Source organism: Devosia sp. XGJD_8 (genome assembly GCF_046614475.1).
Lineage (GTDB): Bacteria > Pseudomonadota > Alphaproteobacteria > Rhizobiales > Devosiaceae > Devosia.
The window spans coordinates 507783-565453 of record NZ_JBKJHF010000001.1 but is presented as its reverse complement, the minus strand read 5'-3'; the positions used below and the strand labels follow the sequence as shown (position 1 = coordinate 565453).

The following is a 57671-nucleotide window of genomic DNA, read 5'->3' as shown; positions in this document are numbered from 1 at the left end:
CTGTCTCGGCCGAGACATCCACTGCCACCCTGGTCTGCATCAACGGCACGCGCAGGCCTTGCGTCAGGAAACTGCGCCCGAAGCCGCCAGTGCCGACGATGCAGGTCTGCACTGGCATCGTGCGGTTTGACGCCGCGAAATAGGTATGAAAATTCATTGCTTTAGCGCCTTCAGGAAGGGAATCTAGTGGGCCGACCGCAGGGTGCCGCAGTTGCGAAGCCTGGCGATGAGCTTCACCACCTGGGGAACGACCACGAGAAGCAGAGCCAGCGTCATGATCGAGCCAACCAGTGGATTGGACCAAAAGACGTCCAGCGAGCCGTCCGACAGGATCATCGACTGATGGAACGAATTCTCGGCCTTGTGGCCAAGCACCATGGCAAGCACCAGCGGGGCCAAGGGATAGCTGAGCTTGCTGAAGACATAACCGATCACGCCGAACAACAGGACCAGCCAGAGATCGAACGTCGCGTTGCTGACCGTATAGGCGCCCACGAAACAAATCGCGACAATGACTGGCCCGATGACGGCAAAGGGTATGCGCAGCAGCGCGGCAAACAGGGGCACGGTCGCCATGACCAGCACGACGGCGACGATGTTGGAGATGTACATCGAGGCGATGAGCCCCCAGACGAAATCGGGCTTGGTGGCAAAAAGCATCGGCCCCGGCGTCAGGCCCCAGATCATCAGCCCACCCATCATCACCGCGGCCGTGGCCGAACTCGGCACGCCCAGGGCCAGCATGGGCAACATGGCGCAGGTGCCAGCAGAGTGATCGGCCGTTTCGGGCGCGACAATGCCCTCGGGGCGTCCCTTTCCGAACGGCTCGCCTGGTCGCGACCACTGGCGTGCCACACCATAGCTCATGAAGGACGCGGCCGTGGGTCCGCCTGGGGTGATGCCCATCCAGACACCGATGGCAGACGAGCGCAGCAGCGTTGCCCAGTAGCGCGGCAATTCGGCGATGGTGCGGAAAACGTCGCGCAGGTCGATACGGGACGCAACACCACGGAAATGAAGCCCGTCCTGCACAGTCATCAGGATTTCTCCAATCCCGAACAGGCCGATCACCACCACCAGGAAGCTGACGCCGCCCATCAGTTCGTTCAGGCCGTAGGTGAGCCGGAGCGTTCCGGTGATGGTATCCATGCCCACGGTGGACAGCGCGAGGCCCACAAGCAGGGAAATGATCGTCTTGAGCGGCGCCGAACTCCCCATGCCGATAAAGGCGCAGAAGGCGAGGAAATAGACCGAAAAATACTCCGGCGCCCCAAATCGCAGAGCAAAGCCGGCAGCCCATGTCGACAACAAGGTGATGACGACCACCCCGACCAAAGCGCCAATGCCTGCGGACATGAACGCCAGCGTCAGCGCCCGCGTACTCTGGCCTTTTTGAGCCATGGGATAGCCGTCGAAGGTCGTTGCCACCGACGATGGCTCGCCGGGGATGTTGAACAAAATGGAAGTGGTCGATCCGCCGAACAAGGCGCCCCAATACATGCTGGCCAGCAGGATGATCGCCGACACCGGGTCCATGTTGAAGGTTAGCGGGATCAGCAGGGAGACGCCGTTCGGAGCGCCCAGTCCGGGCAGGACGCCGACGACCAGCCCCAGCATCACACCAATCACCATGATGGCAAGATGGGTGGGGGTGATGGCGACCTGGAAGCCCTCCATCAACAGTCCGAAATTTTCCATGGTCGTCCTCCTCGTCCCGTACAGGCCGGTCAGTAGATTTTCAGGAAGGCCTCTAGCGGACCCTTGAGCAGCGGAACCTTGAACAGTGTGTCGAAGACTACAAAGAGCGAGATGGCAAAGCCGATGCCCAGACCGGCCGCCCAGAACGGATTGTACTTCCCTTGCCGCCAGGCAACGTAAAACAGGTAGAGCGCGGCGCCGACATAGAGTCCGAGCAGGAGCGTCACGATCACGAAAGCGGTCATCGGCAGCAGGAAACTCAAAAGGCGCCTGGCTTGCTCGGCGTCGATGAAGATCTCGGTTTCACCGCGGTGAAGAATGACCGTCCAGATAGCATTGGCAAAGCCGGCTATGGCGAGCAGCAAGCCGACATAGAATGGGAAATACCCCGCATCAGGTCCTGAATCCGTCCAGCCGACACCCAGTTCAAGCGATCCACCGGCCACGGCGACACCCCCTAGGGCGAGCAGACAGGCGACGAGGACTTCCATATGGATGCGCTTGATCACCATGGACCACGGTCTCCGCATTGGTTAGAGCAGCCGGGGCAAGCCAATGAGGCCTGCCCCGGTCGGGGAGGACGCTTACTGCGCAGTCCAGCCTTCGGCCTTGAAGACTTCAACCGTGCTGGTTTCGCTGTTGTCGATGAAGGCCGAGAGTTCCTCGCCGGCTAGGAAGCGGCCCGTCTGGGAGGTGTTGGCAACATATTCCTGCCACTCGGGGGTCTCGCTGACCTTCTGCATCAGGTCGACATAAAAGGCCAACTGTTCATCGGAAACGCCGGCCGGCAGCCAGACGGTACGCGGCATCTGGTAGGATGAGATGTCGATGCCCGCCTCGGTGCAGGTCGCAATGTCGTGCCAGCCGGTGTCGCCGTGAACCGGATCGCTCTCGGCCATGCGCTGGTCGCTGAAGACGCAAAGCGGCTTGATCGCACCGGCCTGCCATTGGCCAAGATTCTCGTTGGGGTTGTTGACGTTGGCAGCGATGTGGCCGCCGGCCAGTTGCACGCCCACTTCGCCGCCACCGTTATAGGGCACGTACTTGAACTCGGCGCCGGTCTTCTGCTCGATCAGGGCGACAAGGGTCTCGTCGGTATCCTTGGACTGGCTGCCGCCAACCGGGAGTGAGCCTGGATTGGCCTTGGCTGCCGCGATGAATTCCGCTGCGTCCGCATAGGGAGCGTCCGCCTTGACCCAGATGAGGAACTCGTCCAGTGCCAGTGCCGCCACCGGCACGAGGTCCTCTGAGGTGTAAGCCATCTTGGCCACGTGGGGCAGCAGGTAGACGTTGTTGGTGCCAAAGATCAGCTTGTGAGGGTTGGCATTGTTGGCCTTGGCATAGAGGAAGGCCTCAGCGCCACTACCCGCTCCCTTGTTCAGCACGACCACGGACTGATCCATCAGATTGTGCTGGGCGATCACCGACTGAATAGTGCGGGCGAAATTGTCGGTTCCGCCACCCGGACCGGAAGCGACGACGAACTCCACGGGGCGCTCGGGAACCCATTGGGCAAAGGCGCCAACGGTGGATAGCAGTGTCGCGGCCACGGCTAGAGTGATTGAGGTCTTCTTCATGTGAGCTGCCCTCCTCGGCAGGTTGGTAGTCTGTTCGCTGCCGCGGATGGTCCGGGCAGCAGGTTTCAAACCGTTGGATGTGGTTCGGTGTCGGGCGCCCAGCGGCGAAATCTACGCGGCGATACGGTTGCGACTGCGACTTTGGGCAACAATAATGTCGAAAGCCGCCTGGGTTGCGCCGAGATTGGCCTTGCCCTGACCATAGATGTCGAATGCCGTCCCATGAGCGGGCGTGGCGATGGGGATCGGCAGCCCACCGTGAACGGTGACGCCACGCGAAAAACCCATCAGTTTCATCGCGATCTGTCCCTGGTCGTGGTACATCGTGACGATTGCGTCAAAATCCTTGACCCGCAGGAATATCGTGTCCGCCGGGAAGGGGCCGCTGGCAGGAAGGCCTCGGCTCCTGGCTTCCTCCACAGCCGGACCGATCACGTCGATCTCCTCACGCCCGAAGCTGCCATTCTCGCCGTTGTGGGGATTGAGCCCGCATACGCCGATACGCGGCCGGGCCACGCCCGCGGTGACCAGCGTCTTGTGCGCCAGCTCGATGCCGGCGATGACGCGCTCCTTGGTAATCAGCCCGGAGACGTCCTTGAGCGCCACATGGCTCGTCACCCGGCTGGTCCACAGGTTATCGAGTGCGTTCAGCTCGCCATGCGGCCCGGTGACGCCAAGCATGGCTGCAAACCACTGGCTTTCATCTTCGTGGGGAAGGCCGGCCTGATGCATGGAATTCTTGTTAAGCGGTGTGAACAACACCCCGTCGGTCACGCCGGCCCGGGTCAGGTCCACCGCACGCTCTAGCGTTTCCAGGCAGTAGCGGCCGCAACTCTCGGTAGAGGTTGCCCGCTGGAATGGTCGTTTCGCCGAGCCCGTGAAATCTTCCAGGAGAATGCCGCCTCCCGACCCGAAGCTGACTTCACCCGATACGACTTGGTAGCTGAAGCGCTGCCCGGCAATGCGCATGCCCTCTTCTACCTCGTCGCGGTCCGCGATGAGCAGGATATCCGCCTTCTCGCGGTTTTCCGGCTTGGCGAGCAGTTTCGCGACCAGCTCAGGACCAATTCCCGCGGGATCTCCCAACACAACTGCCAGACGTGGCTTCATGGCTTGCTTCCTCCGTCATCCCTACCGAACGAGACCCACCAAACATCAGACACCGCAACTTGTCAACTGGTCCGGCCATAAGACCACTAGACCTCCTGCCTGGTATCGTTCATATTGATTTCCAGGAGCAAACTCGGCAGGTGAGCGAGATGGACGCACCACTCAATTTGCAGAATATCAAGAGCGGCCTCTCCAAGCTCACGATCCGTGAGCAGGTGAGTCACCGCCTCGCCGCCATGGTGCAAGCCGGCATTCTGCGCACGGGGGACGAACTCCCAAGCGAGCGTGAACTTGCGGCAACCCTCGAGGTCAGCCGCGAAACCGTACGCGGCGCCATACAAATGCTGGCGGCAATCGGCATGGTGGAAATCTCGCAGGGCAGCCGCACGCGAATTGCCCGAACAGAAGGGTTCTCGTCCTACAACAGCGTGACCCAGCCGGTCCTGTCCGGCCAATCGGCAGACCAGGTCTACCAGGCCCGGCTCATGATAGAGCTTCCGGTGATACGAACTGCGGTTGAGTGCATTGACGATGACGGGATTGCCCGGCTGCGTCGGCTCGTGGATGCACAACGCGAAATGCTGGAGGATACCATCCGCTTCCAGATTTCCGATGCCGAGTTCCACGACGCGATTTACCAGGCCAGCGGCAACGAACTGGTGGCGGGCTTCCTGCGTCAGCTGTTCAGCTTTGGCATGGAATATCGTCGGCATGTGCTGTTGCGCCAAGGGTCGGTGAGCCTGAGCCTTGCCGACCACATCGATATTCTCGATGGCTTTGAGCAGCGGGATCCCACGGCAGCTGCCGAAGCGATGCAGCACCATCTTGACCGCATTCACCGCACGACGCTGGAAGCCATCGCCGAGACCAGCGTCGATCGACGCTAGCGGCCTGTCTCACTAAACGGGAGCCAGCCTATCATGCTGCTTGGTGCAATTGCCGACGACTTGACCGGTGCAACAGATCTGGCGGTGACACTGACACGTGGCGGCATGAAAGTGCTCCAGGTAGTGGGTGTTCCGCCATCAGGGGCCCAGTTCGCCGACGCCGATGCAGTGGTCGTTTCGCTCAAGTCGCGCACTATCCCCGCCTCTGAAGCGGTCGCTATGTCGATCACCGCCGGCGAGGCACTGCTCGCTGCTGGAGCGAGACAGCTCTTTTTCAAATACTGCTCCACATTTGACTCGACGGACGCGGGCAATATCGGGCCGGTAACCGACGCCTTGCTCGCCCTGCTGGGGGAAAGCCGCACGCTCGCCTGCCCTGCCTTTCCGACCAACAAACGCACGGTTTACCAGGGCCATCTGTTCGTGGGCGATGTGCTGCTCAGCGACAGTCCGATGAAGGACCATCCGCTCACCCCGATGCGCGATGCCAACCTGGTCCGTGTTCTGGGCCGTCAGACGGCTCGAGCGGTCGTCCTGGTCGAACATGGGTGCGTTCGCGCAGGCACCGAAGCATTGCGCGCAAGGCTCGAAGCCGTCGAGGGTATCGCCATCGTCGATGCCATCAGCGACGCCGACCTGCGCACAATCGCTGCTGCCGCCAGCGGGTTGCGGCTGATTACGGGCGGATCGGGGGTCGCATTAGGCCTGCCGGACGTCTATGCGCAGGCCGGCCTGCTGCGGGCTTCGACCCCAGCCAATGCGATGGCCGCCCCGCAGGGTCGTGCTGCCATCCTCGCCGGCTCCTGTTCGGCGGCAACCCGACGACAGATTGATCTTGCCCGCTCGCGCGGGACTCCCGCCCTGCAGGTAGAGGCCGCGCAAATCGCCGAGAACCAGATCACCGTTTCGGAGGCAGCGGACTTCATTGAGCGCAACAGCGATGGTTTGGTCCCGCTCGTCTATTCCAGCGCCGACCCCGAACAGGTCCGCGCCGTCCAGAAAACCTACGGCACCACCATTGCAGGTGAAATGATAGAGCAGTTCATGGGGCAACTGGCGCAGATGCTCGCGCAACGGGGGTTCACGCGGTTCCTCATTGCCGGTGGGGAAACCTCAGGAGCGGTGATCCAGTCACTGGGCGTGACGGCGCTGCAGATTGGTCCCGAGATCGACCCGGGCGTGCCCTGGACGCTTTCATCGGGCGAAGCTCGAAATTTTGCGCTGGCTCTGAAGTCTGGCAATTTCGGCACCGACGACTTCTTCCTCAAGGCTTGGGATCTTTTGCAATGACCGCAATCGTGTCGGAGGCCAGCCGGGTTCGCGATGAGATCTGTGCCGTCGGTGCGTCCCTGTTCAACCGAGGGCTGACGGCAGGATCGACCGGCAATATCAGTGTGCGGCTCGGCGACGGCGGCATGATCATGACGCCCACAAATGCCAGCCTCGGTGACCTCGATCCGGGGCGCCTTTCAAGGCTCGCACCCGACGGAACCCATATCGACGGCGACAACCCGACCAAGGAAGCATTTCTGCATAGCTGCATGTATTGTGAACGCCCCTCTGCGGGGGCCGTGGTCCACCTGCATTCGACGCACGCAGTGGCTGTGAGCATTCTTGCCGATGTCGATCGCCACGACGTGCTGCCACCGCTGACAGCCTATTACGTGATGCGAGTGGGGACCTTGCCGCTGGTGCCCTATTTTGCGCCGGGTGATGAAGAGCTGGCGCTGGCGGTCAAAAGCCTGTCGGGCAGGCACCATGCGGTCCTTCTCGCCAATCATGGCCCGGTCGTTGCCGGCACAACGCTGCGCGAGGCCCAATATGCCACAGAGGAACTCGAGGAAACGGCCAAGCTGCATCTGCTGCTGCGCGGACAGGCTTTGCGACCCCTGACGCCGGCGCAGGTCGAAAAGCTGCGCCGGCGCTAATGCTCTCTCAAGAGCGGGCCCCTTCGAGTTCATCTTCGACATAAATCTGTACGATCTCGTCAAAAGAGGTGTCGCCGCTAAAGCCTAGCGCAAGTGCCCGCTCAGGGTCAAAGGCCCGCGGCCATCCAGCGACAATCTGTTCGATTACCGGATCGCGCTCTCTACGGATCAGCGCCACCGCTTCGTCCCCAGCGGCGCGCTGCAAGGCAGCAATTTCCTCGGCAACCGTGGCGGTGATCCCCGGCATGTTCAGCGAACGCCGAATGCCGAGGGGCGCGGTGTCCATCACGGCCGCATGCAGCAGGAAGCCGACGGCCGCTCGTGGGCTGGCGAACCAGTGCCGCACCGTGTCGGGTACTGGCAGCACCGCTTCCTGGCCCAGTAACGGCTCTCGCAGAATGCCGGAAAAGAAGCCGGACGCAGCCTTGTTGGGCTTGCCCGGTCGGATGACGATGGTCGGCAGGCGAACGCCAATGCCATCGAAGAACCCGCGTCGCGAATAGTCCGCCAGCAGCAGCTCGCCGATCGCTTTTTGGGCACCGTAACTGGTGAGCGGGGTCAGCACGTGGTCGTCATCGATCACATCGGGAAACGGCGTACCGAAGACGGCAATGGAGGAGGTAAACACGACACGCGGGTAATATGGGCGGCGAGCGCCTTCGAGCCTAATGGCTTCGAAAAGCGAGCGCGTTGCGTCCATGTTGATGCGGTACCCCTTCTCGAAATCGGCCTCGGCCTCACCAGAAACGATTGCGGCAAGGTGAAAGATGAGGTCGGGCCTACTACCGACCAGGACCTCGGCAGTGCCGGGTGTCGAGAGATCTGCGGCATGCAATTTCACTTCCCCTGCGAAATCCGGGCGATCCGGCGCCACGACATCAACCAGGGTCAGCTTGCTGACGGGACGCTCGCCCAACTTTGCTTGCCGGACCAGTTGTGTGGTGAGTTTGCGACCCATCATGCCGGCCGCACCAAGGACAAGGATGTGCATTTCGATTCCTAACTGGACTGCTGGTACAACCAGTTATCCTGTTGGCGAAGGTTTGTCCACTGGGCATGGTATGAGGCCAGCCAACCAGAGCGCCAAGAGCGCTGCCGAAAACCCCTAGGCTGTTTTAAGCGGGCGGCCCTCCCGACAATGCCGTGCTGTGGCGCTTCGAAATGGGCAGGGTTGTCATCCCCTGCAAATCGCCGTCCAGAGCACCTTCACCGGCGACCCCGCTTCGCTTCCCTGCCCCGGCTGGCAGGTGTTCCTTCGCGATAACCAAACCGGGCCAAGACGACGATACGTCCTGTCGGCGGACCGTTACTGACCCCGGTTGTCGATGGCGCAACCAGTGGCTGCATGCCTTGCAATGCGCTTTGTTCACATACGGCAACGAGGACACGACGATACCGGCATCCGCCAGCGAAGCATGTTTCGACCAGAGGGTGCTCCACCTGGGAAGGCAGGGCGCCGCTAGCTGCTGCCTGGTCACAACGCGATAAGCTCTCTGACGCCCGCCAGTTCAGGTCGTTGTTGCCCGAATTGAACAAGGCGGATTGCAAAGATATGCATGCCGTTGGACGCAGGATAGGTGCAGTCCAATCGGCAGGGCCTCGGCTCAGACAATGCCGCCGCCAGCGATCCTGCTCTAAGAGGTCCCTGATCTCGATGGACCATGGATTGGCGTGTAATTGCCGCCGCTTCGCCCCCGCTCTTTGAGCGGGCGTTCGCGACGACCTACCCAAGGAATTACTGCCGGCGGGGGGACCTGATGGTCTTCGCAGCTATGGCATTCGGTCGAATTGCAGACCGGCCAGCACACAACCCTCGGCTTCACCGACCAGCAAAGCGGTGCCCATCTGAGATATTGGGCAGGTCATTGGAAAGCTGGCGTTGCCGACCGAGCCAATTGCATCCGACATGACGAGTTCTGTGTCACTCAAGGTATAGCTGCCTTCCACACTCCGGCCGTCGGCATTACTCATGACAAAGCGGTCGTCCTCGCCCAGTGTCAGTGACAGGCCGGTCGGCGTGTCGCCGTCCTTAGCCACAAATCTGCCCGTCCAGACCGCAGCGTCGGCTGCCGATGTCGCTTGGCTGATGCTGGCTTCCAGCGCCAAAAGCTCTTCACCGCGGGCGGTTACATTGGCTGCCAGTTCTTCGACCTGGGGCTGCAACTCGTCACGCTGCGCCTGGTAGCCCTCGACCTCCATGGTCAGTTGGTCACGGCGGGCATTGAGATCAGCCACCTGCTTCTGCAGCGCCAGAAGGTCGGCCCCCGCTGTTTCGCTCTGCGCGGTAGCTTCTGCCGTTTGGTTCTGCACCGCGGCGAGCGCCTCGCGTGCCGCTTGCAGCTGCGTCTGCATATCGGCCAGGGCGGCGGTGGCGGTTTTCGCTTCTTCCGTCAGCTGACCCGCGCGGGCAGTAGCCTCTGCCTCTTGGTTGCGCAGCTGTTCGAGACGCGCGCCAATGTCGGTGAATTGCTGATTGGCGGTTTCGATCTGGACGGTGAGCTCTTCCTGCCGTGTTGCAAGGGTATCCGTTTCGGCACGAGCGTCGGCCAGCTGCTGCTCGACGGCAGCAGCGTCGGCGCGCAGAGTTTCAAGCTCTTCCGTAGCGGTCGCGATTTCGGCTTCCCGCTGGGCCAGTTCGGTATTGAGGTTGTCCCGCGACGCCGTAACGGCCGCGAGATCTTGTTGTGCGGTAGCCAGTTGCGCCTCGGTGTCGGCCAGCGCGCCATCGGCGGTTTCGCGCTCCGTCAGCCGCGCCGCGACATCGTCTCGCTCCGCGGTCAACGCCGCGATGACCTGTTGCTGCTGACCGCCCTGGTTCGCGGCATTGATCCACATGGCAAAGAAGGCGATCCATCCAGCCAAGGCAATAATGAGGATGCTCAAAACAAGCGGTTCGCGCAGGCGCTTCGACAGGTCTGTCATGGCAGGTGTCCTCAGTTAGATGCAGTCGGACAACGCACCTATATGGCCCTTGTTCCAGGGTGAAAAAGCTGGCGGGCAGCGAGAGAACCCCAGCCAACTCGATCGCGCGCGAAAATGGGTCGCGAACGCTAGAAGGCACAGTGGTTAGACCCTCTGACCGCGTCCACCTGTTGGGACTGAACATCGTGATAAAATTCCCCCAAGCGCATTCATCAGTGGATAGCCCTGACGGTTCTCGTGAGCGACACGGGGGCCGGCCCTGGACAAAAAAGGCCCTGCGCAATGGCAGGGCCAACCACGACCTGCATGGGGAGGTGTTAGAAACTGTTGCTCAGGCCTGCCTGCAGCGAGGCGGAGGCATGCCCGTCGAAGCGGACCTGCCCATCCGCCGCGGCAGACAGTTTGAGCCCGTTGCCGAGATCGGCAGAAAGGCCGGCCCCGGCATAAACGCCCAACTCGGTGCTGGCTGGGGCGACGGCGCTCTGGGTTTGTCCGAACAGCGTGACCGGGGTGCTCGATCCCCCCAGATTGGACTGCGCGAAGACACCAGCATTGGCTGAAACCGTCATTCCGGCACCGGCGTCATAGTCACCGGCCAGTCCCAAACGGGCATCGAGCAAAGAGATGGTCTGCGCGCCGATCACGAGATCTAGGGAGGACCCCGTTTCGGTATAACCGCCGACACTGCCGCCAACATAGCTGAGCCGGCCGGTCACCCGGAGCTCACCCTGTTCAGTCGCCAGGACGGGCACTGCCAGTCCCAGGGATGGGGAGATGAACCAGCTTCCGAACTGGCCGGTGGCGGTTTGCATGCCGCCTGGCGTCACCACCTCTCGCTCGCTCGTATTGCCGGCCGCGCCCCCCAAGAGGCTATAGTCGACACTGACCACCCCCAGTTCCAGATCGCCATAGACGCCGGCAATACCCGTTGAAGCCGTGATGCGTTGCCCGCCATTGTTGATATCGACACGGCCAGTGGTCGCGCCGCCCAGAAGGCCAAGATTGCCGCTGCCGACCCGCGCGTGTCCGCCAGCGACAATCCCGCCAAAGAGGTTGTTCACGGCAACCGGTCCGCCGCCCGTGCTTCCCCCAGCCAGCAGGGAGGCCCAGAGCGTGTTCGACGACACGGTGTCCAGCTCACCTATCGCTGCGCTGGCGGCGGTGTTTTCAGCGATCGGCGCATATCCCAGCAGCAAGCTTTCCTCACCAGTCCGCGAAACCGGCGTGGCAAGCTTGCTGGCGATGAGATTGCGAATTTGCGTCGTGGTGTCGAGCGCCACCAGCGGAGCGGAGGCTGTAACACCGAACGGTTCGACGACACCGAACTCATTGGCGCCGAGGTCGAAGACCAGATTGCCACCCGCAACAAGGGTTTCGACATCGAACGCGCGCAGCAGGGCATTGCCCCGGAACTCGGACAGGTCCAGCGTATCATCGCCGGCGCCAAAGAATACGCTGCCGAAAAGCCGGGAACCGGTTCGCAGCAAGAGCGCGTCGTTGCCGCCATCGGCGCCGGCGTCAAAGACAATCGCGGCGCCACCCATGCCATCGATGGTTCCGGCATTGATGAAGGTGTTCGGCCCGGGGGCGTTGAGAATATAGACAACACCTGCAGCGCCGCGAATGGTCCCCGTATTGGTGAAGGTTCCGCCCGCCTCGTCAATCCGCACGCCGATCTGGCCGCTGTCGGCCGTCGAAACAATGGTGCCCGCATTGCTGGCCGCTCCAAAGGTGCTGCGGAAGGTCACCCCGTTCTCGAAAGACTGGATGGTGCCGGTATTGTTGAAGGCGGTGACATGGTCAAAGAACTCGACACCCCGGCCCTGAGCGGCGGTGACAACACCGCTATTGGTGAAGCTGCCGACGGCGCCTTGCAGTCGGACGCTGGTGAAATTGGCGCTGGCTATGGTGCCGGAATTGGTGAACGTTCCGATCGCCGAGACGGACTCGACACCATTGTTGGCGCCGCTGATCGTGCCGGCATTGGCAAAGCTGCCGACCGTGAAGGCGCCGTTGCCGTCCTCGTAAAAGCCCACGCCGGTCCCTGTTCCGCCGCTAAGGTCGGCCAGGATCGTTCCGTCGTTGATAAAACTGCCCACGGCGCCGCCATTGATCAGATCCGTGCTGACCGCCACCCCATTGCCTGCATTGCCGGCACTGTCGAGGTTGCGAATGACGCCGGTCGCCGTGTTGTGGAACTGCTGAACGCCCCCGCCAAAGAACACCGCGTCCCACGAGCCCCCTTCGATGAGGCCGCTGTTGGTGAAGGCTCCGACCATGGGATCGATGTTGAAGGCCGACTCGGTCAGCGCCTGCACGGTGCCGCCATTAACGATCGAGCCAACGGCAAAGGTGTCACCATAGATGCCCACAGCGGTGCCGTCGCCAGTGACCCGAATCGTGCCGGTATTGACGAAGGTCCCGACTGGCCCGTTGCCGGTATTGAACTCAACGCCGTTGCCATTGCCCGTGTTGAGGATGGACCCGGTATTTTCGAATTCGAGAACGCCGGCGTCGAAATAGGTGGTGGTCCAGTTGGACGGCGACGTCAGCGAGCCTGAATTGACAAAGCGGCCGACCGGTCCGTTCAGCACGACAGCAGGGTCGTTATGGCCGGTTATGGCTCCCCGGTTGTCGAACGTGCCGACGCTGCCGTTGACGCCGACGCCGGCGCCATCCGAGGTGATCATGGTGCCGGTGTTGAGAAATGTTCCCAGGTCTCCCGCGACGCCAAGTGCCGCATCGGTATCGGTGGTGACAGACCCGGCATTTTCGAACCGACCCAGATCACCGTTGATGCCGACGGCCCAGCCGCCGGTTGCGGTGATGGTGCCGGTGGCCTCGTTGAGGATAAAAGCTACGCCGCCGCCGGGACCGGGATAGCTGACGCCGTCGCCGGCGTGACTGATCGCTCCGCGATTGGTGAGCGAGCCGCCATTGGCGAGAACGACGCCATCGGTGTCGGTTTGACCGGCCTCGAGGACGACATCCTGGGCGAGGCCCATGCTCGGGTAGGAAACTGCACTCAACAGTGCGAGCGCGGAGGCAAAGCCAGTTGCTGCGCGATTGTTTCGACGGAATTGGAAAGTCAAAGCCAGGTCCCCTTTACCCAAATAAGTGGAGAGAAGGCTAGCGGGGGCCGGAGAGGCGAAAATCACCCGAACGGGTTGAATGCCGTGGTGTCGGGTATTTGTGACATTATTGCCAACCTATCCGAGCCTGGCGAGGAACAACTCGATGCGTTCAAGGCACAGCCGGGTTTCTTCAATGTGCGGCAAGTGGCTGGAACCCTCGAAAACAGTCGCCTCGCAGTCCGGCAGGCCCGCAGCCAGCGCCGCAAGGCATTGCGGACCCGTCTCATCCCACCCGCCGCCATAGGCCAAAGTCGGCACACCGATCCTGTCCAGTCGGTCGGTCACCGACCAGTGCCCCAGGGGACCGTCCCAGTCGAACAGGTCACGACCCAGGAGCTTGTGCTGGATCTGGGGATGCGCGGTCAAAGCGTTCAAGGTGTGGAGCAGATGCGGCGGCGGCGGCACGCGGCAGACATAGCGGGCGAAGAACGCCGCGAATGCGTCAGAATAGGAAGGCGCGGGACCGGGTCCTGCCATCAAGGCCGTCCGGTCCTTGGCCCCAAGCTCGTCGCGCCGCCCCTGCAAGCCTTGTTGCATCGCAAGACCCGAGGCAAAAGCATTGGCGAGGATGAGACCCTTGAGCCCCTTGGGCTGCCGCAAGGCGTGCTCGAGGGCGATGCACCCACCCGAAGAATGGGCAAAAAGCAGATAGCCAGCCTCAGCCGTCCATTCGGCAAGCAGCGATTCGAGTTCCGTCACCATAGAACTGAGCGACACCTTGGCTGCCGCAGCGGTTCCGACAGGACTTGAGCGACCGTTGCCGATCTGGTCGTAAAAGATGATTTCCCTGTCGGCGCCAAGGTCAACGAGATCGAGAAGATAGTCGTGGGTCATACCCGGTCCACCATGCACCACAATGATGGGAGGGCGCCCGGACTTGACGCCATAGCTGCCGTACCAGGTGGCCCCGCTGGGCGAAGTCACGAAACCCTCTTTGGCCGGCACGGCGTTCACCATCGGCCCACGGCCCGTACCGCGCGATCGAGCAGGCGCAACAGGTCGGCTTGCCGGTGGGTGCCGGTGCGGACGAATATAGTCTTGAGTTGGGTACGTGCCGTCTCCAGCGACAGGCCAAGGTGCTGACTGGACTCGGCGAGGGTCCAGCCAGCCGAAAGCTGCTCGGCGAGTCTGGCTTCCGCCGCGGTAAAGCCGAATATCTGCCTGAGCTGGACGGTACCAATCCGCGCCGGCTCCGCCAGATCGGTCAGCAGCAGAATGGTCTGCAGCTTGAGCCCGCTCGTCCCCAATGCACTTGGTGTCGCGATGGCATCGACAACCAGCGGCAAACCGCTCGACCGCTTGATGGTAATGGCGGGGGGCAACTCCGCCATGGACCGCGCCTCGAGCGCCGCCCAAACAAGCGCCTGCAGCTGCCTATCAGATGCCGCGTCGGTGGCGCGCAGCCGGCGCCGGGCCACAAACAGATCGGTGCCGAGCAAGGCCTCCGCCTTGGCGTTCAGCGCAAGGCAGCGGCCGGACCAGTCGACACTGACTGCGGCGCGCTGGCCCATTTCTAACATGTCCACCGCGTCGCGGGCACCGGCCGTCGTCATGGCGGCGCCAATGCCCACAACACGCGCCAGATGCGGGGTAAGGTCCAACAAGCCCCTGGCCTCGGCGCCAAAAGGTCCCTTGGCCTCGCTGCGCAGCAAGGGCATGGCCCAGTCCTGCTCGCCAACACGAAACGAAACGGCCGCCCACCAAGTCAGATCGTGTTTGCTGTAGAGGTCGTGATAAACGGGCAAGGCCTCTCGTTCCTTGTCCGTAACGAGGTCGTGCTCCACCAGGAACCGGTTGCCGCCCCGCAGGCGCGTCCAGCCGCGAAGCGCGCGGTGGTCCCGCCGCCACCAGCCGCCGGTGAGAAAATCTTCCAGGAAGTGCTGGTACCTCGGAGAGGCGGGAAAGCGTAAACGAAGCTCGGCCGCGCCCTCGGCGTAAAAGCAGGCCGCATCCGCGCCCGCTGCGACGGCGAGTGCCTGCATGGCGGTGGCCCAATCCGCCTGGTCGGTCAGACTGCCGTAGCAAGCATTGAGCGCGTCCTGCACGTCCGGGGAAAGGACCGTCATGGACTATCCTTCTTCACACTATTGTGGGAAGCTTACGCGGGCGAGGTCCTGAACAGGACCTCACTATTCATTTACTTTGATTCTTATTGTCGTGATTGTCAACAGAGCGATTTGTAAAGCGCGAGGGAGCTCCTCGACTTTCGTGAAGCGTTCCCGATTTCCCGGGGTACAGCGACAGCTCTGTGGGACATGCCCCAGGGTCAATATCCCCGCCATCACTCGCTGCCGGCCGGCTGCCATCCTGGCGGTCAGCAACGTATCCAATTCGACGCTGCGGTCAGGTCCTTCACCGGTGACCCCTGCTTTGCTCCCTTGCCCCGGCTGGCCGATGTCCTTTCGCGATCCCCTGGCCGGGCCAAGACGACGATACGTCCTGTCGGCGGGCTGTTGCTGACCCCGGTTGTCGATGGCGCAACCAATGGCATCATGGCTTGCAATCCGCTTTGTTCACATAGGGCAACGAGACACGAAGATTCGGGGTCATCCGCCAGCAAGGCACGTTTAGACCAGACGGGTGGTCCACCTGGGAAGGCAGGGGGCGCCGCGCCATGCTGGTTCCCGAGCCGTGCGGGGTGGGCGGCCATCATCTCACGCCCAACATCTGCTAGAAGGTAGCCATCCTTCGCGAGACCCCAGCGACTAGGCAAGCTCTAGTCAAGGGCGTAGGGTCAGTGCCAATGGCCTCGAAGGAGAGGACAATGGCGCAGATCAGCTCGAGGATATCGCAGCGCGCTTTGGCCGCGCACCAAGTCCAATGCAGCAGTTGCCGACTTCTCAATTCGCGGTACGGCAAGCAGCACGGGGACGGCGGCATTGCGGACTTCACCTTTAGCAAGCCCACGAAATGCCCCTGCGCGGCCTGGTCACTGCTTTGACACGCGCGGCGGAACCCAAAGACAAGAATTGGTATGCCTACAAGTCGAGCGAACCGGAGCCGCAAGCTTTTCCTTGCGGAGCGGCATGCCTCGAACTTGGCTTCCCTTCGAACCTGAAGATTCGCACTGACGGCAATAGCGTAGCAATGACGCACAATTTCGCCCTTTTGAATGGCTGCAGTCGACAAGAATTTCGCGCATACCCCCCTTGAAGCGAGAGGAAGTGAAGGAGGAACAAAGTGACACTCTATTTGACCCGGTTCAGCTACACGCCGGAAACCTGGGCTCGGCTCATTGAGAACCCTGAGGATCGCCGCGACGCTGCGCGCAAGTACATCGAGTCCGTCGGTGGGAAGCTGCACGGCTTCTGGTATGCCTTCGGCGATCACGACGGTTTCAATCTATGGGAAGCGCCAGACAACATCTCGATGGCCGCTGTCGCCATAGCGATTGGAGGCGGGGGCGCTCTCTCGAAATGTGAAACAACTCCCCTGCTCACTGTTGAAGACACGCTGGAGGCCCTCGGCCGGGCAAAGGCAGTTGGCTATCGCCGACCGGGTTTGAGCTAGGTCGACCACCGGCGGCGTAGGTCGAACAAGCCATCCATTTGCGGTTTTACCCGCTCGCTGGTGATCGGCCACCCAAGGCCGGCGATGTCGAGGTCCGGTCAGCCCTGTTCCTGGCGACCAACACCATCATGAATGGCCGAGGCCAGCCTTCATCGCTGCGCAGCTTTGGTGCCGGGCTGGCGCGCCGGACGGGTCGCAAACGCGCCATGGTCGCCGTGGCCCGCAAACTTGCCGTTGTGCTCCATGCCATGTGGACCGATGGCACCCTGTTCTGCAACGTCGAGAAGGAGGCGCTCGCCTGACAATGTGATCCCTAACAGGAAACCAGCTCTTCGTTGCAGTTCGTCCGGTGCGGACGAGGGAGCCGGGGCAAAGCCGCAACTGTCCGCTGCGCATCATAGCGCGCCCAAAAGCAAGGCACCCCGACCCGATCCGACAAATGCTTGTGGGAGCTCAGCACATGCCGCTACCGACCACGAAAGAAGCTTGACCCACATGGGACGAAACGCGGTGAAAGAGAAGTTGGAGCTTGACCTCAATGCCCGATTAAAGAAGCGGACAGACCGTTTCCCAGCCTCTGCGTCGTGAATGGGAGGTCAACATGTCCCAAACTGGCGATGCCCGAACACCGATCGTACCTTCACGTGCAAATAGCCACAAGAACTCGAAGGACACTAATCAGGTCTATTGTTCTGGGAGCCCGGACCTCCTCAGGCTTGGAATCACTGCCCTTCCATAGGCGTCGTCACAACGATCTATGCCTTGCTCGAGCACTTCCAGGGTCAAGGTTGGGTTTAGTTCGCGCAGGTGGCGTACCATCGCCTGCGCCTGGTCGACCTCGCCGAGCTTCTCGTAGCAGGTGGCGAGGGTGATGTAGGTGAACGACCAGTCGCTGAAGGTGGCAAGGGACTTGCGGCACAACTCGATTGCGTTCTCGTAGTTGCCCCGCATCATCTCGGCTGCTCCCATGCCATGCAGGCTGATGTAGGCGTCCGGTGCGTCAGGCCCGAGTTCATATGCGCGGGCGCGGCATCTATATGCTTCGTCCGCATCCCCACTAAGCTGGTGGGTGATCCCGGACAGATTGAGCACGACCACGTTATTGGGATTCCTTTCAACCGCCCGTCGAACCGCTTGGATCATCGTTGCATCCCGACCGACCCTGTAGAGCACGAAGCCGCAAATGGCACTCACCAGGGGATCGTCGGGATCGATCTCCAGCGCCGCCTGGGCAAGAGCGATGCAATTGTCATGATCGCTATTGCCGAGGGACGACAGGCGGCTCGAAATTCTCTTCTCGTAGATCCAGGCGCTATACGCAGGAGCCAGGGCAAAGCTGGGATCCAGCGTCGCCGCTCGGTCTAATAGCGTCAATGCCTCAACGTAACCGTCGGGCCGCGGTGCATAGATCAGTGGCAATGCCTTGAGATAGAGATCATAGGCATCCAAACTTGCAGCAGGCTTACGTCTGACCCGTTCGATCTCCGCCCTACGGATCGTCGGCTCAATCACGCCGACGACACTCTCTGCAATCCTGTCCTGAAACGCAAAGATGTCCGTGGCCACGCCCTCATATTTGTGAGCCCATAGAGAGGCCCCACTCTGGGTGGTAAGCAATTGAGCGGTGACCCGAAGGTGGGCACCCATACGTCGTACGCTACCTTCAAGCGCATATCGGATCCCTTGCTCGGACGCGGCGGCACGCGCATCCGCCGCTTTGCTGAGGGCGAAGCTGGCGCTGCGCGAAAGAACGGCGAATGATTTAAAGCGCGACAGCGCTGTGATGACGTCCTCGGTCACGCCGTCGGCGAAATAGCCATCCGCAGTTGCTTCGCCCTGATTGGCGAACGGAAGAATGGCAATGAGTGGCGGCCCCCGCTGCGCTATCAGAGGGTCGGATTGAGTGATGAGCCTGTAGCCGACCCGTGGCACGGTTACGATTGTGCTCCCGACGCCATCCCCCAACATGCGACGGAGTGCAGAAATCTGCACGCTAAGGTTGCTTTCTTCAACAATGGTACCCGGCCATGCCCGCTCCAGCAGGGCATCCTTGCCCACTGGCTCACCACCTGCATCCAACAATGTCTCAAGCAGAATGTAGCCTCGATGGCTTACTGGCACCGGCTCGCCCTTGCGGGTCAATATTCGGCGCTCGCGGTCGAGCACGAATGGTCCGAAACTCGAACTCTTGTTACCCATAACGGTCACCATAAAGGCTTTCGGAACTTTTCGACTTCCGCAAAGGATGCGAACCGAAGACAGTGCGAGGCTCTCCACATCGCAAGCAGTGGAGACTGAAAATGAAGCCAAACGCAATCTTTGCCGCAGTAGTGGGAACCCTATTGGTGGTTACCGCGCCCTCGGCGAGCGCTCAAGATGCCTCTAGCGCCTATCAGGACATCAGGGAAACCTACGGCAACGTGCCGGGGTTCTTCTACCTCTTTCCCCGTGATGGCCTCATCGAGACATGGGACGCCTTCAAGGCGTTGCAGATGAACCCTGGCATCGAGATGGATGCCGCAACGCGCGAGCTCATCGGGGTAGCCGTTGCAGCCCAAGGCACCTGTCATTCGTGCGTCTACTTCCATGCCATGGCAGCCTCGGCAAACGGCGCGTCCGAGTCGCAAATCCTGGAGGCTGCAAAGATCGGCGCGGCGACGCGGCGCCTCGACGCCGCCCTTGACCAGGCCAGAGGCGCACCTGAGACGTTCCGATGGGAAACCAATCTCGTTCTCTGGGGTGACCCACAAACGGTTGAGGCGCGCATTCCCGCGCTCGACCTTTGCGGGCTCTTCGTGCACCTTCCAGGGAGCGCAGATGACTGCGAGTGAAGCTGCCCCCCGGAGACCTCGCGCCATGCTCATAGCGGCTAAGCTGTTTCACAAATTCCAAGATCTTCCCGAAAGCCGCCTCCCCAGAAGTAAAGGGAGGATATCGATTACGCTCCATCAAACATAGGGTTGGTTGAAGTGAGATCGACTAAGATCTTGGCCAGACTGGCTGCGACTGTCGTCGAAAAGTCGTTCGAAGTCTGGTCGTCCAGGCCACGAGGGACCACTGGAGGTTAGCATGGCACCATCGGTTGCGCCACGACGGGGCGGTGCTTGTGGCTCGGGAGCTAAAGCTAGCGCAGGAGCGGCCGCGCGTCCTTGCTTGCCATTCGACACCTCGCACGGTGATAAAAGATCCCGAAAGCGCAGGCGATTGATGGACGCTAGCCAGTCGGCGCGACCAATGCAAACCCGTCACGAGCAAGTCCTTCCTCGACCGCAGTGGCTGCAGCGCCGATCAACTTGTCTTCGGTGCTTGTTGTTGCGAGGTAGTCCCACACTATCCCCTGCAAATGCCGGGGCAATGCCGCCGTCGGACCGAAGGGCAGGACCAGCAGCGTCGGCGCCTCTGCGTCGACCGGCCTCGAAATGAATACATTGACTTGCATTTGAGCCCTCCAAATCCCCTGCGCATTGAGACTTGTGGGTCAAGGGCTGGCAAGGCCGCATGGTCACGGCAGGCCTTCAGGGATCGAGCGTATACAAACGCACCATGCACAGTGGAGAGTTTGGCATCTGCCAATAGACGCGAGCCGCGAGGTTTCTCCTAGCGCCGCTGCGCGCAACCTTCAGCCCGAGAGCCTGCTCAGCTGCGTCTTCTGGGCTCAGCGCGTCCACAAGAACGTCAGGCCTTACTTCTTCAGAGGTCAAATCAACAACTCGATATTGCCTCAGCATCTCTTCAACTGCCGTTGTTTCCAGTGCTCGAAACAAAAGATAGCCCCGCAGTATTGGTTCCGGGTTAGTCGGCATTCAGGACGCTAGGACGATGCCGGAAGTGGGGGCGTTCCGATTTTCGACTGCATCGGTGGTTGCCACCGCGCAATTGGATGTAATTAGCTCTCATTTCGTTCAAGGGGATGGCGATACCTCTCTGGGTAGTAGCGGTCGTATCCTGCCGGTGGATGCAGCAGGCAGGTAACTCCTGAACTATTCCCTTTCAAGCAAAGCGCCTATGATGCGGAGGTCTGTCCTTGGCTCTCCTTGGGGGATTGGAATGCGGCTGGACCGGAAGTCTACATTCATCACTGGAGGGACGAGTGGAATCGGGTTGGCGACGGCGGCCGCCTTCCTAAGAGAGGGCGCGCATGTCGCGGTCACGGGCCGGGACAATGCAAGACTGCAGTCGGTGGTCGAGAGGCTAGGAGCAAGATGCAAAGGCTTCGTGGCGGATGCCGGTGACGATGCTGCGATGGCGGAAGCCTTGGCGGCCGCGGCCGGCACGCTTGGTGGCCTTGACGCTCTCTTTGTAAATGCTGGGCACTACGTTTCCGCGACCCTGGGCACGACCAGCCGCGCCGACGTCGAGGCGCAGATGAAGGTCGTTGCCAACATGTTCATGGCCGTGCAGTCGGCGCTACCGCACTTGCGCGAAGGGGCGTCCGTTGTTCTGATGGGCTCCGTCTATGCCATCATGGGCCCGCCGGGTGCGGGCGGTTACGCAGCGAGCAAGGCGGCATGTAGGGCCCTGGCACGGTCAATGGCTTCCGAACTGGCACCCCGCAGTATCCGCGTCAACGTCGTCGTTCCTGGTGCCGTCGATACGCCCGGATGGCCTCACCACCAGATGGAGGCCAACGAACGCGATCGGCAGAAGCGGGCCATCGGCGAACGCGCGCTGATCAACCGCATGGTAACCGACACTGAGGTCGCGAACGCGGTCCTGTTCTTAGCGTCCGATGAGAGCTCGGGCCTTAATGCGTCCGAAATCGTGATTGATGGCGGCACAACCGGGGCCTTGGCGGGTTCGCCGCGTTACCTTCGCGGCGAACCATAGTGAGATTTGGGTCTCATTGACGCCCGATCGCGCATCTTTTGCATCCGCAAGAGCCACAGTCGTGGCAGAGACTTAAGGTGACAGGCCGATATCGGCCTCACTGCTGATGGTAGAGCATCGCCACCACCCAACGCTCAACGTGGTGCGGCCGAATGGGGTCGATGCCGAGGTCGGCAAGTATCCTTGGGTCGTGCGTTTCGGCTAGAACCCGGTTGACCAATCGGCGTCGGGCGCGCCGCCGCGCCCACAGGCGCGATGATACAGCCAGGCGCCGCAATAGTTGGTCCCATACCGCGTGCTTGTGAGCATTGCGACCCGGCCAAGCCACCACCATTGTCATGGTCAGTCTCCATCCGTGCATTGAATGGGTCGAGACTACTATGCTGTTGCGTGCCGGGCTGTGCGCGGATCGTGGGACAGGCCGATGTCCCCTGATCGAGGGACGTGGAGCGCTACATGTCGACGCCCACCGACAGCAGGACCCGTACCAGGGCGGGCTGATTGTGAACGCCGGTCTTGTCATAGATGCGCTGGAGGTGGGTACGCGCAGTGTTGGCTGAGATCCCCATCTCCCGCGCGGCATCCGGTAGCGTGAAACCGTCGGCTATGAACCCGGCGAGCCGCCGACTGTCCTGCCGACAGACCGTAGATGGCAGCGGCTACATCCAGGCGCTTGTCGGTCATCGGTTGCCCGTCGAGCAGGAAGTAGATCGCACCGGCGTCGGCGACGACCCACCAGACCCGCGTGGGCAGCCCTTCGCCAGCGCCGAGCACGATCGGGACGCTGCCACGCTCTGCGGTAAAGGCCTTGTCCCTGTCGGCCGCCCACCGCAGCGCGCCTTGAAGCTTGCGGTTGCAGGCGCTGTTGTGCACCTGCACCCGGCCGTTGCGGATGATCAGGTCGTCGTCATCCTGCATCCGCTGGGCGGCTCCGGCGCTGGTCCACAGGACCTTGCCGTCGCTGTCGAGCAGCAACATCGCCGTTCCGCTGGGGCTGGCATCGTTGCTCAGGAATGCGAGCACCGCGATGCGCCAGCGACCGTGGTAGCGCTCGAAAATCCGCATTTCCCGGGTCAGGCCGGGTCCGACATGGTCCGGATAGTCGGGACCTGGATGCTGCTGATCGTAAATGGCCCAAGCCATGTCGCCATGAATGCGCAGTATCAGGTTCTCGATGCTGGTCTGGTAGGCGTAGGCCTCGTCATAGGGCATGTCGCCCTCGATATAGGACTTGGCCCTATGGGAGATGTCCTCCCAGCCCCGACGCGCAAAAATGCCGCCGCCGCGCAAATAGCCCCATCGTACCATGTAGGGTTCATGAACAAAGCAATCCGCCCAGGCCGGATAGTTCTTGGTCCATATGGCGATCCGGGAGGCATGCATCTACGCGATGAGTTCTTCTCTATCCTCCGCCTCGCCCATACCAGGCCCTCCCTCCATAACCATCAAAGCCCAGCCCACGCGGCGGTGCAATAGTCGCGACTTGTCGCCCGGACCTGCCAGGCCAGGTCAGTATGGGGCGACTGCCGAGAGCAGGATGCGGACCAGAGCCGGCTGTGTGTGGACGCCGGTCTTATCGAAAATGCGTCGGAGATGGGTGCGCGCAGTGTTGGGGGCAATCGCCATCCGTTCGGCGATATCGGTAAGGCTCAGGCCTTCGGCAATGAGCGTGGCAACCTGTTGCTGTGCCGGGGACAATCCAAAGATCGTTGCGGCAAGGGCCAGGCGCTTCGCACCGATCCGGCCCGTACCAATGCTGAGAAAGATCATTCCCGCATCGACAGCGACCCAGTAGACGGTCATCGGCAAGCCCTCGCCCGCCTCGACCACAAGAGGCAGCGCGCCGTGGCGGGACATCAGTCCATCATCCAGATTTGCGGCCCATGCCAGGGCCGCGCGAAATTTGGCGTCTTGGCGGCTGTTGCGAAAGCGCAGCCGGTTGCCACGCACGACAAGATCGTCGCTATCGGAAAGTGCTTCAGTGGCGGCGGGGCTGACCCACAGCACGGTGCCGTCCGATGCGAGCCGAACCATAGCAGCACCGGGTTGGCCGGCGTTGCCATCCAGAAACCCCAGCAAGGCGATCTTCCACTGCCCACCGTGGCGCTCGAAGACGCGCATTTCGTGGATGAGGCTAGGCCCGTCATGACCCTCAAGGTCGTAGCCGGGATACACCTGCTCATAGACTGCCCAGGCCACGTCACCAATGACGCGGATAGTGACGTTCTGAATCAAAGTGTCAAAGGCATAGTCGTCGCGGCGACCGGGATGGTCACGCATGACGCGGGAGCTCAATTCCTCCCAGCCACGCCGGACGAATACCCCGCCAAGTCGCCACCAACCCATGCGTGTCGTGTAGTCGGCATGCACGAAGCACTCGCGCCAGGCATCGAAGTCAGCGGTCCACATAGCAATGCGGTTCGCATGCATTAGCGCCAGTATCGCGGCTTCATCATTGGGGTCGTTGGCCATTGGCGGGTGCTCCCTCCGCTAGTGACTGTACCAACGATGGCACTTTCCCTCATCGTAGCATGAGAGAGGGTACTTGGGATGCCGCCGCAGGCCCAAATGACGACTTGGGATTGGTAGTACCAAGAATACCTCAAACCGGCGATATGGGCACGTTCGATGTCCGCTCCCAAAGGAACGCTGCTGGAATGACCGACTTGGGGGCGCAAAGTCCATGATGGCCCGGAACGGGGAATGGCCGCTTTCGCGGCATTGGCCGAATGGCTGGCGAGGAGTAGCTTCGGGTGCGCAAGCGCGGCGGTCGCAAGCGGGCTCTGGGCACGCGGCGGCCAATGCCGGTGCCTGACCGGCCAACCAGCGCTGGAGCCTGGACTTCGTCAGCGATGCCTTCACCGAAGGCAGCCGCTTCCGGGTGCTGACCGTGGTAGACGACCACACGCGCGAGTGCCTGGCTCTGGTCGCCGATACATCGCTGTCCGGTGGACGAGTGGTGCGCGAACTCGACGCCATCATCGCCAGGCGCGGTCAACCGCTCACGGTGGTCAGCGACAATGGCACCGAGTTCACCTGCATGGCGATCCCGCGCTGGTCCCAGGATCGGCAGATTGACTGGCACTATATCGCTCCCCGCAAGCCAATGCAGACCGGCTTTATCGAGAGCTTCAACGGCAACTTCCGCGACGAATGCCTCAATGAGACCCTGTTCTCATCGCTTTCGGAGGCGCGGGACCGGATCAGCGCAAGGAAGGAGGACGACAACAGCCACCGACCACACGCCTCCCTGGGCAATCTCACGCCCAACGAGTTCGCCACGCAACTGGCACTGGAAAAACAGGCCGCATAGGGCCAAACATCAACCCAAGGACTCTCTTCAAAACCGGAGGGAACTTGGGGCTCAGGTCAGATCTTCCGATACTGCACGAAGCCCGAGCGGTCGGCCACGCGATCGTAAAGCAACATCGCGTCCGTGTTCGTCTCGTGTGTTAGCCAGTGGACGCGGGGCGAGCCAGCGGCCCTAGCGGTCTCATAGACATGCTCGATCAGCTGTCTTCCAAGACCACGTCCACGATGCGTGCTGTCGACGAAGAGATCTTGCAGGTAGCAGTAGTCGCCGCTCGTCCACGTCGACCTATGGTAGATAAAGTGGGCAAGGCCGACAGGCTCGCTGCCCTGCAGCGCTAGCGCTCCGTGCATCGGCTCGGCCGGATCGATCAAGCGTGCAAAGGTCGTGTTGCTGACCTCAGGCGCTATCGAGACCTCGTAGAAAGTCTGGTAGCCGTGCCAGAGTCTGTCCCAGACGGTGCGGTCGTCCACGTTGAGTGCCCGGATCGCCATCTCTTGACGCCTTTTCTTGTACCACCCGGCGCGCTACGCGCGAGCTGATCTGAATACTGATGCTGCTTAAGCGGCATGAGCTTCAATGGCACTACTTGAGGGCCGCTGTCGACATCGGCGTGGCCACGGGGGCGACGATTACAAAGTGACAACGTGGGCGTTGTTGCGATTGTCCCGTTTGAGTGTGTACCCCCACTGTAGCCACCAAGGCCGACAGAGTTTGTCGCTTCGGCAACTGTGGCAGGGCAAGACGACATTGTCGTGCGCTGAGCAATAGCATATTGCTTAGGGTAATTTGGGGGGATGGAATTATGGTTGGTGTCTTGGTCGCGCTCGGCGTTATTGCTCTGCTGGGTGGAGCGTTTTACTTGCGGCGAACTATGCCGTGGCCATTCGAGTTCGAAGGAAAGAAGTATCGTCGAATGTCGGACGGTACATTTCAGGATGCCACGAAAAAGCCTGTGGTGGACGCCGCCCTGACCCCGAAACTCGTCGTGGCATATGAGGCGGCTAAGTATGGGGACCGCGAGTTGCAAGGGTGGGACTCTGACAATAGCTGAGTAGGTTCCCGCATCTGGCCCCAGCCTCAACCTCGGGCCGGTGTAAGCGACATTAAGTGGCTCCCGCACCCTATATAGTCTCTAGACAAGGTATTATCTTGTGGCCCATCGCCGACTTGCGCCGTGGTCTTATCTGGTTCTGTCCCTAGCTTTGCCATGGCTCTCATCTGCTGCCGCGGCGGCCTCCTCCGCGCCTCCTTTGGGCGAGTACTATTGCGACTACGGGTCTGGTCGCGGCCAGGTTTTCGGTCCAGGACGCGGCTTTTTCTTGATGCCAGATAGTCGGTACAAAGCCCTTGATGAAGAAGTCGGGACCTACGCCTACGATCCAGCCTCAAAGGTTATTCGCTTTCAGGGCGGGTTCTTTGGTCACTTGAACACAACAGGGGAGTTCGTCGGTGGCAGCTATAATCAGATCGACCTTGTGCCGCTAGATGGCGTCTATATCTTCTGCTCACTGCAGTAGGTCCAAACTGCCTTCGATGCCGCGCCCCCAGTTGAAACCAAATCTCTGGTCGCTGCTCTTGTCCACTCGCCGCGGGGTCAGCCTGCAAAGGCTTGAAGCAGTGAAGACTGCGATCACCGCAACGGCCAAAAGCTGCTCAGCGTTTGCTGAACGGCATGATTGCGGACGGCGCGCTAATCCCCAAAGCTTGCCTGTTTGAACGCGGGTGCGAGCAAACCCCAGAAGCTGCTCGTTGCAGACGGCTAGACTTCCCCGCACTTCTGCCATTCTACGATGGGCTCTTCGCCCATGCCGAGCACCATGCCCACCGACAGGCCATAAAACGTGGAAACCTGGTCCTGTTCCTCAGCGGTGACACCGGACTCTTCCAAGATCGACTGAGCCCTGGCCATCTGGTCATCGGACGCAATTTCCAAGTCTGCTTTGGTGGCCTCGTCAAAATCGCCGGACTGGAGAGAATAGATGAACTGGCTGCCGCAGGTTAGCAGTTCGCGCACGTCATCCGTCAGTATATCGGGCATGAGGGCGTCGATGGCGCTCTCCATTGCCACGTGACAATCAGCGAAGGTGATGTCGATATCACCGGCGGTCATCCGCTCGTTTGCCCTGGTCACGGCCTCACCCCCGATGCGCTCTCGCTCAGCAAGGGACACGCCCATGCGCTCGAGGCGACCGTCAACATCGTTCAGCAAAAGGTTGCCCAAGTCAGCGAATACCCTCTCTTCTTCGGCAATTTCCGTCTGCCCGGCCATAAGAATGAAGAATGCGCCGCATTCGATCGCCGGGTCCTTGCCAGGCTTGGACTCCGCCTCCGCCGCATGCGCGGGAGCGCCGAGCATGGAAATCGCGGTGCCGATGAGGAGAAGACGCGGGAGGATCATCTTAGGGTTTCCGGAATGGGTTCTCCCAAGTCATAGCAGCAAAGCGACTGCCTATTGCAATACTGCTTCGACACGCGGTTAATCTCGCCGGTGGCGCCTTGCTTTGATGGCCGAGGATATGGATCTGACGCCGCCTTGCTGACCGGTCCAAGGACTGCCCAAGGCGCACATCATGTTAAATTTGGTTGCGGTGAACGCCCAAGGGGATTTGTGGCGAATAGCCAAGCCGCCGAGGCGCCGATGCAACGGCCTTCATCGCTTCCCGCAACTCGAGGTCCGCGCGCCTGATGCTCCGATATTCTCCCTCTCGTGCAGAGGCGTACGCAATGCTCAAACGAAAGACGATAGCGCATTGCCGGTCGATTGCCAGGCTAGTAGTCGCAAGTGCAGAGATGCCGCTGATGGTTGGGGTGGCGTTGTGGCAACTGGTCAAGTGTTGGCTGACTGTCGGCTTTTTAGGTGGGGCTTCCATAGTCATTGACGCAGTTAGAACCGCGGGAGTTACCCTTTCTTAGCCTGCGGCTTGTACGCTTTGAAGCACTCCATTCATTAAGGGCAATTTCGATGCGGGTTTCTACAGTATCGCTGCTATTTTTCTTGGCGCTTCATTCACCCGCTTTCGCCTATCTGGATCCAGGTACCGGCAGCATGATCCTGCAGGCGATCATCGGCGGCGTGGCGGTTGGAGCGGCAACAATTTCGGTCTATTGGAAGAAGCTCACCTCGATCTTTGCTGGTCGCGCCCGCAGCAAGTGACTTCACAGAGAGCGTTGCGGCGCGTCGCAGGGTCGTTTCGGGATCCCGCCGGCGGCGTCTTTGAATCAGGCGGTCTGATCTACCGCAGCGTGAGCGCGGCCGGGGCCCCACATTATGAGGCCGCAGTGGCCGCCGGTGTGCTGGACCGTCTTGTGGCCGATGGCATGCTGGTGCCGTATGAGAGGATCGCGCCCTCGTCCGTTGAAGCCGAAGCCGGCATGGTGCATCTGCTTCAGCATCCTCGGCTTGAAGTCATTTCGCACCCCTATGAGTGGTCGTTCTCTCTACTAAAGGACGCTGCGATTTTCCAGCTGGAGCTCCTGATCCGCTTGCTGGACCAAGGTTTTACCCTCTCCGACGCGTCCGCCTACAATATACAATATGATGGGCATCGCCCGGTCTTTCTGGACCACTTATCCATCCGCCCCTATCGCGAAGGCGAATTCTGGCTGGCACATCGCCAGTTCTGCGAGCAGTTCCTAAACCCACTGGTGCTGCGGTCTGCACTCGGCGTGGCGCATAACGCCTGGTATCGAGGGACTCTGGAAGGCATTCCGGTTGCCGACCTCGCCCGGCTCCTGCCCCTGAAACGACGGTTGTCGTGGAATGTCCTGGTTCACATTCTGCTGCAAGACGGGTTCCAGCAATCCGCCAGGTCCCGTGTCGACCTAGGTCAGACGCTGCGGCAGCGGCAACTCCCGAAGGCCCAATTCAGGGCCATGTTGCAGCAGTTGCTCGGGTGGATCTGCCGGATGACGCCCGCTGGCACACGCCCGAGCACTTGGGCCAGTTACGCGGCCAACAATACATATTCAGAACTGGATGGCGGAGCCAAACGACAGTTCGTGGCCGACTTCGCCGCTTCGAGCGGCGCGAGGTCGGTCATCGATCTGGGCTGCAATACCGGCGACTATGCCAGGATCTGCCTCGATAACGGCGTGAGCCGCGTCGTCGGTTTCGACTTTGATCAACAGGCCCTTGATGGTGCCCATTCCCGTGCCAAGGCCGAGAACCTAAATTTTCTCCCGCTCTTTCTCGATGCGCGCAATCCGAGCCCGGATCAGGGCTGGCTGCAATCGGAACGCATGGGGTTTGCAAAGCGCTTCGAGGCGGATGCGGTACTGGCGCTGGCCTTCGAGCACCATCTGGCGATCGCGCACAATGTGCCACTTGATCAGACCCTCGACTTCATACTGTCCACCGCTCCCCAGGGCGTCGTGGAGTTCGTGCCCAAAGACGATCCCACGATCAAGACGATGCTGGCGCTGCGCGAGGACATCTTCCCCGACTATAGCGAAGGCAACTTCCGCCAATTGCTCGCAGCGCGCGCCAGGATCGTGCGCGAGGAACAGATATCGGCGTCGGGGCGCCGCATGTTTGTGTTTGAGAAGTAGCAATATGGTGGGCGACGAGACAGCAAGCCGCATCGATCAGGCACGAACCGCCGACATCGACCGGGTGCTTCTCTTCGTCCTGCCATTACTTGCCTTACTGCCGCCGATGGTACACGCCTATGCAACATTAAAGCTGCCCCTGGGCATCCATTTTTGGTTGCTGAGCAGTGGTATTGCCGCGTTGGCCGTGCTGCTGGGCTCCGCCGTGGCTTGGCTAAGCACCAAAGCGCAGGACCGTCCGTGGCAGATCCTGCAAGCCGTTCTGCTAGGTTCGGTAGTCCTGCTGATTATTGACCTGTCGACCTATCGGTTCGATGAATCCCTTCTGCGGGCTCGCCTCCCCTGGACCATGGGGCTCTGGGCCTGCCTTGCCGCCATGTTCTGGCTTCTTCGCCGGCAGCTTCCCAAGATCTTATTTGTTGGGGCTCTGGCGCTCCTGCTGTCGACTGTGGCGCCCCAGATCCAGCTGTCGTTCCTGGCCCCAGCAGCGGAGGCCGGCGTGGCAGACGGAATGGGCAAGGAAACGCCACCAGTCATTTACATCGTGCTCGACGAAATGATCGGCCCGGAGGGTATTCCGAGGGACATCGAGGGCGGTGAGAATGCCTATCAAGCAGTGCGCCAACTGTTCGCCAAGCACGGCTTTCGCCTGTTTGGCAGCGCCTTCAGTCGTCATTCGCTGACGGTTCGTTCGATACCCAATACCTTGAATTACGACGTCGACGACAATAGCTGGGGGATGGTTCTTCGACACAGCAACAACGACGTCGTTCAGTCGGTGCTGCTAGAGGAGCTGGCGCTATCAAAGCCACTCGTTGTCTACCAGACCAAGCACATCAATTTTTGTAGTTCCGTGCCCACGCGATGCGAAACCCTGCAGTCCTATGACGCCCAGGGGGAATGGGTCACACAGCTTGGTCTCGGTCCTGCCGAGACCCTCTTTACGCTCAGGGAGGCCCTGTCCGGCAGCCTGTTGGCACGTGGCGGAATACACCTGCTGGCGGTCACCTTGCGTTTGGACCTCAACAAGGCGGTCCCCGAGTATTTCGACGTCCACGCATTCCCGGCCTGGTTTGACCACTTTTCCGACGATGTGTTCCGGTCAGAAGGCAACAGCAACTATTTCGCGCATTTGCTCAGTCCACATGCGCCCTACATTCTCGATGCTTCCTGCGCGCCACAAGAAGGGTGGGAACTTCCCTACAATCTCGATGACCAGCACCTGTCGGACGTGGCGCTGGATGACGCCCGCGCCAGACACTACCGCGCCTATTTCGGGCAGATGAGCTGCTTGCTGGGAAAGCTGGACGCCTTTCTCATGCGCTTGGCCGACAGTCCCGCATTTTCTGACGCGACGATTGTCCTGCACGGCGACCACGGTTCCCGTATCTCTGGCGGTCGCTTCGCTGAAACCATCACCGAACGCGATTTGGTCGACAACCACTCGACCCTGTACGCTATCCGCGCCCCAGAAATCGAAGCTGCCTATGATCTTCGCCGTGTCTCGGTACAGCAGCTCACTGCCGAGTATTTCGGCAACGTGAGCCGACCGGCTGCGGATGATCTCAGCGTCGTCATCGACTCGATACGGGAGGGTAACGCTGTGGTTCGCCAAATGCCGAAAACTCAAGGCGAGACGCAGCTCGGCGGCGATATGGCAGACTGGCAGTCGTCCCACGAGCACGACGAAAGTGACCGATCAGGCTTGCCACGCGTAAGATGATCAAACGCAGCGGGAGCGGTGCCCCCAAACAATGCACCTGACAAAAGCGGACGTGAGCGCAAGACGCTGAACGTAGTTCTTATACATCCGCCGGGCCAGCGTGACGACTTAAGGTCGGCCTCCGGCCACAAACAAGATGCAACAAGCAGGGACCCCAGGCCCGCGTTGCGGTCGGAAGACGCCAAGTTCACCGAGCGTTGCAATCGTTTTGGCCGAGATAGTCGATCAGCTTGAGGTGGGATGGACAGCTGCCCGTCCCAGCGCTGTGAGCCCTTTGACTTGGAGATCTTGGATACGGCGACAGCCCGCACGCGCTGACTACCCTACATATCCGAATTGCCGCGGCATCCAAAGTACGGTTTCGGGCACCAGAATCAGGATGAGCAGGGCGAACAGCAGCACGGCCACGAAGGGCCAGATTTCACGGATGATATCCTTCACCGGAATGCCCGTTACCGCATTCATAACGAAGAGCAGCACGCCATAAGGCGGAGTGACCAGACCGATCATGATGTTGACGGTGACCACAATGCCAAAATGGACCAGATCGATCTCCAGCGCCCGGCAGGCAGGAATGAACAGGGGTACGACGACGAGCAGCAGCGTCGTGGCATCAAAGAAGCAGCCCAGAATAAGGAAGATCAAGTTGACGATCAGGAGGAAGACGACGGGCGAAAGCTCCGTGCCGTCGAGCAGGCTGGCGACGGCCGCCGGGACTCCCTCAGTGGCGATGATGTAGTTGAAGATGAAGGCGCCGGCGATCAACACGGCGACCACGGCCGTGGAACGCGAGGAGGCGATAAGCGTCTCGACCAGATCGCGGAAACCAACCGTCCGATAGTAGAAGCTGGCCAGCGCCAGCGCATAGACGGCGGCCAGGGCGGCCGCTTCGGTGGGGGTCGTGGCCCCGCCATAGATGCCCCAAAGCAGGATGACCGGCAGCATCAAGGCAGGCAGGGCCTGCAGGGTCACGCGCGGGAACTGGCGCAGCGGTACGATCTCGCCGCGCGGAAAATCACGTTTCTCGCTGACGAAGGCAACGAGCACCATCAGTGCGACGCCCAGCATCAGCCCGGGCGCTACCCCACCGAGGAAGAGATAACCCACCGAAGTGTCGGAGATCAGCGCATAGATCACCAGTGGAATGGATGGCGGGATGATTGGCCCGATAACGGCCGAGGCACTGGCCACAGCCGCGGCAAAGCCGGGTGGATAGCGGCCGGTTTTCACCATCATCATGGTGACGAGCTTGCCCGGCCCGGCGGCGTCTGCAACCGCAGAGCCGCTCATCCCGGCAAAGACCACGCTGACGAGAATGTCTACCTGTGCGAGGCCGCCCTTGAGCCGGCCAACCAGGGCCTGGCAGAAGACCAGCAGCCGGTCGGTCACCCCGCCGGCATTCATCAGATTGGCGGCAAGGATGAACAGCGGCACCGCCAGCAGCACGAAGCTGTCGAACATGCCGTTGAGCATTTGTTCAGCGAGCAGCCCGATATCGGCACCGGTAAACAGCAGGTAGCCGATCGAGGCGATAAACATGGCATAGGCCACAGGCACGCCGAATGCGGCCAGCCCGAAAAAGCCGGCCAGCAAAAGGACAAACGGCAGGCTCATAGAATGCTCTCCGATTCACCAGGTGAGGGCGGGTTCACTTCATCGCGCCAATGGGCGCTGCAGAGCCTGGCGATCCGCCAGATGCCGGCGGCGATGGCCGAGACGAGAAAAACGAGAAAGATCGCATAAACGATGTCAAACGGCAGGCGCAGGACCGGCGTGCGCACGATCCGCATGAAGCTGATGAAATCGAAGGACGGCCTGAGAGCGATGGCAAAGGCGACTATGGTCAATGCAGTAGCGGCCAAACCGAGCACCCGACGGCCGCGTGGCGGCAGGCTTGCCGAAATCAGGTCAAAAGCGATGTGATCGCGCTCGTGCAGAATGAACGAGCACGTCCAGAACACGACCCAGATATAGAGAACCAGGGTGAGTTCCTGCGTCCATGCCGTGGGATTGTTGAGCACGTAACGGGTGAATATCTGGATCAGAAAGGTGCCGAACAGCGCGGCAAACATCGCTGCCGCCACCAGTTCGGCACCCCGCCGCATATGCGCCGCGAGGTGCCTCAGCATGTCGGTCACTCGACTGCGTTGATGCGGTCGACGATGCCCGCCGGCCAGGATGCGGACCACTCTGACTCGAGGTATGCCTTCTGCACCGTGCTGCGGAACGCTTCGACGTCGGGGGTCGAGACGGTGAGGCCCTGCTCTTGGAGGAACCCGACCAATGCGGCCTCGTCGGCAATGCGCTTCTCGTTGTTGAAGTCACGGGCTGCCGTGGCTGCCGCGAGGACCTTTTCCTTCTGCTCATCGGAGAGTTCGGCCCAGGTGCTGCTGGCCATGGAGAGGAAGATGCCATCGACGAGATGGCCGGTCAGAACGATCTGCTTGGTCACTTCATAGAACTTGGCAGCCCGCACGGTCGGCAGCGGGTTGTCCTGGCCATCAATGGCCCCGGTCTGGAGCGCGGTGTAGATTTCGCCGAACGCGACGGGGAGAGGATTGGCGCCCAGCGCTTCACCCAGGAACAGCCAGGTATCGGAACCCGGCATGCGCAGCTTGACGCCGGCGAGGTCTGCCGGGGTCTGGATGTCCTTTTCGATGCGCAGGTTGAGCTGGCGCGTTCCGAGATAGGCGGCGGTCAGGATCTTGATGCCCATGTCCTGCTCGACCATGCCGAAAAATTCCTGCCCGATCTCGCCATCAAACACAGCGATCTGGTGGGCGGGATCGCGGATCAGGTAACCGGCGGTGAAGACCGACCAGGCCGGAATCTGGTTGGCAATATCCTGGGCGGAGATCATTGCCATTTCGAGATTGCCGCGCTGCATCGCCACCGGCTCGGTGCCCTGCTTGAATAGCGTGCCATTGAGATGAATCTCGACGTCGAACTCGCCGGGGGCACTCGCCTCGAGCGCATCCTTGAAGACGGTCAGCATCTGGGCGTGCCAATCGGATTCGACGGCAGGGGTCGAGATCCTGATCTTGACCGGATCGGCACCCAAGGTCGGCACGACGGTGGCGAGCCCCAGGACAGCGGTGAGCGCTACAAGGGTACGGCGTGTGAAGCGTTGCATTTTGTTCCTCCCATGAGGTCGACGACACGCCGACCAAAACTGCGCAGGACCGGCATTTCGGCCCGCGGCGTACGAAGATGCCTTCAATGGCTTGTGTGAGTACACGGTGACATGTTACCGATAGCAGTAGAGTTCGACAAGGTCGTTTTTTCTCTTAGCGCAGGTACTTTCGATATGGGCAAGGACAAGCAGTTCGGCATTTTCGCAGCCATGACGACGCCGTTTGGCGAGGATGGCGCCATCGACATGGGCAAGCTGGTGGCCCATGCCCGCGCCTGTATCGCCACTGGTTGCGCCGGCATTTCGACATTTGGCACGACCGGCGAAGGTCCCTCGATCGGCACGGCCGAGCGACGTCTGGTGCTGCAGGCGCTGCGGGCGGGCGGGATCGAGGGCGCACAGATCGTGCCCGGGATCGCCGTATCAGCGGTCGACGATGCGGCCACTCATGCACAGGTGGCCGCCGAATTCGGCTGCCATGCATTGCTGGTCACGCCGCCGATCTTCTATAAGGGTGTCGGTTCGGCCGAGGTCACCGAATGGTACGCGGCGCTTTTGGGAAAGACTGCCGCCGATGGCCCCGGCTATATCCTCTACAACATCCCCCAGGTGACCGGCGTGAAGGTGACGGGGGAGACCATTGCAGCGCTCAACGCACGTTTCCCCGGGCGGATCGTCGGGGTCAAGGATTCATCCGGTGACTGGGATAACGCTCTGAGCATGTTGCAGTCCTTTCCCGATCTGCACATCCTGATCGGCGACGAGCGCGTCCTCGACAAGGGCGTCAAGCTCGGCGCATCCGGCGCGATCAGCGGCGTTGCCAATTTCCGCGTTGATCTGCTCAATGACGTGTTGGCCGGCAAGCCGGCCAGTGCCGCGCTTGCGCCCCTGGTTGAAGCCATCGTGGAGCATCCGGCGACGCCGGCGGTGAAGGCTCTGGTCGGCCATCTCGGCGGCGACAGCGAATGGCGGCGCGTGCGGCCCCCGCTGCGCGCACTCTCCGATGCCGAGGCCCAGCGTTTGGGCCGCCGCTATGATGAACTCTTTGCCAGGGTCGCTGCATGATCGAACGGCCGGAATCGGAGCTCTCCGATGGCCCTTCGCGCCCCATGCGCGATCTGGCCTATCGGAACTTCACCGATCGGCTGATGTCGCGCGACATCCGCCCCGGCCAGTTCATTTCGCAGCGGGAACTGGTGGCGATGACCGGCATGCCGCTGGGCGCCATCCGAGAGCTGGTGCCGCGGCTCGAGGCCGACGGGCTGATCAAGACCGTGCCCAAGCGCGGCATGCAGGTTGCCCATGTGGACCTCGATTTGATCCGCAACGCCTTCCAGTTCCGCCTCATGATGGAGCGGGAGGCGGTCGCCGAATTTGCGCGCTCGGCACCCGATGAGCTGATTGCCCAGGAGCACAGCCAGCATCTAGACATTGCTTCCGAGGCCAGGGGGGGTGTAACCCCCGCTCTGCTGCAGCGGGCGCAAGCCATGGACTGGCGGCTGCACGACCTGATGATTGATCGTCTGGGCAACGAGATCATATCCAATGCCTATCGCGTCAACTCCATCAAGATCCGACTGATCGGCTTCGAGCGCGTGCGCATGCTGCCAGAACTGGTGGATTCGGTCATGGCCGAGCACATTCCTTTCCTTGAAGCGGCGGCGAGGCGCGATGTGAACGGGGCTGTTGCTGCCATGGAGGCCCATATCGCAAGCGCTCGCGCCCGCGCGATGCAATTGTAGCCGGGCACCTGGCTGGCGCGTCGGGCAACAGGCTGCCGGCACGGGCCGGGAACGCTTCTGGCGGCATGTCGGACGATTTCCTGATCATGCCAGGCTGATCACCACTTGGTCGGCGCCGGCCTGCTTGCCCTGCTAAAATGCGCATCGGCCCGATGCAGAGCCTTTTCGGCCGCGCGGTCGTGGCGCCGAAACTGGCGACGCCCCCGATCCTTGTTGCCCAGGCAGCAAGCAGGCGGCAGAGCATGCACTGCATCCATAGGCCGATCTCTCCGCTGCCGCCGCAACGCAGTATCAGCAGGACAAGCGCCAGCATGGTCAGCACCAAAGGACGGTGGACGGCGCCAGCCCTGCCCCGCTCCTTACCAATGACCTGACCATTGCGGCCCCGTGACCGGTGTGCGGGGCAGTGTCGAGCCTGCAGCAGGGCCGTGCCGGGTGCGGCGAAAATTGGCAGCCGGCGCAACCCGGCGCCGGAGAGAATGGCGGGCGCCGGGTTGGGAGCGACAAGCTGCACCCGTATGCAGGACCTGCAGGGCCGCTGCCAATTCCGCCCCGTCGGGGCAGCGTTATCGATCATTTGCCGGATATGCTGGCTCGTGCCAGCCGTCAATCGGCGCGGCCCGCGGTGAGGTCGGCCGGACATGTATCCGCTCGGGTGGCCCTTAGGGCCGCGGCTCGCTTCTCTTGGTGCTGGGCGGGGTCCTGCCCCGCCCTCGCTTCGGATCATCCGGCCGTATCGTTGCCAGGCGCCTTACCCTTGGTCTTGGGGGTCGTCATGATGGCGGCAGCGAAGCCACGCGGCGCAGGCGGAGCAGACCGGTCCGAGGCGGCATCATCATTCGCATCCATGCTGTCCTCCCCAAGGAGAATGGCGCGCGCCCCCTCCACTTCCTTCCCATCCTTGAGCAGGACCTCGTAGCCATCACCTCCCTTTTTCGGCCGCCCCACCCGAACGCGCAAAACCGCCCGCGTGCCCGCAAGGACCCTGAGGACTTCGTGAAGGTCCGCCTTCCCCTCGAAACTGGCGTAGCGGGGATTGAACTTGATGCCGAGTGCAACGAGCTCGGCAGCAGCGGCATCCTCAGGCCCCACTTCCTGGATCACCAGGCTGAAGGTGCCGGCCCGATCAAGCGGATTGAGCTTGAGCCGCAGCGCTTCGCCCGCCGCGATCCAGGCCTTGACGCGCTCGGGATCCGACTTTGCCGCCTCCTGGGTGAACAGAAGCCGGCCGATCAATTCGTCATTGTCGGCTTCGCTCAACCCCACAAGGTTGACCACCTTGAGCAGCTCGGTGCCCTTGCGATTGAAGCGGGTATTGTGGGTGCGCACGAAGGCGATATTCTTGGCCTCCATGGCCTTCTGAATGTCGATCGGCGCCTCGCCGACGGGAAGCCTGTTCCCCGTCACATTGATCTTCTTGACCGCCCTGCTCCGGTTGTCCTGCTTGTCCTGCTCACTCACTCTACTACCCCGTATGTTGATCGCCGCGAATCGGCATGCAATGAGTCTCGCCCGAATCAAAACGTCCGGCAACACCCCGTAAACCGACGCACTTCGCAAGCACCAACATCGAGTTTTCAACAATGCCGATCGGCTTTGCCCGCTGCGTCTTCATCCAACGGTCCAAAGGGCATTCGGCCCTGGGGGCGGCGGCCTATATTGGCCGCCAGCGGTTGAGCGCCCCCTATCCAAATTTCGACTATAGCGACCGGAAAGATCTCCTCTTTCCCATGCGGACCATAGTGCCGGAAGATACCCCAGACCGGCATCAGGACGCTTTTGCACTCTGGCAGGACGTCGAACTGGCCAGCAAACGCAAGGACAGCAGCCTGGGGCTGCATCTGATGCTTGCCCTGCCCGCTCCTGCGGAAATGCCGGCCGCGCTCTGCCTGCCCCTGCTGGAGGAGTTCATCGGCGCGCTCATCCTCCCGCATGGACTGGCCACCAGTTTTGCAATTCATGATCCCCACAAGAAGGTCGAAGACGGGGCGATGCTGTGGCTGGAAAGGCCCGACCAGCGCCCCAGCGCCCCCGGCGGCCCGGCATTGTCCGCCCGCAACCGTCATGCGCACCTGCTTATTTCGCCGCGCCGCGTTGGGCCTCAGGGCATCGAGGCGCGCCGCTACACGGCCCTTGATCCGGCACAGGGCAGTGTCAATTCCCAGATCCGGGGCATTGCTCATAACGGCGTCGATTGGCCCGAGCTCTGGCGGCGTCATCAGAACGAATTCTTCGCTCGTTATGGCCTTGATCTGCGGGTTCGTCCCTGGGCCGCCTATACGGGTTATCATCGCGGCAAGGCCGGCGCTGCCGCAGACCGCAAGAACCGGTTGGACAAGGATGAGGCTGGCCCAATGGTGGGCGACCCTCGGGTGGAGCGCGCAAACCGCGCTACCGTTGCCGATCCCGCAAAGCTGCTGGCGCTGGTTGGCCGGCGTCCATTTGTGGCGCAGGACCTGCGGGTGCTCGTGGAACGCTATGCGGGCCTGGGGCACCCCTATGATGAAACCGCGGCCGATGCCGCGCTGGCACTGCCGGAAATCGTCCGGCTCGGTGACCAGCACAGCAAGATTGGGTCGCCGTGGTTGGCGACCCATACTCTCGCTCGCGCCGAGCAGCGCTGCATCGTTTTGGCCGCCGCCCTGATGGACCAGCCGGAAACGCTCAGCACCGGTTTTAATGGCGCGGCCAAGCAGATGCGTTCGGCCAGGATAGGCAAGCTCACGGTAACCGAGGCAGAAAGCGGGCAAGGGCAACTGTCTCTGGTAACCCCTCACGCGGCGATATCGGCATCGATGCTCGCATGCGTCGCTCATGGCTGGGGCGGGCTGGAAGGGGTGAAGAACAGCATCTCGCCCTATCGCCTCAAAGATCGCCTGCGTCCATCGACCATTCTCTTCCTCGATCACGCGGATGCCATAGCGGCGGACGAACTGGCCATGGCGCTGATGGCGACACTGGAAACCGAGGGAGCACATTTGATCCTGACCCGCAGGCCGCATGGCCCGCTCAACCCGCGCAATCCGCTACTCGATATCATTGCGGAAGTGATCGGTCTGGAGGCCGCCTCGCCCAAGCCAGTGGAGGATACCGTCCAGGCCATGTTCAGCGCCGGCGCCTACGGCCAAGCCGTCGAAGCCCTGAGCGCAGCAGGCAAAGTGATCTTTGTGAGGCGCGACAACCTTCTTGCGGCTGCAGCGGAACGGATCGAGCAGGGGCGGCAAGCCGGCAAATCTTGCTCCATTGTGTGCGGGGACCATGAGTTGGCCGCGTTGATGCGGATGAACAAACTACCCGCCAATCGCGGAAAATTGCAGGAAACAGAGACCGTAATCGTGGTTCACAGCCATCCCAGTTTCGACCGGCTCACCAACCTGCCCCTCCTCGCCAAGTTACGGGACCCGATCATACTGGCGGACAACGACTATTGCCCGGACCTGATAACCCTCGCTGCCCAGACCACGATGGCCATGGGGGCTCCTTGTGCCACGGTGTTGCCTGCTGCGCAAAAAATCGACAACCAGGCGCATGTCCAGAGGCAGCCGCAGGCAAGACGTCTGCCTGTGCGATGGGCTGTGAACTTAAGCGGCGAAGTCGGTTCGACGCGGGAGCACATTGCGACCAGCCTGCGCGATACCCTCGACAGTCTTAACGAGGACAAAGGCGCTGCCCAAACAATTGCGATCGGCCCAAAGCTAGCCGTGTTGCTCGATTTCGAAGACGCCGAGGGCAGCAACGCAGCCGCACTGTGGGAGGTCATGCCACAGGACCAGCCAGCCGAGGCCCTGGAATATGACCTAGCAGAACCCGAGGGCGATCCAGATGCGAACTACCAACAGCACGATCAACCGGACGCCGCTGAGAACGCCGAGCCTGACGAGGTCGATCCGGGTGAAGTGAGGGATCAGGGGATGTCATGGACTTGAATTGAGGCGAAGCGCATATCGTCCGAAAAGGCTCCTCAGCAACTGGCGTCGTCATTCAACCGCGACCAAAAACTTCCCCTATTTTCCATCGGACTGCTTGGCAGTCAATTACAACACATATTGCGCAGGCGAGCGGCGACACATGAAGAAGGTCTGGCCGACCTTATCCAACGCAAGGGCGGCTCGATGTCTCAAATAGGCGAACGACCATTTGACCTCTACCTTCGGAGCAACACTCGAATGGAGTGAATTGCAATAGATTCACCAGTGCTCGGAACGAGGTGGCCGACGACGGAAGGACCCGCCATGCGTGAGCATTGTGACAGGTATCGTGATGATTTTCCGTTTCACCGGCGGCTTCGACAATATCAGGGCAGCGCTAGCGAGGCGCCTTGTGCAAGCGTAGATCAAAAGGTCGTCGTCGCCGCGCCCAGCACACTTCCCGACACGGAGCTGCGATGGGTGCAAAGGCGAAATCCGGGTTATCCGGCACCCAATTCCAACTCGCAGGGGTTGTCGGGTTGATCACCGGTTCCACTTGCCAGCAGGACGATGCAGCTTGTCAAGATTCACGGTTTGCACGTCGGTAGGGGTGAGATAGGAGACTTCGACCGGGGGCGCAACGACCACACTCGGCGGTGAGCCAATCCTCACTCTTCATGTCCACCCAAACGACTGAGGCTTTAGTGACCAATAAAATCGTTCCAGTCATCCTCGCCGGCGGACAGGGGACACGCTTGTGGCCCATGTCACGGTCATCGCGCCCCAAGCAGTTTATCGAGTTGATGGGCGACCGGTCGCTTTTCCAGCAGACCCTAGAGCGGCTGGGCGGCTCTGCGCGCTATGGAGCGCCCATTGTGCTCACTAATGCTGAATACCGATTTGTTGTTGCGGAACAGGCGCAGGATGCCGGCATTGAGCTCGGGGCCATACTGCTTGAGCCGGCGTCTCGGAATACCGCGGTCGCTATTGCGTCGGCGGCATATTACGCGCTGAACCAGGACGAGGGTGCGGTATTGCACATTCTTGCCTCTGACCACGCAATCGCTGCGGACGCGGCCTATTATGACGCAGTCAATACAGCGGAAGCGGTCGCCCGCGACGGTTGGCTGGTTACCTTTGGCATCATGCCGACCGGGCCCGAGACGGGATACGGCTACATCGCTGTCGGCGATGCGGTTGGTCGCGGCGCTAGTAAGGTTGGCCAATTTGTCGAGAAGCCCGAGCTGGCCAAGGCCGAGGCTTTGCTGGCCGAAGGTGGCTACGTGTGGAATTCCGGCATGTTCATGCTTGCCGCCAGGACTTTTATTGATGAGTGCGAGGCCCTGGCGCCCGAAACGGCTGAGGCGGCGCGTCGGGCGGTTAAGCTGGCAAAGGCCGATCTAGACTTTGTTCGGCTGGACGCGCCCGCGTTCGAGCTGGCACCAAACATTTCCGTTGATTACGCCATATTTGAAAAAACCAGCAAAGCCGCTGTGCTGCCTGTCAGCTTCGAATGGTCCGATCTTGGGGCGTGGGACTCGGTCTGGAAAGCCCATCAGGCCGACGCTGCGGGCAATGTCGTGCTCGGATCCGCGCTGTTGTCAAACACCACCAATTCAATGGTGATGACCAATGGAGTCCATGTCGTCGTCGAGGGGTTAAACGACATAGCCGTCATTGCGAGCGAAGATGCAATTTTTGTTGGACACTTGTCTCAGGCGCAACGGGTGGGCGCCATTGTGAAATCGCTCAAGGCTGACCCCGCCACGACTGCCCTCACCGAGACTCACAAGACCAGCTATCGACCTTGGGGAGGATACTCGTCTGTGCTGATGTCCGACAGGTTTCAAGTGAAACGGCTATTCGTGAAACCTGGCAAGAAGCTTTCGCTCCAGAAACACTACCATCGTTCCGAGCATTGGGTCGTCGTCAAGGGCACCGCAGAAGTAACGATTGATGGCATTGTGTCGACACTCGGGGAAAATCAATCTATTTATCTACCATTGGGTTGCACACACAGGCTGGCGAACCCGGGAATAATTGAGCTCGAGCTCATTGAGATTCAGACTGGCTCGTATCTTGGTGAAGACGATATCGTCCGTATTGAGGACGATTTTGGGCGAATTGGGTAATGTTGGTAGGTGCGAACGGATTAGTATGCCCCCTGCCCGGCGCCGATTCGCTATCCACTGCCTGCTGTGATCTTCTGTGCGAAGAACGCGGTGGGCCGGCCGCTCCTTGCGCGTTTGCAGGGCGACGTTCGTCGGACCTCTCTCGAGCGAACCACACACGGCTCTTGCCTTCCCGGGCCGCAGGAGCTGGCCTAATGCCCAGCAGGCTATAGCGACCCGCACGCTCGGGCGGGGACCACCATGGCATTGCGTACCGCGTTATGTCTGAATTGGCTCAGATTGAGGTGGCGCGACGTTGCCTACCAACGCGAGACAGCCGCGTAATAGGCACCCAGGCAAAGCTTGGTCTGCCGCTTCCAGATATTCGCACCGGTCATCTCAAAACGATTCAGCATTGAGCAATCACCTGCATCGCGTTATCGCTGCGCGACACTCAGGATATGCAGGCATCAGATGAAAATCACGGTCGTCGGAACTGGCTACGTAGGCCTCTCCATGGCAGTTCTCTTGGCGCAGAAGCACGATGTAACCGCGCTCGACATCGCGCCAAAGCGGATCAAAGATATCAATGAGAGACGCTCACCTGTTTTCGATCTGGACATCCAGCGCTTCTTCAAAACAAAGAAGCTATCGCTCCGAGCTACCCTAGATCAAGACGTAGCGTACGTTGGTGCCGAGTACATTATCATCGCGCTTCCGACCAACTACAACGAAGAAACCAACTCGTTTGACACCGGCACAATTGACGGTGTGTTGGAAGAAGCATTTCGGAAAAACACCGACGCTACGGTCATCATTAAGTCCACCATCCCAATCGGTTACACAAGGTCGTTGCAGCTGAGGTATGGGGCAGATCGTGTAGCATTCTCCCCCGAGTTCTTGCGTGAGGGGAATGCGCTACACGATAACCTTTATCCATCACGTATAGTGATTGGCGGCAGAACGGAGCGTTCTATGCAATTTGCGGAAATTCTATTGCAATGTTCAAGCAATCCTGCCACGCCAGTAATCTACACAGGACCTGACGAGGCAGAAGCAATTAAGCTATTTGCCAACACGTATTTGGCGATGCGCGTCGCTTACTTCAACGAGCTCGACAATTATGCGCTTGCGAACAAATTGAACGCGGGAGAGATTATCGAGGGAATTGGCCTCGATCCTAGAATCGGAAGTACTTACAATAATCCCTCGTTCGGTTTTGGTGGCTACTGCCTACCCAAAGATACCAAGCAGCTTCGGTCCAGTTTTGGTTCTAATCCATCCACGTTGATTGGCGCGATTACTACTTCCAACGCTGACCGCGCCCGATTCATAGCGCATGATATAGCCGCAAAAAAGCCAGACTGCGTGGGCATCTACAAGCTCGCCATGAAGTCGGGCGCAGACAACTATAGGGCGTCAAGCGCGCTTACGGTGGCAAACCTGCTACAGGAGTTGGGGGTACAGATTGTATTATACGAACCCTTGATAGTGGAAAGCCGCTTCTCCGGCTTGGTCGTCGAGAACGACCTCAATGCGTTCAAACGTGCAGCCACGCTAATCATCTGCAATCGAATGGAGATGGCTCTGTCTGATGTAGCAGATCGAGTGTACACACGCGACTTATTCGGCGAGAACTAGCTCTGTCAGGATGATTTTTTCCCACGATATTCCAACAGATCGCCGCTTTGCCTAGCGCCAGGCGCTAGACTCTGTTGTCGATCTGAAATAGGCCACAGTCAAATTTCGCGCGCTTATGCGCGTGCCTCAACATGGTGATCTGCGACCATTTTGGATGCTGGATCAACCCTCTACTAACTCCCGACCTTGCCTCAGCAGGGCTGAGAAGGATCAGCAATTGAACGCTATCGATTCGCCCAGCAAAAAGCGCATTTTGGTTACAGGAGGGGCCGGTTTTCTCGGATCGCATCTCTGCACTCGGCTTTTGGCCGATGGCAATCATGTCATTTGCTTGGATAATTTCTACACCGGCTCCCCCGACAATATTCGGTCACTAGTCCGAACCCCGGCATTCGAGGTCATCGACCACGACGTTACTTCGCCAATCGATCTGCAAGTCGACGAAATCTATAACCTCGCTTGCCCCGCCTCGCCCATCCACTATCAGCGCGCACCGCTCCAAACGTTGAAGACCTGCTTCATGGGGGCGATGAACATGCTCGAACTAGCCCAAGCTACTGGCGCGAAGATCCTTCAGGCATCGACCAGCGAAGTTTATGGGGATCCCCATGTCCATCCGCAGCCCGAAACCTATTGGGGCCATGTAAACCCGATCGGTGTGCGCTCCTGCTACGACGAAGGCAAGAGGGCAGCGGAAACCCTGTTCTTCGACTATCACCGTCAGTTTGGCGTCAGGATTAAGGTCGCGCGCATCTTCAATACCTATGGACCCAACATGCGCCCGGATGACGGACGCGTAGTTTCCAACTTCATCGTGCAGGCGCTGCGCGGCGAAGGCCTCACCATCTATGGCGACGGCACCCAGACCCGCTCGTTCTGTTATGTGGACGACCTCATCGAGGGGTTCATTCGGTTGATGGCTTCCGACGATACGGTGACCGGTCCGATCAACCTCGGCACCCCTGCCGAGTTTACAATGCGCGAGCTCGCAGAACTGACGACGAGCCTTATCGGTTCGACGGGCGGCATCCTGCATCTGCCCCTGCCAGCCGATGATCCGACCCAGCGGAAGCCCGATATCAGTCGGGCCAGGGAGGTCCTGGGCTGGCAGCCGACGGTGGCGCTCGAAGCAGGTCTTGCGAGAACAATCGAATACTTCCGTGGGGTCGTATGAAGTATCTAGCCGTAGTCCCTGCCAGGGGGGGATCAAAGGGCGTGCCTGGTAAAAACCTGCGCCCAATACTTGGCAAGCCGCTCGTGGCCTGGTCGATCGAGACCGGGCTAGCTTCAGCCGGGGTTACAGTCGTGCTCTCCACGGACAGCGAAGAGATTGCGAATGTCGGCCTCGAGCATGGCGCGGAGGTTCCATTTCAGCGCCCCGCGCACCTGGCGGAAGATACCACGGCCACCGAACCCGTGCTGCTACACGCGTTGGAAGCCTATGAGCAAAGGGGCATGTTCTTCGAGGCCATCATCTTGCTCCAGCCGACTTCGCCCTTCCGCAGGAAGGGCACCCTAGATGCTGCGATCGCCCAGTTTGAGGGCAGTGGCGCCGACAGCTTGGTTTCGGTCTGTGAGAACCACCACTTTTTCTGGCAGGACTTAGCGGCACCACGGGCATTGTATGACTACAAGAATCGGCCGAGGCGACAAGATATCCGACCGGAAGATCGCTGGTATCGGGAGACGGGATCGATCTACATCACCCGGACGGAAATCCTCAAGTCTGCCAAGAACCGGCTTGGCGGAGCGATAAGCATGTTTCTGATGAGCGAAGAAGAGAGTTGGGAAATAGATAGCTTGACCGACTTTGCTATTGTTTCGGGGTTAATGTTAGAAGAGCCAACATCGTGATTTTGGAACGCAATCTTTCCAAGTACATAGTATTTTCGGAAGACTCTCTGCTCAGTGCGTTGCGCCGGATCAACGATAACAAGTGTGGCATCGTGTTCTCGGTCTCAGAGGCGGGCAAGCTCGAGGGCGTGCTGACCGACGGCGACGTACGCCGCTGGCTGACCGAATCGCATCAAGTCGACTTGGACGTCGCGGTTAGCCTGGTCAGCAACAAACAGTTCACCAGCCTGCCGCAGGAAGCATCGCATGACGAAATCGAGAGCGCCTTCAACGAGCGCATCCACATCATTCCGATCGTTGATCGACACCAGCATCTCGTTTCGATCGCCAAGCAGGAAGATTCCGAGTTTAGGATCGGCGAATTCGTCATCGCCGACGACAAGCCAGCGCTGTTGATTGCCGAAATCGGCAACAACCACAATGGCAGCGTGGAACTAGCATACAGGCTGGTCGACGAGGCTATCAAGGCCGGGGCGGACTGCGCTAAGTTTCAGTTGCGCCACATGCCGTCGCTCTATCTCAATGCTGGGAACCCGACCGATGCTAGCGAGGATTTGGGCGCCCAGTATACTCTGGACCTGTTGTCGCGCTTCCAGTTGCCAGTCGAGGAGCTGTTCAAGGTATTCGACTACTGCAAACACAACGGCATTATGCCGTTATGCACGCCCTTCGACATGGAAAGCCTCGATCAGCTCGATGGCTATGGCCTGCCCGCGTTCAAATTGGCTTCAGCCGATCTAACGAATCATGACCTGCTTGCGCGCATGGCCCGCACCGGTCGTCCCCTGATTTGTTCGACCGGCATGTCCAACGAAGGCGAAATCGTTGACGCGGTGCGTATCCTGCGCCGGCTGAACGCGCAGTTTGTCTTGCTGCATTGCAACTCGACCTATCCGGCGCCGTTCAAGGATATACATCTTAACTACATGGATCGTCTGAAGCGCATCGGCAATTGCCCGATTGGCTATTCCGGACATGAGCGCGGCATCGCGGTTGCTATCGCCGCCGTCGCGCGCGGTGCCCGCGTAATCGAAAAGCATTTCACGCTTGATCGCAATATGGAAGGCAATGACCACCGTGTCAGTCTGCTGCCTGACGAGTTCCGCACGATGGTGCAGGGCATAAGGGAGGTCGAGGAGTCTCTCGGCAGCCAGGACACCCGCCGCGTCACGCAGGGTGAAATGATGAACCGCGAGGTCCTCGGCAAGAGCCTTGTGATCAACCGCGATCTCGCGCGCGACAGCATCATCACCGATGAGATGATAGATGTGCGCAGCCCTGGCAAGGGCCTGCCGCCCTATCGGAAGGCAGAACTTGTCGGCATGTTTGCCCGCCATGACTTCAAGGCGGGCGACTTTTTCTTCCCGTCCGATGTGGATAGCAATGCTGTGGTGTCGCGGCCCTACAATTTCTCCCGTCCATTCGGGGTGCCTATCCGCTACCACGACATGGCCAAGATGATCGGCCGCTCGAACTTCGACCTAGTCGAGTTCCATCTAAGCTACAATGATCTCGACGTAGAGCTGAGCACCTTTTTCGACGGGAATTATGACCTAGACTTCGTTGTGCACAGCCCGGAGTTGTTCGCTGGCGACCACATCATGGACCTGTGCTCGCCTGATCCGGAATATCGTGCTCGCTCAGTCAGGGAATTGCAGCGCGTCATCGACATCACACGCAAGTTAAAGCCGCACTTCTCGCGCTCAAAGCGCCCACTGATCATCATCAATGCCGGCGGCTTCAGCCTCGACGGCTTCATCCCCCAGTCCCAGCATGCTGCTCTCTATGACCTGGTCGCGGAGAGTCTGTTGCAGCTCGATAGCGAGGGCGTCGAGATTATTCCGCAGACAATGCCGCCCTATCCCTGGCATTTTGGCGGGCAGCGCTACCATAACCTGTTCCTGTCGGCCGAGGATATCGACGCCTTCTGCTCGCGCCACGGCTATCGTATTTGCCTCGACATTTCCCATTCCCAGCTGGCCTGTAACCACATGGGCGTATCATTCAAGGACTTCCTCGAGCAGGTCGCCGCCTACAGTGCCCATCTGCATATCGTCGATGCTGAAGGCGTGGATGGCGAGGGACTTCAGATCGGCAGCGGCACCATCGATTTCGGGATGGTGTCCGACGTGCTCGCGCGCAAAGCAGCCGGTGCATCCTTCGTTCCGGAAATCTGGCAGGGCCACAAGAACGGCGGCGAAGGCTTCTGGGCCGCACTCGATCGATTGGAAAAGTGGTTCTGATGGCGTCGCTTGCCAGAAACACCTATTACAACATCACTGCTTTCGGTCTCAATACACTGCTCTCGCTTGCAACCGTGCCGATCCTGGTCGGCGCCTACGGCCTGGCCGGCTATGGCCTCATAGTGCTGGCTCGCCTGCTCCTGCCCACGGGCATTCTCGGCCTACTCGAAGGGGGCATGCCGGAGGTCACGGCCCGCGCCGTCGCCACCGCCAAGGCCAAGAAGGATCTGGAGGCGGGCCGGCGCTCCATCAGCGCCGCCGCGATCACCGCCGTCGGAATCGGCATCGTCGCTGGGGCAATACTGGCGGGCCTGAGCGAGCCGGTGACGCGCGCGCTGTTTCACTCCGCCGAAAACCTGATCGGCGAGTTGCAAATTGTCGTCCTGCTGAGCGCCGCTTCGCTGCCCCTGCAATTGTTCAGCAGCGTGGCGCGCGGGGCGCTGGAGGGCGCAGAGCGCTTCAAGCTGGTGCGCGGTCTCGAGGTCGCCAGCAACCTGGCCTTTTTCGGCATTGCCTTCGCGCTTAGCCAATCGCCGTCCACCGCATCCCAGGCGGCCATCGCCTATGTCATGGTTTGGAATGCGCGGGCCCTTGTCTATCTCGTCATTCTCGCGTCGGGCCGCATCGAGAGCGTACATTTCACAGCGCATGCCATATGGCTGGGGCACCGCGCCTTCATGGGGCACGCTCTCCGGCTGTTTTCCCAGAAGCTGCTGTCCATAATGGTCAATTTCGGCCCCTCGGTGATCATCGGCCTGCTGTCCACCTCGGCCATGGTGGGCGCCTTCGATATCGTCATGCGCATTCCCAAGGTGGTGAAGACGGCAAGCGGCATGTTCAACGGCGCGCTGCTGCCTTTCGCCGCCCGTTCCGATGCCCTCGACCGCAGCGAGGCGTTGCTCCGGGTGGTCGAGGACGGCACCATCTTCCTGGCGACGCTGATCATAGCGGCATCGGCGACGGTGATGATCTTCGCGCCGGAAATCTTGGAGCTCTGGCTTGGCCTGACCGATCCGCACCTGCCGATCTGGCTGAGCGTGGCCATGCTGTGGCCGATTTCCATCTGCAGCTTCGGCATCGGCACGACCATGCTGATGTCGCGCGTTTCCGCATCGAGCCGCATGAGCGCGCTGTCGCTCGTCAGCACGACTGCCTATTACGTCAGCGCCCTCGTGCTGTTCTATTTTATCGGCTGGCCGGCCTTTGTCATCGCGCTGGTGCTTTCCCAGGTCATCGTCACGCCAAGCTACTGGAAACTCCAGCAAGGCGAGTTCGGCATCGACCTGTCGCTGTGGACGCACTTCGCCATCCGCTCCCTTGCCCTGGCCGCCGGCTTCTTCGTGGTGTTCCGGCTGGCGCTGGAGCGTTTCGAAATCGGCAGCTTGCTCCTGCTGGCGATCTGCGGCGGGCTGGTCTTCCTCATGCTGCTGTCGCTGACGGCCTGGTTGGCCATCGCGCCCTCGGTGCGGCAAAGATGGCTGCCGCGATTGCTGGCGAGACTGCCGTCATGACCCTGGTTTCCCCAATATCCGATCAAAAGAGTGACCTGATGTCTTCCAAGTTGCCTATCGATGTCCGTTGGCGCCGTGCAACCGAGAAAGCCAAGATCGCCGCTCTGGTACTGGCTTGCCGCATTGGCGGGTCGAAATTTGCTGCTGAATTCATGGCATCGCGAGCGGATGCGGGAGATTGGAAACCTAACCGGCCGACCGTTGTCGCCTTTTATCGTCCTCTGTTCAGCAAGGACCTGGCTGAACTTCGTAAACGTACCGACGTTAATTGGGTCTATCTCAACAACCAATATTTAGGACATGTCCAAAGCGCGTGGTGCCCGCTAGAAATGCGGGTACAGACCAAGTACCAGATGTTTCACGATGAAGCACACGCCAAAGTCTGGGCCAGCCTCCAGCGTTTCGGTGACGACTTGGTGGTAGCGTTGCGCCGCCGTTTCCCGGTGGACGCGTTCATGACCTCGCATATCGATTACTGGCAATGCGAGGGGGCCCGATTGGGCGCAAAGCGGGCCGGCATTCCATTTCTTGGGCTATGCCGCGAGCATATGTGCCTGCCAATAGAGCAGCGCTCTGTCACCAAGTATTACACCGGCTTCAAATATGAAGGCGATTCCATTGCCGTTTTTGGGGAGTCCACGCGGAAGATATTCATTGAGAGCGGAGCCTGTGCACCAGAGCAAGTGGTGGTCACCGGGCCGCCACGGCTTGACCTCTGGACAGACATCGATACGGCCAGCAGTTCTTTAACACGCGTGGTGTTGCTGAGCTACCGCGACCCCGACTATCGTGCTCCGCACAACTTCGGCGAGGTGCTGGCCCTCTTCCTCACCGCGGCCCAGACCCATAGCGGCAGTGGTATCGAGTTCGTTATCAAGGCGAAAAACCCCCAGGACGTAGACGAGATTCGGGGCCGTGCCGGGAAGATGGAGAAGTTCGTAACTATCGACCACCAAGTGCCGCTCACCGAACTGCTGCCCACAGCGCGACTAATCGTTGGCTTCAATTCCTTGTCGGTGCTTGAGGCGCAGTTTTGCGTAGGACAGACCGTCGTGCCGTTTTGGGGGGACGCTCGGAGACCTGACGAGGAATTGATATTCACTCCGAGCGACGCTGCGACCGCCCGAGTCATCGCCTTTCCCGAAAGCGCTGATGCGTTGCGCGCGCTGCTGGCCAATTCTGCCCGGCCTGATTGGACGCCTGCGCCAGTCAGCACCGACGACAAGAACCACATCATCAGCCAGATATTCTACCAGCCGCCCCAGGGAAATTCGAGCCAAGCGGTGGAGGCCTATGTTCGTCAGGCGATAGCGGAAGGCCCGTCCAGTGTCGCAAGATAGGCGTTCCATCGGCCTTGTGATCGACAATCCAAAGCGAGACCTCAGGGGTATCTCTCTGCTCGCCTATGCACTGGCACGAGAGGGCCGGTCGTCGGTGATCGTGCCAATGTATGCCCAGGGCTATGACCTACCTCTGCTTTCCTGCGAAAGCGTCGTGCTCAACTATGTGCGACAAAGTAACGAAGATCTCGTCCGCACCTATAGAGACCTTGGCATGCATATCGCTGTGCTCGACACCGAGGGAGGGATTTTGTCGCGCGCGGGGTTGAGGGAGCCGCATAATTGGGCTCGAAGCTTGCGTGAGACGGGCCTTATCGACCTGGTCAATGACTACTTCTTCTGGGGCGATGCAGTGCGCGCGGCTTTCGCCCAGGAAAGCGGCCTCCAGCAGGACCGGATGCATCTTACCGGATGTCCCCGCTACGATCTGTGTTCACCGCCGTGGAACGCGGCCCTGACCTATGAGAGGAAAGGGTATGTTCTGGTCAACACCAATTTTTCGGCGATCAATCCCGGGTTTACCCGGTCGAGCGATGCCGAAAAGCATATCTTCCGCTCGTTGGGCTGGGACCCCGAATATGTGGATACCTGGTTTGCCGACATGGAGGCGCTGTTCCCTCGCTATCAGGACGCGGTGGCTGAACTGGCGCGTGCCCTGCCGAACCAAACAGTGCTGGTACGGCCTCACCCGTTCGAGAACGAGACGGTATACCGCCAGCGCTTTGCCGACATCCCCAATATCGTGGTGGATGGGCGCGGCGATGCTCTCAACATGATCGCCAATGCTGCCTGCATCGTCCACCTCAACTGCGGAACTGCGGTGGACGCCCTGTTGCAGCGCAAGCCTGCCATCTCACTAGAATATCTCAATACTGAGCTGCTGCTCGATCACACACCCCTGCCCTCCCGCCTCAGCATCCGTGCGTCCTCCTTCGAGGCACTGGTCGGGCATGTCTCCGATCATCTGGCTGCGCCGGGCGATTTCGTGCCCGATGGCGCGCGGGATGAAATCGAGCCGTGGTTTTACAAAGTTGATGGCAAGGCCGCGGAGCGTGTCGCCACGATCCTGGGCCGCCTGCCCAAGCAGCCGGTGAAACGCAATTTCGGCGCGGCCATGCGGGGGGGACGGCCCAATGCCAACCCCGCCCAAATCGCCCAGGGGGCTGCCAACGTAGTGGCCGGCAGCCGGTTCGTTACCTGGTCGCGCAACCGGCTCGACCGATCTCGCCGCAACAAGACCATCACCGTGGAGCAGGTCCAGTCCCTGCTCGACACCTTTGCCGAATGCTGCAACGGCGCGCGCTTTCGTGCCGCTCATGCCCGCAATCCGCTGACCGGCCTGCCGATGAGCAGCATCGAGGTAAAACCAGCATGACGCAGACCTTCATATTCGTCAGCCTGGCGCAGAACCAGTCCCGGTTCTACGGCGCGCTGGAGCCGCTACTAGCCGCGCAAGGCATCGACATCGTCCATGTCTGCTTCCACGAAGGCGGCGCCGCGGAGCTCGAGTCCGGCGGTTCGCGGGTCTTCAATCCCTTCTCGATGGCCGCTGACGGGGCCGCCGTTTCCTTCGACGACTTCGGCATCGCGCAGCCCGGGATTCTCATCGGGCACGAGAAGGCGGCCTATGACATGCGGAACAGCGCCCCCATCGCCGACAAGTTCAAACGACATCTCGCCGCGCTGGACTCAATCGTCGCCCAGTTGGTCGGCGAAGGCCGGGAACTGACCGTGGTGCAAGAATTGGGCGGCTTCACTTCGGTGCTGGCGGTCTATTTTGCGGCCCGTCGGCATGGCATCGTGAACTATTTCATCGAACCGTCGTTCTTCAGGGGACGCTTCATGCTGTCGCTCGATAGTTTTGCCGCCCCGACAATTCCCCATGGAGCCGCCCAGGTATCGGAAGATGTCCGCGCCACCCTCGACCGTGTGAAGGCAAGTCAGACCGTTGTGATTCCTACCAAGGACAAATCGCATTATCGCGGCGCGCTGAGGAAAATCCTAGACACTCGGAACATCCGGCGATTGGGCGAAAAACTCTATGACAAGTATGTCCTCAGGCGGCAGGAAGAATTCCAGCATGTCGGCGGCCATGTCGCCCGCCACGTGCGGATGGCGGCCAATTCGGCCCGGTCGAAGCGCCACTACGCTGACATTCCAACCGATTCGCCCTTCATCTACTACCCGCTTCACGTTCCTGCCGACTTCGCGCTGACCATCCGGGCGCCCGAATATCTCGATCAACTGGCGCTGATCGACTATTTGTGCCGCATAGCACCCTTGGGCCATCGCGTGGTGGTGAAGGAACATCCGGCGCTGGTCGGCGCCCTGTCCTCGTCTGGCATCGGCGCGCTGGTGAAGCGACACGACAATCTCGTTCTGCTCTACCCCACCATCAACAACCACCGGGTGCTGCAGCAGGCGGTGTCTGTCGTCACGGTCAATTCCAAGGCGGGGGCAGAGGCGCTGCTCTATGGCAAGCCGGTGTTTGCGCTGGGCGATTCCTTCTATCGCAACAGCGGTCTGGTGACCCCGGTCACCGCACTATCCGAACTGCCTGACATGCTGCGGGCGCCTGCACATTTTATTCCTGAGACCGGGAAAGTCGATCTCTTCTTCGAAGACGTATGGCGAGCCAGCCATGCCGGCGAGCTCTACGACCTGTCCGAGGGCAATGTCGCCACCTTTGCCGGCTCGCTGCTCAGTCTAACCGGGACACAAAGCGCAGCATGACCAACGGTTTCAAAGTCATCCTGCTGCTGCTGGTTCTTGGCATCGTGCCGGCATTGCTGCCGATGCCGTCCCTGCTTGCCACGATCTGCATGTCACCACTACTGCTGGTCATACCGACCGGCATCGGTCTGGCGACCATGTCCGGCATGGGGAATCTGGCAGCGCGCGGCATCGACAAGCTGCAGGCGTTGATGATCGCCTATTTCCTCGGGCTCTTCACCTTCATAACCACCTTCATGCTGCTGGAGCGGTTCTCGGGCATGGCGGCGTTTTTGCTTGTCGCCCTCGTCGCCCTGACATTGCTCTCCGTTGCCGGCTGGCTTAAGTCAGCGGAGTGGATACGACTTAGCGATCGGCAGCGCAGCACGCTGCTGCTCGTGGTGCTGGTTGTCGTGCTTCTGGTTGCGGCACGATACACCTATGGCCTTGCCATCTACTCGGAATATCCGGTTACCGATCTCTTCCAGCGCAGTCACTTCCAGGGCGGGGCACTTGAGTTTGCCCATACACTTGTGCTCAATCCTTTCGTGGCGCAGTCCTACATCCCCTTCCAGCAGTTGTTCCTGGGCATTGCGACCACATTGACGGGTGCCGACCCGCTCGATGCGGAATGGATATGGCCCATTGCCATGGCCCCGCTGCAAGCGGGCGCGGTGCTTTGCGTGGTTCGCCGCCTCACTCTTGACCGCACCGCCGCCCTGTTCGCGATGGCGCTGGTCCTGTCGCAGTACGGTCTCTCTAACCCGACCAATGGCACGCTGGCGGAAACGGCCGTGCTTGTCCTGCTGTCACTGTTGCTGCCCACCCATTTCTCTAAGCTGACACGGACCTCCTTCCCGTGGGTCAAGATAGCCGGCCTGGTCTTCGGGGTGCTGCTTGGCAGCCTGGCGAACATCCTGTCTATCGAATATGCCGCAGCCTTGGTCGCGCTTGTCATCCTGTCCGGCTGGCTCTGGCAGCGGCTGGGCCTGTCGCCGGCCGTTTACTGCGCGGCGGCCCTGACGATAATCACGCTCCCGATCCATCGTGGTGCCCTGCTGTTCGTGGCTTTTGCAGCGGCCATCTTTCTCGCGCTCTACATCCTGTCGATCATCTATGCGCGCTTCGGGACGCGCGCGCTGCGCTGGGTCGCGCTGACCAATGTCGCGATCCTCGCGCTGGTGGGCGGCATGAGCCTCAAGGTGGTGTTCTTCCCCTCGGATGGCGGCATGGACGAATGGGGGTTCTGGGACCTCTTCGACCTGGTCCTGAGGCCGTTAACCGGAAAGAGCCTCGCCAATGTCGCCATTGACGGAGACCTGGCACCCGGAGCCGGGGCGAGGGTGGCCCTGTTCGAAATCGCGCGGTCGATGTCGCTGCTCGCCTTTAGCCTGGTCATGCTGGGATCGCTTGTGCTGGCGTTCCTCGCGCTGCGCTCGAGGGAACGCATCGACGCGATTCTGGCACCGGCCGAGCGCGACAGGGCCTTCTTTTTTGCCGCCCAAACTCTGATATTTGCTGTCCTGCTTGCTGCCATACTGACCGGATTTCCCTTCATTCACCGGGCCGGGTTTGTGGAGGCGCTCCTGCTGAGCACCGCACTGGCAACGCTGGCGGCGTTGGTACTGCCGCGTTTGCCTACCCTGACCATACCGAGCTTCGCACTTGGAGCCGGCTGCGTGGCTATTGTCGGCCTTGCGCTTTTTGCGGCGCCCGCCAATGTCGCCCCCTATTTCAATCGCGCAGGGCCGGTGCTGATCGCGTTGGCGCTGCTGTCGGTCGTCGCTCCGCTGGCGGCAAGGATGAGCCGGGCCGTTGCCCTCGTTCCTCTCCTGGCCATTGTCTCGGCTGTCGGTGTCGAGATTGCGGTGTCGAGAACCTACTTCAAGCCCTATGCCTTCCAAAACCAGACGCCGCCGGAAAGCGGCCCCCTGGCCGCTTACGATCGTGCGGACCTGGCGGCGGCAGAGGCGGTGCTCAAGCATATGGAAGGCGACGAGATCCTGGTATCGGATCCCAAGAACATAACATTTCTCAGATCGCGTACGGGCCTTTATCCGGTCGTATCCGTTTCGAATCTGGATACGATGGAGTCCGGAGCGAAGCGCAGTCTTGAGCGCGTACTGGAACTGGCCATCCGCGGCGGCAGCTCCGATGCATTCTGTGCCGAGCTGCAGCGCATGACCGACGGTGGCGCATCGGCAGTCTACAACTATGCAAACATCCGGCGTTTGTCGCCGCGAGTCAGTGGGGTCGATGCGTTGCGTATGCTGGGATACGACAACCGGCTGGTGCCAAGGTACCAGGGTTCTGTCGCGCAGGAGCCGACCGCGCGGGAGGCGACCGCGCGGGAGCCCGCTCGGCCTACGGCGGGGCCGCCTTTGCCCTGGACGTCGCCCGTCGCGACAAACCCGAAGACCTTCCTGGTGAATATAAGCTCCGCGACGCTGGTCTGGCTAGAGAGCCCGGATGCTCTGCAGTATTTTCCTACGGAGGAGCAGCTTCCACAGGACATTGTCGCCAATCTCTCCGGCATGTTCCCAGAGCACTACTCTTATTACGGCAGATTCTTTGGATTGGTGAGTTGCGCATGATCGAGGATCTCGTTTCGATTGTCACACCGGCCTACAAGGCCGAGGGCTATGTGGCTGAAACCATTCGCTCCGTGCAGGCCCAGAGCTATCGGAACTGGGAGATGCTGATCGTCGAGGACGGATCGCCCGACAAGACGGCCGAGGTTGTCGCCAGCTACGCCGAGACCGATCTGCGCATACGCCTTATCCGGCAAGTCAACAGCGGACCGGCAATGGCGCGACAGAAGGCGCTCGATCATGCCCAGGGTCGATACATCGCCTTCCTCGACAGCGACGATCTGTGGCTGCCCGAGAAACTGGCGACGCAGTTGGCTTTCATGACGGCGCAGGATGCCGTCCTGAGCTTCACCGGCTTTCGCCGTATCAACGCCGACGGCACCGAAACGGGGCGGCTCATCAGCGCGCCCGCGACGCTCAATTATCACAGCCTGCTCGGCAACACCGCGATCGCCACCTCCACCGTCATCATCGACAGGCAAAAATCTGGCCCGTTCAACATGACCAAGACCTACTATGACGACTTCGTCCTGTGGCTGGGCATCCTGAAGAGGGGGCATCTGGCCCGCGGCCTAGATGCCGACCTCATGCGCTATCGCGTGCTTGGGCTCTCGGTATCCCGCAACAAGTGGCGATCCATGAGAATGGTCTGGAAAACCTATCGCGATATCGAGCGGCTCAGCCTCGTGCGCTCTGCGTTCGCTTTTGCGAGATATGCTTGGAACGCTTGGTGGAAGTACCGCCAATTCTAGGTTAAGACGAGCCAACTCCAAGCCGCCTCGCGCCGTGATCGCACAGGCGCACAGGCGAGCCCCGTGCCAACGAAACGAGAGAACCTATGGATCGCATTCCTGCCCCAACGAGCGTCGACAAGACCCTTTTTGAGGGAGACGCGCATGCCCATGAAACCAAATTTGGTCTGCCGGCCCATGTGCAGTACTGCAAGCGCTGCGTCATTTCGAACCAGCGGCCCAATTCGGCCGTGGAATACAAGCACACCAGGGATAGCAAGAAGGCGACGATCCATTTCGACAAAGAGGGCATCTGCGATGCCTGCCGCTTCGCAGAAAAGAAGCAGTCTTCAATCGATTGGGATGAGCGCGAAGCCAGGCTGCGGGCGCTGTGCGACGCCCATCGCAGCAACGATGGCAGCTATGACTGCATCGTCCCGGGCTCAGGCGGTAAAGACAGCTTTTACGCGTCCCACATCTTGCGCACCAAATATGGCATGCACCCGCTGACGGTGACCTGGGCGCCGCATATCTATACCGACTGGGGCTGGAAGAACTTCCAGAGCTGGATCCACGCCGGTCATGACAACCTGCTCAGCACGCCCAATGGCCGTGTGCATCGTCTGCTTACACGGCTTGCGGTGGACAACCTGTTCCACCCGTTCCAGGCCTTCATGTTCGGGCAGAAGTCGCTGGCGCCCAAGATGGCGCTGCTCCACAAGATCCCGTTGGTGTTCTACGGCGAGAACGAAGCAGAATACGGCAACCCTATCGGCGATACCGATACCTCCAAGCGCGACTGGTCCTATTTCACGTCGAATGACCAATCCAGCGTCAGCCTGGGTGGCGTGTCGGTGCCAGACCTCAAGGGCAATTTCGGTATCGAGCAGCAAGACCTCATCCCCTATCTGCCGGCCAACCCCGACGAGATCGAGAAGAACGGCGTGGAGGTCCACTATCTGGGCTATTACCTCAGA

At 60.6% G+C, this 57671-nt stretch carries 46 protein-coding genes and 1 pseudogene (2 of these 47 cut by a window edge); 26 read left to right on the top strand and 21 right to left on the bottom strand.

Features of this window, described 5'->3' with window-relative positions; genetic code table 11:
• The 5 genes from ACLI1C_RS02580 to ACLI1C_RS02560 form a co-directional block, all read right to left on the bottom strand.
• On the bottom strand, nt 1–157 hold the 5' portion of the coding sequence (locus ACLI1C_RS02580; protein ID WP_411398189.1) for an NAD(P)H-dependent oxidoreductase. Its footprint begins 1238 nt before the window's first position; the window shows 157 of its 1395 coding nt (coding positions 1–157); it begins with the start codon at nt 155–157; its stop codon lies beyond the left edge, outside the window.
• 26 nt (nt 158–183) lie between these two features.
• A complete protein-coding gene (locus ACLI1C_RS02575) occupies nt 184–1698 on the bottom strand; it encodes a tripartite tricarboxylate transporter permease (RefSeq protein ID WP_411395292.1) in 1515 nt (504 codons plus the stop codon).
• A 29-nt stretch (nt 1699–1727) separates the two neighbouring features.
• Nucleotides 1728–2210: a tripartite tricarboxylate transporter TctB family protein gene (locus ACLI1C_RS02570; RefSeq protein ID WP_411395291.1), complete on the bottom strand. Its 483-nt coding sequence runs from the start codon at nt 2208–2210 to the stop codon at nt 1728–1730.
• Nucleotides 2211–2282: 72 nt separating this feature from the next.
• The gene (locus tag ACLI1C_RS02565) at nt 2283–3275 is read right to left on the bottom strand and encodes a Bug family tripartite tricarboxylate transporter substrate binding protein (RefSeq protein WP_411395290.1); all 993 of its coding nucleotides are present in this window, start codon (nt 3273–3275) and stop codon (nt 2283–2285) included.
• Between the two features lie 111 nt (nt 3276–3386).
• Nucleotides 3387–4385: a 4-hydroxythreonine-4-phosphate dehydrogenase PdxA gene (locus ACLI1C_RS02560; protein ID WP_411395289.1), complete on the bottom strand. Its 999-nt coding sequence runs from the start codon at nt 4383–4385 to the stop codon at nt 3387–3389.
• Between the two features lie 149 nt (nt 4386–4534).
• Between ACLI1C_RS02560 and ACLI1C_RS02555 the strand changes: the two genes are divergently transcribed.
• Genes ACLI1C_RS02555 through otnC form a run of 3 tightly spaced genes read left to right on the top strand, consistent with a single transcriptional unit; the run spans nt 4535 to nt 7200 of the window.
• The gene (locus tag ACLI1C_RS02555) at nt 4535–5272 is read left to right on the top strand and encodes a FadR/GntR family transcriptional regulator (RefSeq protein ID WP_411395288.1); all 738 of its coding nucleotides are present in this window, start codon (nt 4535–4537) and stop codon (nt 5270–5272) included.
• A 33-nt stretch (nt 5273–5305) separates the two neighbouring features.
• Nucleotides 5306–6562, top strand: a complete 1257-nt coding sequence (otnK, locus tag ACLI1C_RS02550; protein ID WP_411395287.1) for a 3-oxo-tetronate kinase — start codon at nt 5306–5308, stop codon at nt 6560–6562.
• Nucleotides 6559–7200, top strand: coding sequence for a 3-oxo-tetronate 4-phosphate decarboxylase (otnC, locus tag ACLI1C_RS02545; RefSeq protein ID WP_411395286.1), 642 nt, complete (start codon nt 6559–6561; stop codon nt 7198–7200). The genes otnK and otnC overlap by 4 nt, the downstream gene beginning before the upstream one ends.
• Nucleotides 7201–7207: 7 nt before the next feature.
• Here otnC and denD read toward each other — a convergent pair whose 3' ends face one another.
• The 5 genes from denD to ACLI1C_RS02520 all read right to left on the bottom strand — a co-directional run bounded on the left by denD (nt 7208) and on the right by ACLI1C_RS02520 (nt 15322).
• Nucleotides 7208–8191: a D-erythronate dehydrogenase gene (gene denD / locus ACLI1C_RS02540; RefSeq protein ID WP_411395285.1), complete on the bottom strand. Its 984-nt coding sequence runs from the start codon at nt 8189–8191 to the stop codon at nt 7208–7210.
• A gap of 779 nt (nt 8192–8970) precedes the next feature.
• Nucleotides 8971–10122 carry a hypothetical protein gene (locus tag ACLI1C_RS02535; RefSeq protein WP_411395284.1) on the bottom strand — a complete coding sequence of 384 codons (1152 nt, stop codon included), beginning with the start codon at nt 10120–10122 and terminating at the stop codon, nt 8971–8973.
• A gap of 317 nt (nt 10123–10439) precedes the next feature.
• Nucleotides 10440–13151: a beta strand repeat-containing protein gene (locus ACLI1C_RS02530; protein WP_411395283.1), complete on the bottom strand. Its 2712-nt coding sequence runs from the start codon at nt 13149–13151 to the stop codon at nt 10440–10442.
• Between the two features lie 180 nt (nt 13152–13331).
• Nucleotides 13332–14213 (bottom strand): alpha/beta fold hydrolase, encoded by an 882-nt coding sequence (locus ACLI1C_RS02525; protein ID WP_411395282.1) that lies wholly within the window; start codon nt 14211–14213, stop codon nt 13332–13334.
• Nucleotides 14207–15322, bottom strand: a complete 1116-nt coding sequence (locus ACLI1C_RS02520; protein ID WP_411395281.1) for a helix-turn-helix transcriptional regulator — start codon at nt 15320–15322, stop codon at nt 14207–14209. The genes ACLI1C_RS02525 and ACLI1C_RS02520 overlap by 7 nt, the downstream gene beginning before the upstream one ends.
• A 1114-nt stretch (nt 15323–16436) precedes the next feature.
• On the opposite strand from ACLI1C_RS02520, the gene ACLI1C_RS02515 reads away from it, so the two are divergent.
• On the top strand, nt 16437–16766 hold the full coding sequence (locus ACLI1C_RS02515; protein ID WP_411395280.1) for a GYD domain-containing protein: 330 nt from the start codon (nt 16437–16439) through the stop codon (nt 16764–16766).
• A 38-nt stretch (nt 16767–16804) separates the two neighbouring features.
• The gene (locus ACLI1C_RS02510) at nt 16805–17068 is read left to right on the top strand and encodes a hypothetical protein (protein WP_411398349.1); all 264 of its coding nucleotides are present in this window, start codon (nt 16805–16807) and stop codon (nt 17066–17068) included.
• A 382-nt stretch (nt 17069–17450) separates the two neighbouring features.
• Here ACLI1C_RS02510 and ACLI1C_RS02505 read toward each other — a convergent pair whose 3' ends face one another.
• Entirely contained in the window at nt 17451–18965 is a 1515-nt protein-coding gene (locus ACLI1C_RS02505) for a winged helix-turn-helix domain-containing tetratricopeptide repeat protein (RefSeq protein WP_411395279.1), read from the bottom strand.
• 101 nt (nt 18966–19066) lie between these two features.
• On the opposite strand from ACLI1C_RS02505, the gene ACLI1C_RS02500 reads away from it, so the two are divergent.
• Nucleotides 19067–19597, top strand: coding sequence for a carboxymuconolactone decarboxylase family protein (locus ACLI1C_RS02500; RefSeq protein WP_411395278.1), 531 nt, complete (start codon nt 19067–19069; stop codon nt 19595–19597).
• A 383-nt stretch (nt 19598–19980) separates the two neighbouring features.
• Here ACLI1C_RS02500 and ACLI1C_RS02495 read toward each other — a convergent pair whose 3' ends face one another.
• On the bottom strand, nt 19981–20205 hold the full coding sequence (locus tag ACLI1C_RS02495) for a hypothetical protein (protein WP_411395277.1): 225 nt from the start codon (nt 20203–20205) through the stop codon (nt 19981–19983).
• 566 nt (nt 20206–20771) lie between these two features.
• On the opposite strand from ACLI1C_RS02495, the gene ACLI1C_RS02490 reads away from it, so the two are divergent.
• The gene (locus ACLI1C_RS02490) at nt 20772–21593 is read left to right on the top strand and encodes an SDR family NAD(P)-dependent oxidoreductase (protein ID WP_411395276.1); all 822 of its coding nucleotides are present in this window, start codon (nt 20772–20774) and stop codon (nt 21591–21593) included.
• A gap of 452 nt (nt 21594–22045) precedes the next feature.
• Here the strand turns inward: ACLI1C_RS02490 and ACLI1C_RS02485 are convergent, their stop codons facing one another.
• The 3 genes from ACLI1C_RS02485 to ACLI1C_RS02475 all read right to left on the bottom strand — a co-directional run bounded on the left by ACLI1C_RS02485 (nt 22046) and on the right by ACLI1C_RS02475 (nt 24065).
• Entirely contained in the window at nt 22046–22162 is a 117-nt protein-coding gene (locus ACLI1C_RS02485; protein ID WP_411395275.1) for a helix-turn-helix transcriptional regulator, read from the bottom strand.
• Nucleotides 22113–22976 (bottom strand): hypothetical protein, encoded by an 864-nt coding sequence (locus ACLI1C_RS02480; protein WP_411395274.1) that lies wholly within the window; start codon nt 22974–22976, stop codon nt 22113–22115. Before ACLI1C_RS02480 ends, ACLI1C_RS02485 begins: the two co-directional genes overlap by 50 nt.
• Before the next feature lie 126 nt (nt 22977–23102).
• Entirely contained in the window at nt 23103–24065 is a 963-nt protein-coding gene (locus ACLI1C_RS02475; protein WP_411395273.1) for a LuxR C-terminal-related transcriptional regulator, read from the bottom strand.
• Between the two features lie 275 nt (nt 24066–24340).
• On the opposite strand from ACLI1C_RS02475, the pseudogene ACLI1C_RS02470 reads away from it, so the two are divergent.
• A pseudogene (locus tag ACLI1C_RS02470) lies at nt 24341–24906 on the top strand (integrase core domain-containing protein); the annotation flags it as partial.
• Nucleotides 24907–24962: 56 nt separating this feature from the next.
• Here ACLI1C_RS02470 and ACLI1C_RS02465 read toward each other — a convergent pair.
• Both ACLI1C_RS02465 and ACLI1C_RS02460 read right to left on the bottom strand, forming a co-directional pair.
• The gene (locus ACLI1C_RS02465) at nt 24963–25397 is read right to left on the bottom strand and encodes a GNAT family N-acetyltransferase (RefSeq protein ID WP_411395272.1); all 435 of its coding nucleotides are present in this window, start codon (nt 25395–25397) and stop codon (nt 24963–24965) included.
• Nucleotides 25398–26665: 1268 nt separating this feature from the next.
• Nucleotides 26666–27304, bottom strand: coding sequence for a hypothetical protein (locus tag ACLI1C_RS02460; protein WP_411395271.1), 639 nt, complete (start codon nt 27302–27304; stop codon nt 26666–26668).
• A 564-nt stretch (nt 27305–27868) separates the two neighbouring features.
• On the opposite strand from ACLI1C_RS02460, the gene ACLI1C_RS02455 reads away from it, so the two are divergent.
• The 3 genes from ACLI1C_RS02455 to ACLI1C_RS02445 all read left to right on the top strand — a co-directional run bounded on the left by ACLI1C_RS02455 (nt 27869) and on the right by ACLI1C_RS02445 (nt 31177).
• Nucleotides 27869–28060 carry a hypothetical protein gene (locus ACLI1C_RS02455; RefSeq protein ID WP_411395270.1) on the top strand — a complete coding sequence of 64 codons (192 nt, stop codon included), beginning with the start codon at nt 27869–27871 and terminating at the stop codon, nt 28058–28060.
• Nucleotides 28061–28185: 125 nt separating this feature from the next.
• The gene (locus ACLI1C_RS02450; protein WP_411395269.1) at nt 28186–29454 is read left to right on the top strand and encodes a class I SAM-dependent methyltransferase; all 1269 of its coding nucleotides are present in this window, start codon (nt 28186–28188) and stop codon (nt 29452–29454) included.
• 4 nt (nt 29455–29458) lie between these two features.
• Complete coding sequence (locus ACLI1C_RS02445) at nt 29459–31177, top strand: hypothetical protein (RefSeq protein ID WP_411395268.1); 1719 nt, start codon at nt 29459–29461, stop codon at nt 31175–31177.
• A 318-nt stretch (nt 31178–31495) separates the two neighbouring features.
• Here ACLI1C_RS02445 and ACLI1C_RS02440 read toward each other — a convergent pair whose 3' ends face one another.
• From ACLI1C_RS02440 to ACLI1C_RS02430, 3 genes are read right to left on the bottom strand one after another with little or no spacing between them, the layout of a single operon-like run.
• Entirely contained in the window at nt 31496–32791 is a 1296-nt protein-coding gene (locus ACLI1C_RS02440) for a TRAP transporter large permease (protein ID WP_411395267.1), read from the bottom strand.
• A complete protein-coding gene (locus tag ACLI1C_RS02435; protein WP_411395266.1) occupies nt 32788–33366 on the bottom strand; it encodes a TRAP transporter small permease in 579 nt (192 codons plus the stop codon). Before ACLI1C_RS02435 ends, ACLI1C_RS02440 begins: the two co-directional genes overlap by 4 nt.
• Complete coding sequence (locus ACLI1C_RS02430; protein ID WP_411395265.1) at nt 33312–34310, bottom strand: sialic acid TRAP transporter substrate-binding protein SiaP; 999 nt, start codon at nt 34308–34310, stop codon at nt 33312–33314. The genes ACLI1C_RS02435 and ACLI1C_RS02430 overlap by 55 nt, the downstream gene beginning before the upstream one ends.
• 174 nt (nt 34311–34484) lie before the next feature.
• On the opposite strand from ACLI1C_RS02430, the gene ACLI1C_RS02425 reads away from it, so the two are divergent.
• Nucleotides 34485–35375, top strand: a complete 891-nt coding sequence (locus ACLI1C_RS02425) for a dihydrodipicolinate synthase family protein (RefSeq protein ID WP_411395264.1) — start codon at nt 34485–34487, stop codon at nt 35373–35375.
• A complete protein-coding gene (locus ACLI1C_RS02420) occupies nt 35372–36052 on the top strand; it encodes a GntR family transcriptional regulator (protein WP_411395263.1) in 681 nt (226 codons plus the stop codon). Before ACLI1C_RS02425 ends, ACLI1C_RS02420 begins: the two co-directional genes overlap by 4 nt.
• A gap of 723 nt (nt 36053–36775) precedes the next feature.
• On the opposite strand, the gene traD is transcribed toward ACLI1C_RS02420, so the two are convergent.
• Nucleotides 36776–37513 carry a conjugal transfer protein TraD gene (traD, locus tag ACLI1C_RS02415; RefSeq protein WP_411395262.1) on the bottom strand — a complete coding sequence of 246 codons (738 nt, stop codon included), beginning with the start codon at nt 37511–37513 and terminating at the stop codon, nt 36776–36778.
• Nucleotides 37514–37635: 122 nt separating this feature from the next.
• Here traD and ACLI1C_RS02410 point away from each other — a divergent pair, with 122 nt between their 5' ends.
• The 13 genes from ACLI1C_RS02410 to ACLI1C_RS02350 all read left to right on the top strand — a co-directional run.
• Entirely contained in the window at nt 37636–39978 is a 2343-nt protein-coding gene (locus ACLI1C_RS02410; RefSeq protein ID WP_411395260.1) for a MobA/MobL family protein, read from the top strand.
• 686 nt (nt 39979–40664) lie between these two features.
• Nucleotides 40665–42092 (top strand): mannose-1-phosphate guanylyltransferase/mannose-6-phosphate isomerase, encoded by a 1428-nt coding sequence (locus tag ACLI1C_RS02405; protein WP_411395259.1) that lies wholly within the window; start codon nt 40665–40667, stop codon nt 42090–42092.
• 453 nt (nt 42093–42545) lie between these two features.
• The gene (locus ACLI1C_RS02400) at nt 42546–43712 is read left to right on the top strand and encodes a nucleotide sugar dehydrogenase (protein ID WP_411395258.1); all 1167 of its coding nucleotides are present in this window, start codon (nt 42546–42548) and stop codon (nt 43710–43712) included.
• Nucleotides 43713–43929: 217 nt separating this feature from the next.
• On the top strand, nt 43930–44886 hold the full coding sequence (locus ACLI1C_RS02395; RefSeq protein ID WP_411395257.1) for a UDP-glucuronic acid decarboxylase family protein: 957 nt from the start codon (nt 43930–43932) through the stop codon (nt 44884–44886).
• Nucleotides 44883–45566 (top strand): cytidylyltransferase domain-containing protein, encoded by a 684-nt coding sequence (locus tag ACLI1C_RS02390; RefSeq protein WP_411395256.1) that lies wholly within the window; start codon nt 44883–44885, stop codon nt 45564–45566. The genes ACLI1C_RS02395 and ACLI1C_RS02390 overlap by 4 nt, the downstream gene beginning before the upstream one ends.
• Nucleotides 45563–47809: an N-acetylneuraminate synthase family protein gene (locus ACLI1C_RS02385; RefSeq protein WP_411395255.1), complete on the top strand. Its 2247-nt coding sequence runs from the start codon at nt 45563–45565 to the stop codon at nt 47807–47809. The genes ACLI1C_RS02390 and ACLI1C_RS02385 overlap by 4 nt, the downstream gene beginning before the upstream one ends.
• On the top strand, nt 47809–49320 hold the full coding sequence (locus ACLI1C_RS02380; protein WP_411395254.1) for a lipopolysaccharide biosynthesis protein: 1512 nt from the start codon (nt 47809–47811) through the stop codon (nt 49318–49320). Before ACLI1C_RS02385 ends, ACLI1C_RS02380 begins: the two co-directional genes overlap by 1 nt.
• Nucleotides 49317–50660, top strand: a complete 1344-nt coding sequence (locus tag ACLI1C_RS02375) for a hypothetical protein (protein ID WP_411395253.1) — start codon at nt 49317–49319, stop codon at nt 50658–50660. Before ACLI1C_RS02380 ends, ACLI1C_RS02375 begins: the two co-directional genes overlap by 4 nt.
• A 16-nt stretch (nt 50661–50676) precedes the next feature.
• Nucleotides 50677–52035: a surface carbohydrate biosynthesis protein gene (locus ACLI1C_RS02370; RefSeq protein WP_411395252.1), complete on the top strand. Its 1359-nt coding sequence runs from the start codon at nt 50677–50679 to the stop codon at nt 52033–52035.
• A complete protein-coding gene (locus ACLI1C_RS02365) occupies nt 52032–53393 on the top strand; it encodes a capsule biosynthesis protein (protein WP_411395251.1) in 1362 nt (453 codons plus the stop codon). Before ACLI1C_RS02370 ends, ACLI1C_RS02365 begins: the two co-directional genes overlap by 4 nt.
• Nucleotides 53390–55966, top strand: coding sequence for a hypothetical protein (locus ACLI1C_RS02360; RefSeq protein WP_411395250.1), 2577 nt, complete (start codon nt 53390–53392; stop codon nt 55964–55966). Before ACLI1C_RS02365 ends, ACLI1C_RS02360 begins: the two co-directional genes overlap by 4 nt.
• Nucleotides 55963–56715 carry a glycosyltransferase family 2 protein gene (locus ACLI1C_RS02355; RefSeq protein ID WP_411395249.1) on the top strand — a complete coding sequence of 251 codons (753 nt, stop codon included), beginning with the start codon at nt 55963–55965 and terminating at the stop codon, nt 56713–56715. Before ACLI1C_RS02360 ends, ACLI1C_RS02355 begins: the two co-directional genes overlap by 4 nt.
• 86 nt (nt 56716–56801) lie before the next feature.
• Nucleotides 56802–57671 carry the 5' portion of an N-acetyl sugar amidotransferase gene (locus ACLI1C_RS02350; RefSeq protein WP_411395248.1) on the top strand. Its footprint extends 471 nt past the window's final position, so only the first 870 of its 1341 coding nucleotides appear in the window; its start codon is at nt 56802–56804; the stop codon falls past the right edge of the window.

Excerpts from the sequence above, each read along its gene's own strand:
- ACLI1C_RS02495 (WP_411395277.1), bottom strand. The coding sequence starts at position 20,205 with ATGCAAGTCAATGTATTCATTTCGAGGCCGGTCGACGCAGAGGCGCCG.
- ACLI1C_RS02480 (WP_411395274.1), bottom strand. The coding sequence starts at position 22,976 with ATGCATGCCTCCCGGATCGCCATATGGACCAAGAACTATCCGGCCTGG.
- ACLI1C_RS02560 (WP_411395289.1), bottom strand. The coding sequence starts at position 4,385 with ATGAAGCCACGTCTGGCAGTTGTGTTGGGAGATCCCGCGGGAATTGGT.
- ACLI1C_RS02500 (WP_411395278.1), top strand. The coding sequence starts at position 19,067 with ATGAAGCCAAACGCAATCTTTGCCGCAGTAGTGGGAACCCTATTGGTG.
- ACLI1C_RS02475 (WP_411395273.1), bottom strand. The coding sequence starts at position 24,065 with ATGGCCAACGACCCCAATGATGAAGCCGCGATACTGGCGCTAATGCAT.
- ACLI1C_RS02445 (WP_411395268.1), top strand. The coding sequence starts at position 29,459 with ATGGTGGGCGACGAGACAGCAAGCCGCATCGATCAGGCACGAACCGCC.
- ACLI1C_RS02440 (WP_411395267.1), bottom strand. The coding sequence starts at position 32,791 with ATGAGCCTGCCGTTTGTCCTTTTGCTGGCCGGCTTTTTCGGGCTGGCC.
- ACLI1C_RS02355 (WP_411395249.1), top strand. The coding sequence starts at position 55,963 with ATGATCGAGGATCTCGTTTCGATTGTCACACCGGCCTACAAGGCCGAG.
- ACLI1C_RS02490 (WP_411395276.1), top strand. The coding sequence starts at position 20,772 with ATGATGCGGAGGTCTGTCCTTGGCTCTCCTTGGGGGATTGGAATGCGG.
- ACLI1C_RS02375 (WP_411395253.1), top strand. The coding sequence starts at position 49,317 with ATGACCCTGGTTTCCCCAATATCCGATCAAAAGAGTGACCTGATGTCT.
- otnK (WP_411395287.1), top strand. The coding sequence starts at position 5,306 with ATGCTGCTTGGTGCAATTGCCGACGACTTGACCGGTGCAACAGATCTG.
- ACLI1C_RS02425 (WP_411395264.1), top strand. The coding sequence starts at position 34,485 with ATGGGCAAGGACAAGCAGTTCGGCATTTTCGCAGCCATGACGACGCCG.
- ACLI1C_RS02365 (WP_411395251.1), top strand. The coding sequence starts at position 52,032 with ATGACGCAGACCTTCATATTCGTCAGCCTGGCGCAGAACCAGTCCCGG.
- otnC (WP_411395286.1), top strand. The coding sequence starts at position 6,559 with ATGACCGCAATCGTGTCGGAGGCCAGCCGGGTTCGCGATGAGATCTGT.
- ACLI1C_RS02380 (WP_411395254.1), top strand. The coding sequence starts at position 47,809 with ATGGCGTCGCTTGCCAGAAACACCTATTACAACATCACTGCTTTCGGT.
- ACLI1C_RS02485 (WP_411395275.1), bottom strand. The coding sequence starts at position 22,162 with ATGGGGATCTCAGCCAACACTGCGCGTACCCACCTCCAGCGCATCTAT.
- ACLI1C_RS02565 (WP_411395290.1), bottom strand. The coding sequence starts at position 3,275 with ATGAAGAAGACCTCAATCACTCTAGCCGTGGCCGCGACACTGCTATCC.
- ACLI1C_RS02420 (WP_411395263.1), top strand. The coding sequence starts at position 35,372 with ATGATCGAACGGCCGGAATCGGAGCTCTCCGATGGCCCTTCGCGCCCC.
- ACLI1C_RS02570 (WP_411395291.1), bottom strand. The coding sequence starts at position 2,210 with ATGGTGATCAAGCGCATCCATATGGAAGTCCTCGTCGCCTGTCTGCTC.
- ACLI1C_RS02465 (WP_411395272.1), bottom strand. The coding sequence starts at position 25,397 with ATGGCGATCCGGGCACTCAACGTGGACGACCGCACCGTCTGGGACAGA.
- ACLI1C_RS02460 (WP_411395271.1), bottom strand. The coding sequence starts at position 27,304 with ATGATCCTCCCGCGTCTTCTCCTCATCGGCACCGCGATTTCCATGCTC.
- ACLI1C_RS02360 (WP_411395250.1), top strand. The coding sequence starts at position 53,390 with ATGACCAACGGTTTCAAAGTCATCCTGCTGCTGCTGGTTCTTGGCATC.
- ACLI1C_RS02410 (WP_411395260.1), top strand. The coding sequence starts at position 37,636 with ATGCCGATCGGCTTTGCCCGCTGCGTCTTCATCCAACGGTCCAAAGGG.
- ACLI1C_RS02400 (WP_411395258.1), top strand. The coding sequence starts at position 42,546 with ATGAAAATCACGGTCGTCGGAACTGGCTACGTAGGCCTCTCCATGGCA.
- ACLI1C_RS02455 (WP_411395270.1), top strand. The coding sequence starts at position 27,869 with ATGCGGGTTTCTACAGTATCGCTGCTATTTTTCTTGGCGCTTCATTCA.
- ACLI1C_RS02575 (WP_411395292.1), bottom strand. The coding sequence starts at position 1,698 with ATGGAAAATTTCGGACTGTTGATGGAGGGCTTCCAGGTCGCCATCACC.
- ACLI1C_RS02525 (WP_411395282.1), bottom strand. The coding sequence starts at position 14,213 with ATGGTGAACGCCGTGCCGGCCAAAGAGGGTTTCGTGACTTCGCCCAGC.
- denD (WP_411395285.1), bottom strand. The coding sequence starts at position 8,191 with ATGCACATCCTTGTCCTTGGTGCGGCCGGCATGATGGGTCGCAAACTC.
- ACLI1C_RS02535 (WP_411395284.1), bottom strand. The coding sequence starts at position 10,122 with ATGACAGACCTGTCGAAGCGCCTGCGCGAACCGCTTGTTTTGAGCATC.
- ACLI1C_RS02555 (WP_411395288.1), top strand. The coding sequence starts at position 4,535 with ATGGACGCACCACTCAATTTGCAGAATATCAAGAGCGGCCTCTCCAAG.
- ACLI1C_RS02390 (WP_411395256.1), top strand. The coding sequence starts at position 44,883 with ATGAAGTATCTAGCCGTAGTCCCTGCCAGGGGGGGATCAAAGGGCGTG.
- ACLI1C_RS02520 (WP_411395281.1), bottom strand. The coding sequence starts at position 15,322 with ATGACGGTCCTTTCCCCGGACGTGCAGGACGCGCTCAATGCTTGCTAC.
- ACLI1C_RS02430 (WP_411395265.1), bottom strand. The coding sequence starts at position 34,310 with ATGCAACGCTTCACACGCCGTACCCTTGTAGCGCTCACCGCTGTCCTG.
- ACLI1C_RS02505 (WP_411395279.1), bottom strand. The coding sequence starts at position 18,965 with ATGGGTAACAAGAGTTCGAGTTTCGGACCATTCGTGCTCGACCGCGAG.